This is a genomic window from Enterobacter cloacae complex sp. IR5458 (assembly GCF_049238025.1).
GTDB lineage: Bacteria > Pseudomonadota > Gammaproteobacteria > Enterobacterales > Enterobacteriaceae > Enterobacter > Enterobacter kobei.
Window position 1 is genome coordinate 57672 of record NZ_JBMKIF010000021.1, and the last position, 49809, is coordinate 107480.

The 49809-nt window shown below is 52.7% G+C and carries 63 protein-coding genes and 3 pseudogenes (1 of these 66 cut by a window edge); 46 read left to right on the plus strand and 20 right to left on the minus strand.

Going from position 1 to position 49809, the window contains the following annotated elements:
• The 4 genes from flhA to ACOTYN_RS17060 all read left to right on the plus strand — a co-directional run.
• Nucleotides 1–1030 carry the final stretch of a flagellar biosynthesis protein FlhA gene (gene flhA / locus ACOTYN_RS17045; protein WP_014884334.1) on the plus strand. It extends 1049 nt beyond the left edge of the window, so only the last 1030 of its 2079 coding nucleotides appear in the window; its start codon lies off the left edge, out of view; it ends in the stop codon at nucleotides 1028–1030.
• Entirely contained in the window at nucleotides 1030–1422 is a 393-nt protein-coding gene (gene flhE / locus ACOTYN_RS17050; protein ID WP_014884333.1) for a flagellar protein FlhE, read from the plus strand. Before flhA ends, flhE begins: the two co-directional genes overlap by 1 nt.
• Nucleotides 1423–1684: 262 nt before the next feature.
• Nucleotides 1685–3268, plus strand: coding sequence for an MFS transporter (locus ACOTYN_RS17055; RefSeq protein WP_047027919.1), 1584 nt, complete (start codon nucleotides 1685–1687; stop codon nucleotides 3266–3268).
• Between the two features lie 4 nt (nucleotides 3269–3272).
• Nucleotides 3273–4412 carry a glycoside hydrolase family 88/105 protein gene (locus tag ACOTYN_RS17060; RefSeq protein WP_047027937.1) on the plus strand — a complete coding sequence of 380 codons (1140 nt, stop codon included), beginning with the start codon at nucleotides 3273–3275 and terminating at the stop codon, nucleotides 4410–4412.
• Nucleotides 4413–4447: 35 nt separating this feature from the next.
• Here ACOTYN_RS17060 and argS read toward each other — a convergent pair whose 3' ends face one another.
• Nucleotides 4448–6181 (minus strand): arginine--tRNA ligase, encoded by a 1734-nt coding sequence (gene argS, locus ACOTYN_RS17065; RefSeq protein ID WP_045134196.1) that lies wholly within the window; start codon nucleotides 6179–6181, stop codon nucleotides 4448–4450.
• 239 nt (nucleotides 6182–6420) lie between these two features.
• Here argS and ACOTYN_RS17070 point away from each other — a divergent pair, with 239 nt between their 5' ends.
• Both ACOTYN_RS17070 and cutC read left to right on the plus strand, forming a co-directional pair.
• Nucleotides 6421–6981 (plus strand): VOC family protein, encoded by a 561-nt coding sequence (locus ACOTYN_RS17070; RefSeq protein WP_014884329.1) that lies wholly within the window; start codon nucleotides 6421–6423, stop codon nucleotides 6979–6981.
• Nucleotides 6982–7059: 78 nt separating this feature from the next.
• The gene (cutC, locus tag ACOTYN_RS17075; RefSeq protein WP_014884328.1) at nucleotides 7060–7803 is read left to right on the plus strand and encodes a copper homeostasis protein CutC; all 744 of its coding nucleotides are present in this window, start codon (nucleotides 7060–7062) and stop codon (nucleotides 7801–7803) included.
• A gap of 262 nt (nucleotides 7804–8065) precedes the next feature.
• Here cutC and cmoB read toward each other — a convergent pair whose 3' ends face one another.
• From cmoB to ACOTYN_RS17165, 18 genes and pseudogenes are all read right to left on the minus strand, one after another.
• Nucleotides 8066–9037 carry a tRNA 5-methoxyuridine(34)/uridine 5-oxyacetic acid(34) synthase CmoB gene (gene cmoB / locus ACOTYN_RS17080; protein WP_014884327.1) on the minus strand — a complete coding sequence of 324 codons (972 nt, stop codon included), beginning with the start codon at nucleotides 9035–9037 and terminating at the stop codon, nucleotides 8066–8068.
• Nucleotides 9034–9777 carry a carboxy-S-adenosyl-L-methionine synthase CmoA gene (gene cmoA / locus ACOTYN_RS17085; RefSeq protein WP_014884326.1) on the minus strand — a complete coding sequence of 248 codons (744 nt, stop codon included), beginning with the start codon at nucleotides 9775–9777 and terminating at the stop codon, nucleotides 9034–9036. The genes cmoB and cmoA overlap by 4 nt, the downstream gene beginning before the upstream one ends.
• 40 nt (nucleotides 9778–9817) lie before the next feature.
• Nucleotides 9818–10213 carry an MAPEG family protein gene (locus ACOTYN_RS17090; protein ID WP_014884325.1) on the minus strand — a complete coding sequence of 132 codons (396 nt, stop codon included), beginning with the start codon at nucleotides 10211–10213 and terminating at the stop codon, nucleotides 9818–9820.
• A gap of 51 nt (nucleotides 10214–10264) precedes the next feature.
• On the minus strand, nucleotides 10265–11038 hold the full coding sequence (locus ACOTYN_RS17095) for a DUF72 domain-containing protein (protein ID WP_332956989.1): 774 nt from the start codon (nucleotides 11036–11038) through the stop codon (nucleotides 10265–10267).
• Entirely contained in the window at nucleotides 11017–12330 is a 1314-nt protein-coding gene (locus ACOTYN_RS17100) for a tyrosine-type recombinase/integrase (protein WP_058662518.1), read from the minus strand. The genes ACOTYN_RS17095 and ACOTYN_RS17100 overlap by 22 nt, the downstream gene beginning before the upstream one ends.
• 55 nt (nucleotides 12331–12385) lie before the next feature.
• On the minus strand, nucleotides 12386–12622 hold the full coding sequence (locus ACOTYN_RS17105) for an excisionase family protein (protein WP_006811088.1): 237 nt from the start codon (nucleotides 12620–12622) through the stop codon (nucleotides 12386–12388).
• Nucleotides 12623–12629: 7 nt separating this feature from the next.
• Nucleotides 12630–12779 carry a hypothetical protein gene (locus ACOTYN_RS17110; RefSeq protein ID WP_180260395.1) on the minus strand — a complete coding sequence of 50 codons (150 nt, stop codon included), beginning with the start codon at nucleotides 12777–12779 and terminating at the stop codon, nucleotides 12630–12632.
• Nucleotides 12776–12904 (minus strand): annotated as a pseudogene (locus tag ACOTYN_RS17115) (hypothetical protein); the annotation flags it as partial. The gene ACOTYN_RS17110 and the pseudogene ACOTYN_RS17115, both read right to left, overlap by 4 nt.
• Nucleotides 12905–13377: 473 nt before the next feature.
• Nucleotides 13378–13590 (minus strand): hypothetical protein, encoded by a 213-nt coding sequence (locus ACOTYN_RS17120; RefSeq protein WP_180260396.1) that lies wholly within the window; start codon nucleotides 13588–13590, stop codon nucleotides 13378–13380.
• Nucleotides 13591–13601: 11 nt separating this feature from the next.
• Entirely contained in the window at nucleotides 13602–14180 is a 579-nt protein-coding gene (locus tag ACOTYN_RS17125) for a hypothetical protein (RefSeq protein ID WP_332956852.1), read from the minus strand.
• On the minus strand, nucleotides 14180–14593 hold the full coding sequence (locus ACOTYN_RS17130) for a hypothetical protein (RefSeq protein WP_049005488.1): 414 nt from the start codon (nucleotides 14591–14593) through the stop codon (nucleotides 14180–14182). The genes ACOTYN_RS17125 and ACOTYN_RS17130 overlap by 1 nt, the downstream gene beginning before the upstream one ends.
• On the minus strand, nucleotides 14590–14829 hold the full coding sequence (locus ACOTYN_RS17135) for a hypothetical protein (RefSeq protein WP_418251298.1): 240 nt from the start codon (nucleotides 14827–14829) through the stop codon (nucleotides 14590–14592). Before ACOTYN_RS17135 ends, ACOTYN_RS17130 begins: the two co-directional genes overlap by 4 nt.
• Nucleotides 14783–15193 (minus strand): hypothetical protein, encoded by a 411-nt coding sequence (locus ACOTYN_RS17140; protein ID WP_058647499.1) that lies wholly within the window; start codon nucleotides 15191–15193, stop codon nucleotides 14783–14785. Before ACOTYN_RS17140 ends, ACOTYN_RS17135 begins: the two co-directional genes overlap by 47 nt.
• Nucleotides 15174–15377 (minus strand): hypothetical protein, encoded by a 204-nt coding sequence (locus tag ACOTYN_RS17145; RefSeq protein WP_016240231.1) that lies wholly within the window; start codon nucleotides 15375–15377, stop codon nucleotides 15174–15176. The genes ACOTYN_RS17140 and ACOTYN_RS17145 overlap by 20 nt, the downstream gene beginning before the upstream one ends.
• 136 nt (nucleotides 15378–15513) lie before the next feature.
• Nucleotides 15514–16173 (minus strand): hypothetical protein, encoded by a 660-nt coding sequence (locus ACOTYN_RS17150; protein ID WP_016240230.1) that lies wholly within the window; start codon nucleotides 16171–16173, stop codon nucleotides 15514–15516.
• Between the two features lie 265 nt (nucleotides 16174–16438).
• Nucleotides 16439–16663, minus strand: a complete 225-nt coding sequence (locus ACOTYN_RS17155; RefSeq protein WP_232419724.1) for a hypothetical protein — start codon at nucleotides 16661–16663, stop codon at nucleotides 16439–16441.
• Nucleotides 16664–16876, minus strand: coding sequence for a hypothetical protein (locus tag ACOTYN_RS17160; protein WP_032665917.1), 213 nt, complete (start codon nucleotides 16874–16876; stop codon nucleotides 16664–16666).
• A gap of 189 nt (nucleotides 16877–17065) precedes the next feature.
• Nucleotides 17066–17755, minus strand: a complete 690-nt coding sequence (locus ACOTYN_RS17165; RefSeq protein WP_000351985.1) for a S24 family peptidase — start codon at nucleotides 17753–17755, stop codon at nucleotides 17066–17068.
• Between the two features lie 111 nt (nucleotides 17756–17866).
• Between ACOTYN_RS17165 and ACOTYN_RS17170 the strand changes: the two genes are divergently transcribed.
• From ACOTYN_RS17170 to ACOTYN_RS17245, 16 genes are all read left to right on the plus strand, one after another.
• Nucleotides 17867–18094 (plus strand): transcriptional regulator, encoded by a 228-nt coding sequence (locus tag ACOTYN_RS17170; RefSeq protein ID WP_001064664.1) that lies wholly within the window; start codon nucleotides 17867–17869, stop codon nucleotides 18092–18094.
• Nucleotide 18095: 1 nt separating this feature from the next.
• A complete protein-coding gene (locus tag ACOTYN_RS17175) occupies nucleotides 18096–18293 on the plus strand; it encodes a DUF4222 domain-containing protein (protein WP_000019788.1) in 198 nt (65 codons plus the stop codon).
• Complete coding sequence (locus ACOTYN_RS17180; protein WP_000064516.1) at nucleotides 18290–19222, plus strand: hypothetical protein; 933 nt, start codon at nucleotides 18290–18292, stop codon at nucleotides 19220–19222. The genes ACOTYN_RS17175 and ACOTYN_RS17180 overlap by 4 nt, the downstream gene beginning before the upstream one ends.
• Nucleotides 19223–19325: 103 nt before the next feature.
• Complete coding sequence (locus tag ACOTYN_RS17185) at nucleotides 19326–21197, plus strand: toprim domain-containing protein (protein ID WP_045285666.1); 1872 nt, start codon at nucleotides 19326–19328, stop codon at nucleotides 21195–21197.
• A gap of 2 nt (nucleotides 21198–21199) precedes the next feature.
• Nucleotides 21200–21511 carry a hypothetical protein gene (locus tag ACOTYN_RS17190; RefSeq protein ID WP_045285667.1) on the plus strand — a complete coding sequence of 104 codons (312 nt, stop codon included), beginning with the start codon at nucleotides 21200–21202 and terminating at the stop codon, nucleotides 21509–21511.
• A complete protein-coding gene (locus ACOTYN_RS17195; protein WP_121528177.1) occupies nucleotides 21508–22344 on the plus strand; it encodes an antitermination protein in 837 nt (278 codons plus the stop codon). Before ACOTYN_RS17190 ends, ACOTYN_RS17195 begins: the two co-directional genes overlap by 4 nt.
• An 846-nt stretch (nucleotides 22345–23190) precedes the next feature.
• Nucleotides 23191–23586 carry a phage holin family protein gene (locus ACOTYN_RS17200; protein ID WP_017145563.1) on the plus strand — a complete coding sequence of 132 codons (396 nt, stop codon included), beginning with the start codon at nucleotides 23191–23193 and terminating at the stop codon, nucleotides 23584–23586.
• Nucleotides 23573–23854: a phage holin family protein gene (locus ACOTYN_RS17205; RefSeq protein ID WP_023330778.1), complete on the plus strand. Its 282-nt coding sequence runs from the start codon at nucleotides 23573–23575 to the stop codon at nucleotides 23852–23854. Before ACOTYN_RS17200 ends, ACOTYN_RS17205 begins: the two co-directional genes overlap by 14 nt.
• The gene (locus ACOTYN_RS17210) at nucleotides 23854–24480 is read left to right on the plus strand and encodes a glycoside hydrolase family 19 protein (protein WP_332956872.1); all 627 of its coding nucleotides are present in this window, start codon (nucleotides 23854–23856) and stop codon (nucleotides 24478–24480) included. Before ACOTYN_RS17205 ends, ACOTYN_RS17210 begins: the two co-directional genes overlap by 1 nt.
• Entirely contained in the window at nucleotides 24477–24701 is a 225-nt protein-coding gene (locus tag ACOTYN_RS17215) for a hypothetical protein (protein ID WP_332956874.1), read from the plus strand. Before ACOTYN_RS17210 ends, ACOTYN_RS17215 begins: the two co-directional genes overlap by 4 nt.
• Entirely contained in the window at nucleotides 24698–24976 is a 279-nt protein-coding gene (locus ACOTYN_RS17220; RefSeq protein ID WP_332956876.1) for a hypothetical protein, read from the plus strand. Before ACOTYN_RS17215 ends, ACOTYN_RS17220 begins: the two co-directional genes overlap by 4 nt.
• On the plus strand, nucleotides 24927–25109 hold the full coding sequence (locus ACOTYN_RS17225) for a hypothetical protein (protein ID WP_332956879.1): 183 nt from the start codon (nucleotides 24927–24929) through the stop codon (nucleotides 25107–25109). Before ACOTYN_RS17220 ends, ACOTYN_RS17225 begins: the two co-directional genes overlap by 50 nt.
• Nucleotides 25106–25306, plus strand: coding sequence for a hypothetical protein (locus ACOTYN_RS17230; RefSeq protein ID WP_332956882.1), 201 nt, complete (start codon nucleotides 25106–25108; stop codon nucleotides 25304–25306). Before ACOTYN_RS17225 ends, ACOTYN_RS17230 begins: the two co-directional genes overlap by 4 nt.
• 240 nt (nucleotides 25307–25546) lie before the next feature.
• Nucleotides 25547–25813: a hypothetical protein gene (locus ACOTYN_RS17235; RefSeq protein ID WP_109976282.1), complete on the plus strand. Its 267-nt coding sequence runs from the start codon at nucleotides 25547–25549 to the stop codon at nucleotides 25811–25813.
• Between the two features lie 161 nt (nucleotides 25814–25974).
• Entirely contained in the window at nucleotides 25975–27432 is a 1458-nt protein-coding gene (locus ACOTYN_RS17240; RefSeq protein WP_332956886.1) for a glycosyltransferase family 2 protein, read from the plus strand.
• A gap of 11 nt (nucleotides 27433–27443) precedes the next feature.
• A complete protein-coding gene (locus tag ACOTYN_RS17245) occupies nucleotides 27444–27779 on the plus strand; it encodes a hypothetical protein (RefSeq protein WP_332956889.1) in 336 nt (111 codons plus the stop codon).
• Here the strand turns inward: ACOTYN_RS17245 and ACOTYN_RS17250 are convergent.
• On the minus strand, nucleotides 27745–27990 hold the full coding sequence (locus tag ACOTYN_RS17250; protein ID WP_332956890.1) for a hypothetical protein: 246 nt from the start codon (nucleotides 27988–27990) through the stop codon (nucleotides 27745–27747). The genes ACOTYN_RS17245 and ACOTYN_RS17250 overlap by 35 nt on opposite strands.
• Before the next feature lie 167 nt (nucleotides 27991–28157).
• Between ACOTYN_RS17250 and ACOTYN_RS17255 the strand changes: the two genes are divergently transcribed.
• The 24 genes and pseudogenes from ACOTYN_RS17255 to ACOTYN_RS17370 all read left to right on the plus strand — a co-directional run.
• Nucleotides 28158–28745 (plus strand): hypothetical protein, encoded by a 588-nt coding sequence (locus tag ACOTYN_RS17255; protein ID WP_371886112.1) that lies wholly within the window; start codon nucleotides 28158–28160, stop codon nucleotides 28743–28745.
• A complete protein-coding gene (locus ACOTYN_RS17260) occupies nucleotides 28745–29095 on the plus strand; it encodes an HNH endonuclease (protein ID WP_371886111.1) in 351 nt (116 codons plus the stop codon). Before ACOTYN_RS17255 ends, ACOTYN_RS17260 begins: the two co-directional genes overlap by 1 nt.
• A 157-nt stretch (nucleotides 29096–29252) precedes the next feature.
• Nucleotides 29253–29726 (plus strand): phage terminase small subunit P27 family, encoded by a 474-nt coding sequence (locus ACOTYN_RS17265; RefSeq protein WP_032636952.1) that lies wholly within the window; start codon nucleotides 29253–29255, stop codon nucleotides 29724–29726.
• On the plus strand, nucleotides 29726–31462 hold the full coding sequence (locus ACOTYN_RS17270) for a terminase large subunit (RefSeq protein ID WP_332956894.1): 1737 nt from the start codon (nucleotides 29726–29728) through the stop codon (nucleotides 31460–31462). Before ACOTYN_RS17265 ends, ACOTYN_RS17270 begins: the two co-directional genes overlap by 1 nt.
• Entirely contained in the window at nucleotides 31462–32766 is a 1305-nt protein-coding gene (locus tag ACOTYN_RS17275; protein WP_332956896.1) for a phage portal protein, read from the plus strand. Before ACOTYN_RS17270 ends, ACOTYN_RS17275 begins: the two co-directional genes overlap by 1 nt.
• A 13-nt stretch (nucleotides 32767–32779) precedes the next feature.
• Complete coding sequence (locus tag ACOTYN_RS17280) at nucleotides 32780–33628, plus strand: head maturation protease, ClpP-related (protein WP_110820320.1); 849 nt, start codon at nucleotides 32780–32782, stop codon at nucleotides 33626–33628.
• Between the two features lie 9 nt (nucleotides 33629–33637).
• A complete protein-coding gene (locus ACOTYN_RS17285) occupies nucleotides 33638–34849 on the plus strand; it encodes a phage major capsid protein (RefSeq protein ID WP_248186727.1) in 1212 nt (403 codons plus the stop codon).
• Nucleotides 34850–34889: 40 nt separating this feature from the next.
• Nucleotides 34890–35198 carry a hypothetical protein gene (locus ACOTYN_RS17290; RefSeq protein ID WP_332956902.1) on the plus strand — a complete coding sequence of 103 codons (309 nt, stop codon included), beginning with the start codon at nucleotides 34890–34892 and terminating at the stop codon, nucleotides 35196–35198.
• Nucleotides 35198–35524, plus strand: a complete 327-nt coding sequence (locus ACOTYN_RS17295) for a head-tail connector protein (protein WP_059585579.1) — start codon at nucleotides 35198–35200, stop codon at nucleotides 35522–35524. Before ACOTYN_RS17290 ends, ACOTYN_RS17295 begins: the two co-directional genes overlap by 1 nt.
• A gap of 8 nt (nucleotides 35525–35532) precedes the next feature.
• Nucleotides 35533–35871, plus strand: coding sequence for a phage head closure protein (locus ACOTYN_RS17300; RefSeq protein WP_032659088.1), 339 nt, complete (start codon nucleotides 35533–35535; stop codon nucleotides 35869–35871).
• On the plus strand, nucleotides 35868–36317 hold the full coding sequence (locus tag ACOTYN_RS17305; protein WP_044703926.1) for an HK97-gp10 family putative phage morphogenesis protein: 450 nt from the start codon (nucleotides 35868–35870) through the stop codon (nucleotides 36315–36317). The genes ACOTYN_RS17300 and ACOTYN_RS17305 overlap by 4 nt, the downstream gene beginning before the upstream one ends.
• Nucleotides 36314–36661, plus strand: coding sequence for a tail completion protein gp17 (gp17, locus tag ACOTYN_RS17310; RefSeq protein WP_042863305.1), 348 nt, complete (start codon nucleotides 36314–36316; stop codon nucleotides 36659–36661). The genes ACOTYN_RS17305 and gp17 overlap by 4 nt, the downstream gene beginning before the upstream one ends.
• Before the next feature lie 59 nt (nucleotides 36662–36720).
• Nucleotides 36721–37140: pseudogene (locus ACOTYN_RS17315) on the plus strand (phage tail tube protein); the annotation flags it as partial.
• A gap of 32 nt (nucleotides 37141–37172) precedes the next feature.
• On the plus strand, nucleotides 37173–37556 hold the full coding sequence (locus ACOTYN_RS17320; RefSeq protein ID WP_001549114.1) for a phage tail assembly chaperone: 384 nt from the start codon (nucleotides 37173–37175) through the stop codon (nucleotides 37554–37556).
• 8 nt (nucleotides 37557–37564) lie between these two features.
• A complete protein-coding gene (locus ACOTYN_RS17325) occupies nucleotides 37565–37843 on the plus strand; it encodes a phage tail assembly protein T (RefSeq protein ID WP_023305929.1) in 279 nt (92 codons plus the stop codon).
• A 55-nt stretch (nucleotides 37844–37898) separates the two neighbouring features.
• A complete protein-coding gene (locus ACOTYN_RS17330; protein ID WP_032665364.1) occupies nucleotides 37899–38234 on the plus strand; it encodes a zinc ribbon domain-containing protein in 336 nt (111 codons plus the stop codon).
• A 46-nt stretch (nucleotides 38235–38280) separates the two neighbouring features.
• Nucleotides 38281–41745 (plus strand): phage tail tape measure protein, encoded by a 3465-nt coding sequence (locus ACOTYN_RS17335; RefSeq protein WP_332956906.1) that lies wholly within the window; start codon nucleotides 38281–38283, stop codon nucleotides 41743–41745.
• A 2-nt stretch (nucleotides 41746–41747) separates the two neighbouring features.
• Nucleotides 41748–42086, plus strand: coding sequence for a phage tail protein (locus ACOTYN_RS17340; RefSeq protein WP_332956908.1), 339 nt, complete (start codon nucleotides 41748–41750; stop codon nucleotides 42084–42086).
• A complete protein-coding gene (locus tag ACOTYN_RS17345) occupies nucleotides 42083–42841 on the plus strand; it encodes a phage minor tail protein L (RefSeq protein ID WP_006809150.1) in 759 nt (252 codons plus the stop codon). Before ACOTYN_RS17340 ends, ACOTYN_RS17345 begins: the two co-directional genes overlap by 4 nt.
• 2 nt (nucleotides 42842–42843) lie before the next feature.
• Nucleotides 42844–43554 carry a C40 family peptidase gene (locus tag ACOTYN_RS17350; protein WP_023296258.1) on the plus strand — a complete coding sequence of 237 codons (711 nt, stop codon included), beginning with the start codon at nucleotides 42844–42846 and terminating at the stop codon, nucleotides 43552–43554.
• A complete protein-coding gene (locus ACOTYN_RS17355) occupies nucleotides 43554–44138 on the plus strand; it encodes a tail assembly protein (RefSeq protein WP_332956911.1) in 585 nt (194 codons plus the stop codon). Before ACOTYN_RS17350 ends, ACOTYN_RS17355 begins: the two co-directional genes overlap by 1 nt.
• 52 nt (nucleotides 44139–44190) lie before the next feature.
• Nucleotides 44191–48030: a phage tail protein gene (locus tag ACOTYN_RS17360; RefSeq protein ID WP_332956913.1), complete on the plus strand. Its 3840-nt coding sequence runs from the start codon at nucleotides 44191–44193 to the stop codon at nucleotides 48028–48030.
• A 1-nt stretch (nucleotide 48031) separates the two neighbouring features.
• Entirely contained in the window at nucleotides 48032–48997 is a 966-nt protein-coding gene (locus ACOTYN_RS17365; RefSeq protein WP_033487176.1) for a DUF6453 family protein, read from the plus strand.
• 59 nt (nucleotides 48998–49056) lie between these two features.
• Nucleotides 49057–49809 (plus strand): annotated as a pseudogene (locus ACOTYN_RS17370) (hypothetical protein); the annotation flags it as partial.

The window sequence follows — 49809 nt, forward strand, 5'->3', positions numbered from 1 at the left end:
CGAGGCGACGTGGAACGACGTGCAGCTGGAAGATTCCCTGGGAATGGAAGTGGGGTATCGCCTGATCCCGATGGTGGATTTTCAGCAGGATGGCGAGCTGCTTGGCCGTATCCGCAGTATCCGTAAAAAATTCGCTCAGGATATGGGCTTCCTGCCGCCGGTGGTTCACATCCGTGACAATATGGATCTGCCGCCTGCACGCTACCGTATTCTGATGAAAGGGGTCGAAATTGGCAGCGGTGATGCCTACCCGGGGCGCTGGCTGGCCATTAACCCTGGCACCGCGGCAGGCACGCTGCCGGGCGAGCAAACCGTCGATCCGGCCTTTGGTCTGGCGGCCATCTGGATTGAAAGTGCGCTGAAAGAGCAGGCGCAAATCCAGGGGTATACGGTAGTCGAAGCCAGTACCGTGGTGGCAACCCATCTTAATCATCTGATTGGGCAATTCTCGGCAGAGCTGTTTGGTCGTCAGGAAGCGCAGCAGCTTCTCGACCGCGTGACGCAGGAGATGCCGAAGCTCACGGAAGATCTGGTCCCGGGCGTGCTGACGTTAACCACGCTGCACAAGGTGCTGCAAAACCTGCTCGAGGAAAAAGTGCCGATTCGCGATATGCGAACCATTCTGGAAACCCTAGCCGAGCATGCGCCGCTGCAAAGCGATCCGCACGAGCTGACGGCGGTGGTGCGCGTGGCGCTGGGGCGCGCAATCACGCAGCAGTGGTTCCCGGGAACCGGAGAAGTGCAGGTGATTGGCCTCGACACGCCGCTTGAACGTCTGCTGCTGCAGGCCCTGCAGGGCGGGGGCGGCCTGGAGCCAGGTCTGGCGGATCGCCTGCTGGAGCAGACCCAGGAGGCGCTGGCACGTCAGGAGATGCTGGGGGCACCACCGGTGCTGCTGGTCAACCATGCGCTGCGTCCGCTGCTGTCGCGCTTCCTGCGTCGCAGCCTGAACCAGCTGGTGGTGCTGTCGAATATGGAGTTGTCGGATAACCGTCATATCCGCATGACGGCGACGATTGGAGGAAAATAATGGCTAAATGGCTTTGGATTATGCTCTTCCCGCTGGCGGCACAGGCGGCCGGGGAAGGCGCCTGGCAGGCAAGCAGCATGGGCGTGACCCTGAGCAACCGGGGTGTCGCCATGTCTTCTACTCCGCTGTCGCCCTCTGAAGCGGTTTCCGGTCTGATGGGGATGGTGGTCTGGAATTACAGACTGATTGGCCCAACGCCAGCCGGACTGCGGGTGCGGCTCTGCTCCCAGAGTCGCTGTACGGAAATCGACGGAGAGAATGGCACGACGCAGGCGTTCAACGGCGTACCCGCCATTGAACCTTTGCGTTTTATCTGGGAAGTGCCGGGCGGGGGACGTTTGATCCCGGCGCTAAAAGTGCAGAGCAATTCTGTCATTGTAAACTACCGCTAACTGCCCGCTTTTTTACCAGCCATCAGGGAATACTGATGGCTGGCTCGCAAAACTGACCTCACCTTTTGATGAAAAAGAAACGCTGTTTTATAAATCAGTGACACGCGTGACGATACTCTTTGCATTTTTGCCATTCACCCCCTGCGTGATGGCAGAAACAGAAAGGTATCAGGAAGTCGATGCCTTTACTGTAGCCGTGTAAAAGCTCCCGGACGAGGTTTGCTTACAGGGAGTCTCCCAACATTGATTAGGGTTGACGGCAATGAAAACACGTAAAATTGGACTCGCAAATTATCTTGCATACGGGTCAGGTGATTTCCTCGGGGCGGGTACCACCGCCCTGACGGCGGCCTGGCTTTTGTATTTTTACACCACCTTCTGTGGACTCACACCGATTGAAGCAACGTTCATTTTTGCCGCGGCACGGGTGCTGGATGCCGTTGTCAGTCCGTTAATGGGGTTTTTGACGGACAACTTCGGTACGACCTGGCTCGGAAAGCGCTTTGGTCGCCGTAAATTCTTTATTCTGCTGGGGATCCCGTGCGTGTTCAGCTACTCGCTGATGTGGGTGGGGGACATGAATTTCTGGTATTACCTGCTGACTTATCTGGTGTTTGATATCGTCTACACCATGATTCTGGTGCCGTACGAGACGCTGGTGCCGGAAATGACCGATGACTTCAAACAGAAAACCAAGTTCTCCGGGGCGCGTATTTCCATGGCGCAGATGTCCGCCATTCTGGCCTCCTTTCTCCCCGGGATATTGCTCACGCATTTCGGTAAAGACAATGCGGTCTCCTTCTTCTATGCAAGCCTGGTTTTCTCCGTTCTGTGCGCCCTGATGCTCATTTTCGTCTGGTGCTTTACCTGGGAACGTCCGCGTGAGGAATGGTCCGAAGCGGCGCTGCGGGCTGAAGAAGAGAAGAAGAAGCTGACGCTCGGCCAGAGCCTGAATCGTCTGTTCGTGGAACTGAGTTCTACGCTGCGAATTAAAATTTTCCGCCAGCATCTGGGCATGTATCTCGGCGGCTACATTGCGCAGGATGTATTTAACGCGGTCTTCACCTACTACGTGGTGTTTGTGCTGATGCAGGAAGCCTCAATGGCCTCTAACCTGCTCGGTACGATGGCCATCTTCCAGTTTCTCGCCGTGCTCGGGATGATCCCGCTGTGCATTCGCTTTGGTCCTGCGCCGTCCTACCGCATGGTGGTGGTACTGTTTGGCCTTGCCTCTCTTTCTTACGCCGTCCTCTATTATGCCGGGCTGAGCGACATCTATTCTCTGCTGCTGCTGGTTTCTGCCATTGCCGGTCTTGGCCGCGGCGGTATCAACTACGTGCCGTGGAATACCTATACCTACATCGCTGATGTGGACGAAGTGATCACCGGTCAGCGCCGCGAAGGGATCTTCGCCGGCATCATGACCCTCACCCGTAAAGCCTCTCAGGCCGGTGCGGTGATGCTGGTGGGCATCGTGATGCAGATGTCCGGCTTTGTCAGCGGTCAGAAAGTGCAGCCTGCGGAAGTGAGCCATACCATTTTGATGATCCTGAGTGTGGGCACTCTCCTGGTGCTGTTCTGCGGATTCCTCGTTTCCCTGCGCTTCAGACTGAATTTACAGACCCACAGCACGCTGCGCGAGGAGACCGCGAAAATGCGTGCGTGGGGGCATGCGATACCGGAATCAGCGACGCCGCACGCCCGCGCCACTGTCGAGATGCTGGCCGGTATGCCGTATGCGTCACTGTGGGGTAATAACAACATCGGTTATCTGAATCGCAATAAGCCAGCCGCACCTTCGCTGAAGGATCGTGCAGTACTGAATTCGACATACAACAGAGGTTAAGATGATGAAAGTTTGGCCTGTCAAACATAGCCCGTTATTGCGTCAACCTGAACGCTTTATCGCCAGAGATGAGCTGAAAGCACTGATTCAAAAGGTGACGCATAACCTGGTCAATATCCACGACAAGACGGGTGAGTTTTTGCTGCGGCTGGACGACGGGCGCGTGATCGACACCAAAGGCTGGGCCGGATGGGAATGGACGCACGGCGTCGGTTTGTACGGTATCTGGCAGTATTACTGCCAGACCGGTGACACAGGCATGCGCGAGATTATCGACAGCTGGTTTGCTGACCGTTTTGCTGAAGGTGCCACTACCAAAAACGTCAATACGATGTCACCGTTCCTGACGCTGGCCTGTCGTTATGAAGAGACCAAAAACCCGGCCTGGCTGCCGTGGCTGGAAAGCTGGGCGGAATGGGCGATGACCGAGATGCCGCGCACCGATCACGGTGGCATGCAGCACATCACCCTGGCGGAAGAGAATCATCAGCAGATGTGGGATGACACGCTGATGATGACGGTGTTGCCGCTGGCGAAAATCGGCAAACTGCTCAACAAACCGGAGTACGTTGAAGAGGCGGTGTATCAGTTCCTGCTGCACGTGCAGAACCTGATGGACCGGGAGACGGGCCTGTGGTTCCACGGCTGGAGTTACGACGGCAACCATAACTTTGCCCGTGCCCGCTGGGCGAGGGGCAACAGCTGGCTCACCATCGTGATTCCGGATTTCCTCGAACTGATTGATTTGCCGGAAAACAACGCCGTGCGCCGTTATCTGGTGCAGGTATTGAATGCGCAAATTGCCGCGCTGGCAAAGTGTCAGGACGAGAGCGGCTTGTGGCATACCCTGCTGGACGATCCGGGCTCGTACCTGGAGGCGTCCGCGACGGCCGGGTTTGCCTACGGGATCCTGAAAGCGGTGCGTAAGCGCTATGTTGCGCCTGCGTATGCTGACGTTGCTGAAAAAGCGATTCGCGGCATCGTGAAAAATATCTCGCCGGAAGGGGAGTTATTGCAAACGTCGTTCGGCACGGGGATGGGCAGCGACCTGGCGTTTTATCGCCAAATCCCGCTGACGTCGATGCCCTACGGACAGGCCATGGCGATTCTGTGTCTGACGGAGTATTTGCGGAAGTATTTCTGATAATAAAAAACCCGGCGGCTGCCGGGTTTTTTGTATTACATACGCTCTACGGTTTCGATACCCAGGGTATCCAGACCCAGCTTCAGGGTCTTCGCCGTCAGCTGCGCCAGCTTCAGGCGGCTGTTGCGGACCGATTCATTTTCCGCAGACAGAATAGGGCAGTGCTCGTAGAAGCCAGAGAACAGACCCGCCAGATCGTACAGGTAAGCGCACATAACGTGCGGCGTACCGTCACGGGCGACAACCGTCAGCGTCTCTTCAAACTGCAGCAGACGCGCCGCCAGCTGGGCTTCACGATCTTCCGTGATGGTCACGCTTGCATTCGCCAGCACGTTTTCATCAATGTTCGCCTTACGGAACACCGAGAGCACGCGGGTGTAAGCATATTGCATGTAAGGCGCCGTGTTGCCTTCAAACGCCAGCATGTTATCCCAGTCGAAGATATAGTCGGTGGTACGGTTTTTAGAGAGATCCGCGTATTTCACCGCGCCGATACCGACGGCGTTAGCCAGTTTTTCCAGCTCGTCGGCAGGCATGTCCGGGTTCTTCTCTGCCACCAGACGACGGGCGCGCTCCAGCGCTTCATCCAGCAGGTCAGACAGCTTCACGGTACCACCCGCACGGGTTTTGAACGGCTTGCCGTCTTTACCGAGCATCATGCCGAACATGTGGTGTTCCAGCGGAACGCAATCCGGTACGTAACCGGCTTTACGCACGATAGTCCAGGCCTGCATCAGGTGCTGGTGCTGACGGGAGTCGATGTAGTACAGCACACGGTCAGCATGCAGGGTTTCGTAACGGTACTTCGCGCAGGCGATATCGGTGGTAGTGTAGAGATAGCCGCCATCCTTTTTCTGGATGATCACGCCCATCGGTTCACCTTCCTTGTTTTTGTACTCATCAAGGAACACGACCGTTGCACCTTCGCTCTCAACCGCCAGGTTTTTCGCTTTCAGGTCCGCCACAATGCCCGGCAGCATTGGGTTATACAGGCTTTCACCCATGACATCATCACGGGTCAGGGTCACGTTCAGACGGTTATAGGTGAGCTGGTTCTGGGACATGGTGATGTCCACCAGCTTGCGCCACATCTCGAGGAAGTATTGATCGCCGCCCTGCAGCTTGACGACGTAGCTGCGCGCGCGCTCGGCAAAGGCTTCGTCTTCGTCGTAATGCTTTTTCGCTTCGCGGTAGAACCCTTCGAGGTCCGCCAGCGCCATTTCGCCCGCGTTTTCCTGCTGCTGTTTTTCCAGGTAAGCAATCAGCATGCCGAACTGGGTACCCCAGTCGCCAACGTGGTTTGCGCGGATTACCTTGTGACCGAGAAACTCAAGCGTGCGCACCGCGGCATCACCAATGATGGTGGAACGCAGGTGGCCAACGTGCATCTCTTTCGCCACGTTCGGGGCAGAGTAGTCGATCACCACCGTCTGCGCTTGTGGTCGGGAGACACCCAGACGGTCTGATTTCAGCGCCGCGTCAACGTGGCTTGCCAGGAATGCAGGCTCCAGGAAAATGTTGATAAAGCCCGGGCCAGCGATTTCGGTTTTGCTGGCGATACCGGTGAGATCCAGATGCGTCAATACCTGCTCAGCGAGCTGTCGCGGCGGCATGCCCAGTTTTTTAGCCACTGCCATCACGCCATTAGCCTGATAGTCGCCAAACTGTACTTTTGCTGACTGACGAACCTGTGGTTCGCAATCCGCAGGCGCACCTGCGGCAATCAGTGCCTGACTGACTTTTTCGGAGAGAAGAGCCTGAATATTCACCTGGATACCTTACGTTTTTGATGCGGGCCTACAACCGCCCGCGCCAGTTAAAGAATTTAGGGCGGGAGTATACTGCAAATGCCTTCTGCCGTCAGCATTGCGGGGCCCGAAGATTGCTCAGAATCCAGCCAGAGAAGAGGTGCATAAACATGCAGTCGTAAAAACCGCGATTCAGAGGTTGGTCGAAACAGGGCAACAGAGTAAATTAGCGGCTTTGCGACATGAAAAGAGACTGACGTATGGCGAACTGGCAATCCATTGACGAACTGCATGATATTTCCGCAGATTTACCGCGCTTCACCCAGGCGTTCACAGAACTTGCCACCCGTCTTGGTCTGGATATCGCGCCGCTTGAGGCCGATCACATCTCTTTGCGCTGCCATCAAAACGCGACTGCCGAGCGCTGGCGTCGCGGGTTTGAACAGTGTGGTGAGTTGCTTTCTGAGAACATGATTAATGGTCGTCCCATTTGTCTGTTCAAACTGCATGAACCGGTCTGCGTGGCGCACTGGCAATTCACCGTTGTAGAACTGCCATGGCCGGGTGAAAAACGTTACCCGCACGAAGGCTGGGAGCATATCGAAATCGTTCTGCCGGGTGAGCCGGAAACGTTGAACGCGCGCGCGCTGGCCCTGCTCTCAGACGAGGGATTAAGCCAGCCGGGCATTTTTGTGAAGACAAGTTCGCCCAAAGGCGAGCGTGAGCGTCTGCCTAATCCGACGCTGGCCGTGACTGACGGGCAGGTGACAGTGAAATTTCATCCGTGGACCATTGAGCAGATCGTTGCCAGCGAAGCCTGAGAGTTGTGACTCGTCGCTGAGACCCAAAACAAGAGGCGTGCCATGATGGCGCATTAAGCCGATTTTAAGGAGGAGTCGATGGCGCTGCTGGAGATTTGTTGTTATAGCGTGGAGTGTGCCGTCACCGCGCAACGGAAAGGGGCCGATCGCATTGAACTGTGCGCCGCCCCGAAAGAAGGAGGGTTAACGCCCTCATACGGCGTGCTGACGTCGGCCCGTAAGGCCGTCACCCTTCCGGTACACCCCATTATTCGTCCTCGCGGCGGTGATTTTTGTTATACGTCGGGTGAGTTCAGTGCCATGCTTGAAGATATCGCCCTTGTTCGTGACCTCGGGTTCCCCGGGCTGGTGACCGGCCTGCTGGATGAAGACGGTGAGGTCGATCTGCCGCGTATGCGTCAGGTGATGGACGCCGCAAAAGGAATGGCCGTGACGTTTCATCGTGCGTTTGATATGTGCAAAAACCCACTGCAAGCGTTTGATACCCTTGCCGAACTGGGTGTGGCGCGCGTTCTGACATCAGGGCAACAGTCTTCTGCTGAAAAAGGTCTGCAATTAATTACGGAACTAAAAGCCCATTCCGGTGTTCCAATAATAATGGCGGGTGCGGGAGTCCGTGCCGGCAATCTGGAACGGTTTTTAAACGCCGGGGTGGAAGAGCTTCACAGCTCTGCGGGGAAATGGATACCTTCACCCATGCGTTATCGCAATACAGGGCTGTCAATGTCGACGGATGCTGAAGCGGATGAGTATTCACGCTACGGTGTAGATGGAGAGTCGGTTGCGGAAATGAAGTCGCTGATTGAGCGCTATCACGTGTAGCAACGTACCGATTTTTACCGCGCATCATGTCGCCCAATATGATGCTTGCTTGTACCAGGCCCCTGCAAATTACACAGGGGCCTTTTTTTCTCCTTCATATTTCAAGCCGCAGCCGCGTTGGCCGCCTCGCTCACCCCGGTCACTTACTGATGTAAGCTCCCGGGGATTCGCTGCGTTGCCGCCTTGCTGCAACTTGAACTATTTTGGAGAAAACGTGCGACGCGTAGGCCGGGTAAGGCGTAGCCGTCACCCGGCTAAAGGGTTACGGCTTCGTCGCGATCAATACCGCACGCATCGGCGCCGGATAGCCTTCGATGGTTTTGCTGTGGTCGGCCGGGTCAAGGAACTGCTCCAGCGACTCGGTGATCATCCAGTCGGTGCGGCGCTGCTCCTCGAGTGACGTCACGCTGACATCGGCAATCCGCACATCCACAAAACCGCACTTCTCCAGCCAGTTCTTCAATGCCAGCGCGGACGGGATAAAGTAGACGTTACGCATCTGGGCGTAGCGATCGCCCGGCACCAGAACAGCATGTTCGTCACCTTCGATCACCAGCGTTTCCAGTACCAGTTCGCCGCCGCTGACCAGCTGATCTTTCAACTGCCACAGATGTTCAAGCGGGGAGCGACGATGATAGAGCACGCCCATGGAAAATACGGTATCAAACGCTTTCAGGGCAGGAAGTTGCTCAATTCCCAGCGGCAGCAGGTGGGCGCGCTGGTCGTTGCCCAGCAGTTTACGCACTGCTTCAAACTGGCAAAGGAACAGCTGCATTGGGTCGATACCGACTGCCAGATGCGCGCCTGCGCCAATCATGCGCCACATGTGGTAACCGCTGCCGCAGCCCACGTCCAGAATAGTGCGCCCGGTCAGGTCAGACAGATGAGGCAGAACGCGATCCCATTTCCAGTCGGAGCGCCATTCGGTGTTGATGTTCACCCCGTAGAGCGAGAAAGGCCCTTTGCGCCACGGCATCAGGTTACGCATCAGCGTTTCGATGCGGTTGATCTGCCCGGCCGGGAGCGGTGCTTCGCTTTCTGCGGTGACGCTGTGAAGCAGGTCCAGACGATGCGGGGTCAGCTCTGGCAGATACTCCACCGCATTTGACCACTGCTTTAACAGGCCGTGCTGCTGATCGCGCTGCCAGGCGGCAATCTGCGCGGGCAGAGTTTCCAGCCAGTGAGACAGATGGTTTTTAGCTATCAGCTGATAGAAATTACTGAACTCAATCATGCTGCATCTCCGGCTTTTAGCGCCACCAGTGAGCCAAAGTTAAAGCACTGGAACCACAGTTCGCTATGCTCAAATCCGGCTTTGCGCAGGCGTGCTTTGTGGGTTTCTACGGAGTCTGTCAGCATCACGTTTTCCAGCATGCTGCGCTTCTGGCTGATCTCCAGCTCGCTGTAACCGTTCGCACGTTTAAAATCGTGGTGCATATTGAACAGCAGTTCGCCAACGTCGGCATCCTCAAAGCTGAATTTCTCGGAAAGCACCAGCGCGCCGCCGGGATTTAGCCCCTGGTAAATTTTGTCCAGCAGCAGCTGACGGTCTTCAGGCACCAGGAACTGCAGGGTAAAATTCAGGATGACCATCGACGCGTTGTGAATTTCAATCTCACGAATATCGCCTTCGACGACGTCCACCGGTACAGGGGCTTTATACGCATCAATATGGCGACGGCAGCGTTCTACCATCGCCGGGGAGTTGTCGACGGCAATGATTCGGCAATCTTCATGATGAACGTTACGACGTACCGACAGCGTTGCCGCGCCGAGCGAGCAGCCCAGGTCATAGACCTGCGTGCCGGGTTGAACGAAGCGCTCAGCCAGCATACCGATCATAGAGATAATATTGGAATAACCGGGAACAGAGCGCTGGATCATATCCGGGAAGACTTCGGCTACCCGTTCATCGAAGGTCCAGTCGCCCAGGCTGGCGATAGGCGCGGAAAAAAGCGTGTCGCGATCTGACATAACGTAAAAATCCGGGAAAAATAAAGTGGCGTATTGTGCGCTAATGGAGGGAGAAAACCAACTCCCACGGCATATACCAAAGGTTAGCCAGCACCATCAGCAAAAGCGAACACCAGGTCGCGCTCATGCCGGAACGACGCCAGCGGAATAAGCGGTGGTGAAAGCCATAATAATGCATTAGCCGGCCAGCAATCAGAAGCAGGCCACAGACGTGAACCATCCAGGTTTCTGCGCCATTCATCTCCATAAACAGCAGTAAAATCAAGGCGACGGGGATGTATTCGACCGCATTACCGTGAATGCGGATAGCGCTTTGCAGTTCCGAAAAACCGCCGTCACCATAAGAAACGCGGTACTGCATTCTCAGACGCACAACATCAAATGAAAACTTAATCAGCAGTAATGCACCTAACACCGCATACAGCGCGCTGACCATACAAACTCCCTGTTTTTGGCAGATGGCACTTCACTATGATAGGAGGTGATATCAGAAAAGAGAAGATTGTTGTGGAATGGAGGGGGCGTTGCCCACGGCGGGAACCGCGGCCTGCAAGGCCTGCCAGAGAGCATCGACCAGTTCGGGTGCCTGCGCAATATCCGGTGTGTGCAAAAAGAGATAGGGCGTAGTGGTTTGCTCCCACTTTGCTAATTTTTGCAGCCAGACGGCGAACATCGCCTGATTTTGCTGCATGTTGTCGCTACCGATGAACCTGACCATCGGGTTTTGCGCGGTGACGATGGCGTGGACCGGCACTTTCGGTTTTTTGCGTTGTGCATCCACAATCGCTTCACTGTGCGGGATTGCACTGTGGACGGGGCGACTGTCAAGAATGACACGGTTGACCGCACGTTCCAGCAGGCCGCGGTTGAGCGCTATTTCTGCTTCACCTTTGGCAAAAAATTCAGCATGCCTGACCTCCACGCCGTAGGTAAACTCGCGGGGCAGGCTATCCAGAAACTGCCACAGGGCAGGCAGATCGCGAGGGCCGAACGTGGCGGGAAGCTGGAGCCAGTATTGCCCAATCCGGTTCGCCAGTGGCGACATGCGCGAAAAGAATTCTTCGGTTAAATCCCCGCAGTTGCGCAGCGCGGCGTTGTGGGAGATGGTCGCCGGAAACTTAAAGCAGAACCGGAAATCGTCGGTCGTTTGCTCCCGCCAGCGTTCAACAATCTCCGCTTTAGGCAGCGCGTAGAGGGTCGTGTTGCCCTCGACACAGTTGACATGTCGGGCGTTATTAACTAACTTACTGATTTCAATAATGCTCTGGCGCTGCTATGTATGCTTTGGGGCATCTGTGGGGCAAAATCCGCGAGCCTCTGATTCAGCATTGCGATCTGCTCACTACTGCTGTCTGCCATCCACGCACCGTATACGTTGAAGACCATCTGGGCGCTCGCATGGCCCATCTGACTGGCAATGAAGCTGGGGTTAGCGCCAGCTGACAGTGACCAGCACGCATACGTGTGACGCGACTGATATGCTTTCCTGTGCCTTATCCCTGCTCGCTTCATCGCTGCGTCCCATAAATCACCTATCGAGTCGACTTTGTAGATGATCCCCACCTGCTGACATTTTCTGACCAGTTGAGGGTTGAAAACAAATGTACACTCGTGGCTCTCAGTTCTGCCATATTCGCGCAGCTGAACATCGATCTGATGCTTTTTTCCAAGCCTGGTCATTTCCGCCTGATTCCTCAGGACGCTGATCGCAGGCTGAATGAGGTGTATCACTCTGTTGGTACTGGCCTCAGTTTTCGGTAGAGTGAATTCACCCAGTTTTGTATAATTACGCCTGATTGTTATTGTTCCAGCTTCAAGATCGATATCCTCCCAGGCCAGGGAGGTCAGCTCCCCATGACGCACCCCTGTGTATACTGCAAGTGACCACAGGTTTTTCGTCTGCTGATGCCGGCATGCATCAATCAGGCGAATAAATTCGTCACGAGTTAGCGGATCTGGCTCTGCCCTGGCTTTTTTAAGAGGCTTGATCCCGTCGAATGGGTTCGCCTCTAAGTAACCGTGATCTGCGGCAAACTGAAACATTCCGGCAATCGTTGTCATGTAATAATTTACGGTGACAACACTTCGTCCCTTTGCCGGGACCTTCCCCTTCATTGGCATCTGGTGACGGGTCAGTAAATCTTTCCTGATATACAGTAATTCCTCTTTAGTCACCGCCGACACCAGCCGATTACCCCCGATCCTTGGCACCATATTCCTTGCGACTGACTCATAACGGTTGAGTGCGTTCGCGCAGATTTCCATTCTCTTCAGATCCAGCCACTTTTCGGCAAGCTCTGACACTGTAATTTCTTTCTTACCCACCCCAAAAGTCTTGAGGTTAGGGGAGTCCGGAAACTGTGCCGCGTACTCAAATGTGCCTGTTCTGATGGCAAAGCATACCGATGTCCGCAGTTCCCCGGCGATCTTCCTGTTCTTAGCGGTGTCAGGGACACCGAGGCTCTCCCTGACACGCTTACCTTTGAAATTAAACCAGATGCGCAATGTGCCACCGTGGTTTTCGACGCCTGTTGGATATATAACTTTATCCATTGATTCCTCCAGACGCCCAAGAGCGATATGAGATTACCTTTTTCATGGCCTCAGATCACCCAGGCTGTTTGTTTTTCATTGAGGCCACCCACGCATCGACCGCTTTACGGTTATACATGCACTCGCTGGAAGGTTTCGGATTTCCGTCAGGTGAAACATGCACATATTCCCGCCCAACCAGCCAGCATTCTTTTCTGGCCCGGAGGATGGTTCCGGGCTTGAGCCCGGTAACCGCAATCAGAACCTTTTCGCTAACCCAGTCATTCGGTACCAGAAGAACAACGTCGCTCATAATCACCTCACACCACATCCAGACCACGGCAGTGACACCAGACCTCAAACATCCGCTTAACCACTTCCCGGCAGTAAAGCCCCTGAATATCCCGCGTCAGGTCGTAGCGGCTTCCGTACCGCTGGCGAACCCACATTTCGAAAGCCTGATGCATCATTTCACCTCCACGCCGATCCCGGCTGAAATTAGCATCGCAGCGCATTCCTCACGCATGCTCCCGGCGCCAGCGGCGAAGCCCTGATACCACTCTTCCTTAGAGCCCAAAAAAGGAAGGGCCGGAAGGGTGATGGTCAACGGTTTACCAGCAGTGACGCCGTGAACCGGCACACTTCCCGGGCTATTACAGCTCTGTACTTGCTCCTCGAGGGGGAGGGTGCCGCTTTGCTCCTGCACCACCTGCACCTCCTGCACTTTTCCGATGTGCCTGCTGTTTTGTGTGGAGCCTGCAATTTCGCCCGCGGCAGCACATTCGAGAGCACCCAAAGCGAATCCGACAGCCTGCCATACATTTTTATCATCGGCAGAATCCAGTCTTGCAATCGCCAGAGCCGCCACCCGGCGCCAGCGCTCTATCTCCTGGGCCATGTAGTAGCCTGTTTTGCTCCAGATATCGACGCTATCGCCGGTCATGTCCGGTTCCATCGTCGCCATCAGAATGGCGTCGTGATAGTCCTGGCTGCCGCTGGTGATCGCAACGGCGTAGGTGTCACTGTTTTCGCGCTTATGAATAAGCACTACCGGATTAAGAATTTTGCTCATTGTGCAGTCTCCTTTTCGGCCTCAATGATGCTGTCAGTCATCATCATTAGTGATCTGGCAAAGTCGTCGTAATCAGTCCATGCGCTATTTTCAAAAAATTGCGCTGCGAGTAGCGGTGCCAACTGGCAGACCAAATACTGTCGGTAGGTCATGCCTCGTGGTGTATCGGTACGCGCACAGGGGAAAGCTGAATGCTGGCCTTTTTTCATCGTCATTTCCCTCAGTGCATAACCGGCATGTCAGGCATGCCTTCTTTCTGAATCTGTTCGATGAAGCTGTCGTGCAGCAAATTAAAACCCTCCCGGCCAAATTGTGACAGCTGAAGCCCCTGCACTTCGTCTTCCGCTAACATGCCCTTGTACATGCGCAGAGCCATCTGCTGACCAAGCTCCTGGCCGTATTTCTCAATGGCAATACCTTCCACATGATTAGCAAGTGCGAATCGCTCTGGCGCAGGATAAATACTGATTGAACCGTGCTGGCCGGAGTAGATAACTGCGGTGTCAAACCCTCCAGAATCGTTGGCAACCTCAACTGTGCCGTTCTTTGCCTGCTCCTCGGTAATGAAGACCGCAACAAGCATCCAACGCCAAATGATGATTTCTTTCTCGATGCCAGGGGTAAACCAGCCGCTTTCAATCGCTTCCATGATGCAAGCCAGCAGATCTAATCCATCCGGAATTCGTTTGTCATAGTTGCCATTGTCGAGCTGGCGAACCGCGACGGAATAACCAATGACGCGGTTACCAAAACGGATGCCTGTTGATGTCGGCTCCGGAGTAAAGGCTGAAGCAATCATCAATACACTCCTTTAGGCTTGATGGCTTGAAGTGCATCGACCTCTTTAATGAACCGGTCATGCATCGCGTCCCATTTTTCACACCATTTCTCCATTTCTCGCTTGCGCGCCAGGATGCGACGCAGACGGCGAACACAACGCTGGTGGGCGGCCAGATACTCAACCTTTGTTTCCCCGTCACGCCATACCTCCCTGTCATCGCGATCAATACGCACCCTCGGGTGACGCTGCGGAAAACCTGAACGCTCAAAAGCCTCGGTGGTCATGAAGAAAGCCAGATAGCGGATCGCCGTATCTCGCGTGAAGCATTTTTTGATACGACCGTGGCGTACTGCCACGAACAGCGGGCCAACTGGCGTATCGTGCTTCTGTAATGCCAGATCAATTGTGCTTACGGTGCGTTTATCGTTCATTTCCGATCCTTAACTTTTGAATAACGCTCATGGGACATTACTTCCCAGTTCTTGCCGCCATCGCGGGAGAGTAGCCGCCAGCGGTGGTTAACCTTGAGGCTCAAATTACCGGAGCCGTGCATACGGCAGGGGTGAATGCGCCTTGCTCTGAACTGGCTTAAAACGTGTGCTGCTTTGAGGTGAACCCACTCAGGAATTCGTATCGCTGTCAGTGCCATCAGATCCCCCCATTTCATGACCCTCCGTTTTCGGAGCCTCTACTTTTTGTTTTTTGACGAACTCAACCAGCTCAGAAATGAGCTCGTCGATTAATTCCTTCCCGCAATCCGTGAGGAATTCACCGCTGCCATTAACATCAACAGCGCTGCTGTAAATTCCCTTGATAGCTTTTACGCCTTCGACATTCCCGTACTCACTGATCGCAAGCCTTTCGAATTTTCTCAATAATCCATCGAGAAGAATCTCTGTTAACTCGACCGTGTTAATACCGCCTTTATTGAGCTTAATAACAAGGCAGTTACTGCCCGTTTTACGCTGGTGGCGTAATAACGCTGCCTTTAAAATTCGGCGGCGGTAGGTTTCAATTACGTTGTTTTTCACGACGTTCAAACTCCGAATCCATCCACATTGAGACCTGAGCCGACAAGTCAAGGCAGAGGCCAGACAGAGAAATTATTTGCTCGATATCCATATCAATAATATTGGAGTTAATTAATTCCATTAATTGATACAGGTTATCTGCTGTGTTTTTTGCGGTTTCTAGAGAGCTGTCTTTACTGAGCATATTCAGACCCCGTAAGCTTTGCGCATGAAAAGGTTAGAGATATGGCGGTATTCCTCACCATAGGTCGCGAAGAAAAGCCGTGCTGTTTTGTATGCCGCTTTATCGATTAACATTTACTTACCCATTTAAAAGTTGGTTAACGTGGTTGAGTAAATCGCTGTTGCATTCCCGCTATTTTTTTCATCAGGCCTGCATGTAGTAGTGGGTGAATCTCATCACATGTGGGCTTCCAGTCCTTAGCCTGTTGCATCTTGGCTGTGTGCCAGGCTAAGTGGGCTTCCTGTGTGGTGTTGAAAAGCCCAAGGTGTGAAATCTTTCCGTTTACGTTGATTCGTGCCCGAAACTTAGCGGACTGTTTATGCCAGATAACACCCTGTGGGTATTTCCCTCGTAAACGGGCGCGATCACCTGTAAATAAGTTAAGTGCTGGGGGAACAAATACGCAGTATTCAGGACCATATATCTTGTTACCAGGGTGTAGCAGGTCCTTATCTAGCACATATCCATCGCGATAGTTTTCTTTCCAGAACGCCAGAAAGTTTGAGAATCGCAGCCACTCATCGGCAACAGTACATCCGGCGTAACTGTGCTCTAACTGTTCTGTGTGCGGTTTGTAGCAGCGAGATAACATGCCGCTCCAACGACGGTGAGCGCTGTGGTGGCACATTATTCCGTCGATGATAATAGTGCTGGGGAATTCTACGTCATAATGACCAACACCATACTCCAGGCTTTTTAAATGCCTACGCCGCGAAACTTTTGATTCAAGAAGACTATCTATTTCAGATTGGTTCATTTCAATCTCCTCTGAAATTTGGTTGCACGTATCCCCACCAGGGATGGTGTGATTTAAACTACCTATTAATTAATTTAATTTTATTTCGATGCTTTTCAGTAATTCATGTACCTTAATGGTATTATCGAAAATAAGTGATGCCATCAGGCAATCAGCGTCATCACTGTCTTTTCCTGAAAAATATGATTCGTTATATACGTGAGCCAGTTCCCTGAGTTTTGCAGCGCTGACTGTGGCATAAAAAATATCATCGGCAATATCATCTCTATTCCCGATGGGGGGGGTTAACTGTCTTTGCAGTATTTGCTAACTCTTCGATGTATGCGTAAGCTGTTTCACGGGTTTTATCGAAAGAGCGAATGAGGCAGGCTAAGCCGCAATCAGTTTCCTCGTTCATTTCTTCGGTGTTTCTATAAATCATTTCCAGAAGAGTATTGCCTTCGGAAATCTGAGCGACGATATCATGAAGCATGTCTAATGGAGTTTTCATTTATTTATTCTCCGGCCAATCATAACCAAGTTCATGGTTTAGAACAGAAAGATTATCCCTTAACTGATTGATACAAATTTTAATGAGTGCCGCTGGTTTATATGCAACATCTGGATCTGATTCTGCGTACTCAAGCGCATTGATTACACGATCAATATCCATCGCAATTTTGTGGACAGTTCCGTTCTCGGAAAGCATTTGCTCTACATTCATTTCATAGGCTCCGTTGTCTGCTGATGAAGTGAATTTAGCAAAATGGTAAAAGCCATGCAAATGATAAATGCTAAATTATTTACTTTTTCTTTTATGTATTTGATAAATAATATAATTATTTATTATTATTCTTCGGTGGGCATAAAAAAACCGACCATCAGGTCGGTTGGAGGGGGATAAAGATGGGGTTTACAGGGCGGGCATTTCATCATTGTCAACATAACGCGTATGCTTAACAATAGCTGAAACAAAATGCATTTTCTCGATGCTATCAGGACTTAAGGTGATGGGCCTGTGATCACTGTTTACACTTGAGAATTGATAATCGCCATCGCGAGTTTTACTCATGATTTTTATCATGTTATGCCCATCTTTTGTTCGCACAAAAACCTCATCACCTGTATGAACTTGGGTGTTTGGCTCTATGACGACATATTCTCCAGACTGTATGCGTGGCCACATGCTGTCTCCCTTCACTTTCAGCCCATAGGCATCCCTATCCGCGCTGTATATTTGTAGCCATCCAGCGTGGATCTCTAGCATATCGATCATTCCGTCAATCCCAAGAATCGCTTCCCCTACAACTGGTACAGCTCCCGGACGGACTGATCCGACATACTCCAACTCGCTTTTAATACTGCCAGGAGCATTGTGTGGACTATCCAGCCACCCAAACGGACGATCCAAGGCCTGTTCAATCTTTCTGGCCATTTTGTCCCCTATGTTTCGATGGCTATTGCCCCCAAGCAACTGGCTCAACTGGGCAGGGCTTATCCCGCACAATTCTGCGAAAGCTGCTTTTGTCGTATGTCTGTCGCGCTTCAGGAACTCAACAATGAGCTGCTCAAGGTTTGATTTGCGTATGCTTTTTATGTCCATGTCAAAATAATCTCATTATTTAGCAATGTGGTAAATACACAAACTGCTAAATGATTATTGCATTTAATTTAGCAAAAAGCTAAAGTTGATTCATTGCAACAGGAGACCGTAATGAACAACCAATTACTTGCTTGGCGTAAGTGCTCAACAAAAGAGCAGTGGGCAGATCTTGCTAAAAAATCAGGCACATCTCCGGGATACCTGAATCTCATTGCTTATGGTCATCGCAATGCTTCCCCCAGACTGGCATTGGCGATCGAGAGCGCATCAAAGTCATTCGTGAATAAGCCAGTTATTACAAAAGAACAGTTGGTTTTCAAGAGCGGTTCTGAGGTGTGATATGTCGCACTCGATCACTACCGAAAACCAAGTTAAGCCATTGGATATCGATTATCGCGATCCGCGCGGTGTGATTGTGCATGTCACCGGCTGGAATCGGGATAAACAGCAGGTGTACTTCACCAGGCAGAATTATCCGCATGAATGCATGCAGCCTGTCTGGAAGTTTCAAAATTATTTCAGGAGGGTTGTGGAGTGAGCAATTTCTTACAGCTCGTTGATCGTCCAATAGCCTTTCAACGGTCCTTCGTTCGCCTTGGCGTGGGTATTACAGGTGCATTGCTATTGTCACAGATTGTCTATTGGCAGAACCGCATGGAAGGGAATTGGTTCTACAAAACCCAGACAGATCTCGAAGAAGAGACTGGATTAACGCGTTACGAACAAGAGGGAGCGCGTAAAAAGCTGGTTTCCTGTGGCGTACTGGAAGAAGCAAAACGTGGCATCCCAGCAAAATTATATTTCAGAGTAAACCAGGAGCGCTTGGAAGAACTTCTACTTGGCGAAAACCAGCATGCAGGTATGGGGAAAACCAACAAACAAGGATGCGGAATTTCCGCAAACAGTGATGCGGAAAACCAGCATGCAGGTATGGGGAAAACCAACGAGCAGTCATGTGGAAATTCCGCATCCATTCATACAGTAGATTACCAGGAGACTACACAGAAGATTAATACAGAGAATAAATATCTTGGTGCATCGGCTGAAGCCGACACACCGAAAGTGAAATCTTCAACTGATTATTCTCCTGCATTTGAAGAAGCCTGGCAGGCATACCCAAAACGTAGCGGTGGAAATAACAAGCTAAGCGCATTCAAAGCCTGGAACGCACGTATTAAACAGGGCGTAAAACCAGAGACGATGCTGGAAGGGGTTAAGCGCTACGCAGCTTTCATGGCCTCTGAGGGAAAGATCGGTACTTCGTTCGTCAAGCAGGCGGCGACGTTCTTCGGGCCGGATAAACATTTCGATGAACCGTGGCTGGTAGAGACCCAGGAAAACAAAGTCCCTACCCGACAAGACCAGTCTCGCTACGAGTGGTACGCAAAGTCTGATGACGGCTCTGCCGAGGTGTTTATCAATCAGTCAGCGATCGATCGCATGAACCGTGGCGGGTATCGCCCATGAAAATACTCCTCAAGCGTGTGCTGGTGGCCGGATATAACCACGGCGTTCTGTGCGAGGGATTTGTGACGTGGTGCTTTATAAAATTTGATTTACGGAGTGTCTGATGACCCCTGCTGAACTTTCAGAAAAACTATGGGATAACGCCGAGCGCGTAGCTAAATTTCTCCTTCCGAAAGGACATCTGGAGGGGAAAGAGTGGTGCGCAGGCAATACTAACGGTGACTCAGGAAAAAGCCTCAAGGTCAATATCGGCGGTAAAAAGTCATGGGCTGACTTTGCCAGCGGTGACAGCGGTGACCTGCTGGATCTCTGGGTTCTGGTGCGTAACTGTCAGTTGCATGACGCCATGCGAGAAGCGAAAGAGTTTCTTGGCCTGAAAGACGACGACCACCACTTTGAAGCGAAGAAAAAAACGTTCTCTCGTCCGACGAAGAAGGGCGTTAAATCGGCCAGTAAATGCTACGACTATCTCGCTTCGCGTGGCCTTACCCGTGAAACTGCCGATCGTTTTAAAGTGACAGACGCGGTGGTCTGGTACCACGACGAAAACCGCGAGGTGCCTGCCGTGGCATTCCCGTACATCCGGAACGGCGAACTGCTTCAGGTAAAACGTATCGGTACCGAACGGCCAAACGGCAAAAAGCTAATTATGGCTGAAGCTGATTGTGAACCATGTCTGTTTGGCTGGCAGGCTCTGGATAAAAACACCCGGCTGGTAGTTCTGTGCGAGGGTGAGATTGACTGCATGACCTTCACGCAGCTTGGCTATGATGCCCTGTCTGTTCCCTTTGGCGGCGGCAAGGGTGCCAAACAGCAGTGGATTGAATACGAGTATCACAACCTCGATCGCTTCCAGGAAATCTGGCTGTGCCTGGACAACGACGATGTAGGCCGTGAAGCGGCAAAAGAAATCGCCAGACGTCTTGGTGAGCATCGTTGCCGTATGGTTGAACTTCCGCACAAAGATATCAACGATTGTCTCATGAACGGCATGGACAGCGACTCCATTCTGGAATACATGGAGCGCGCTAAATTTTTCGATCCCGACGAGCTTTGCTCAGCAGGGGACTTGCTTCAGGAAACTATCGAGGCATTCGAACATCGGGATACCGGTCTGTTTACAAGCCCATGGGCTTCGCTGAACAACAACTTTAAGTTCCGTGCCGGTGAACTGACCCTCGTCAATGGCGTGAATGGGCATGGCAAAACAGAGCTCGTTGGACATATCGCGATTGATGCGATGAGTCAGGGCGTCAGGACCTGTATTGCTTCACTGGAGCTTAAACCAGGCAAAATGCTTGCCCGACTCACGCGGCAAACGATCTGTACTTCCTCACCGAAGCGTGAAGAAATCATTATGACCAACGAATGGTTTTCTGACCGACTGTGGGTATTCAAACTAACGGGAACGGCCAAAGCAGACCGGCTTCTTGAGATTTTTGCTTATGCCCGGCGTCGCTATGGCATTGAGCTGTTCGTCATAGATAACCTCGCTAAATGTGGCTTAGACGAAGAAGACTACACAGGTCAAAAGGACTTCATCGATACGCTGTGCGACTTCAAGAACGAGCATAACTGTCACGTCCTGCTGGTTACCCACGCCAGAAAAACAAACGACTCCGCTCCAACCGGAAAGATGGACGTAAAAGGCACTGGCGCTTTAACCGACATGCCCGACAACGTTATGGCTGTCTGGCGTAACATCCCGCGCGAACTGGCGCAGCGCAAGGCTGAAAGAATGGGTTATGAGTGCCTTGATAAGGACGAGCAGACTGCTATCCAAATGCCCGCCTCAATGATTCGCCTGTTGAAACAACGTGAGGGGGAAGGCTGGATCGGAGACATAGGAGCCAATTTTGATTCCCGCTCGCACCAGTTTATCGAAGGTGATAAAGGGCCCTTCAACTACTTGGCCGGCAAACAGCAAAGTGAACTTGATATTGAGTGGGAAGCAACCAACGCAACGAGGTATTAAAAATGGATCGCCTAATTAGAGAAATGTCGTACCTCTTTACCAAGCAGCGTTTTTTGGAGCTTCAGGAAACGGCCAAAGACATCGCAATCGGTCATAGTGACTTTCCTGAGTGTTTCGGTCTTATCGCTGAGGCAATCGCTGAATTTGTTGAAGACACTCCTGATGATGATTGGCGAGAGCATGAAAAAATCCTCATGCACTACGTTGCGATGCGCGTTCTGACGCTGTGGGGTAACGGCGAGAAAGTTACTGATGTCCAGTGGGCGCACCCGGGCTGGTTTGGCACTGCTGAAAAAGGAGAAACCATTCAATGAAACTGGAAGCATCACTCAAACATTTCAGCCCTCAGGGAATGCATATCAGCGACGACGTGAAAGGAACCTCTCCGGATCGTCTCACCGGCACTGATGTTATGGCGGCGATTGGTACCACCAGCAGCCGTGCGCGGTTCGGCATGGCCGCTTTCTTCGGAAAGGCTGGTATCAGCAAAACGGATGAACAGCTCGCAGTACAGGCGCTGATGCGTTATGCGATGGACGTCGCGCCGAAAAATGTTCGCAAAGCAGCTGGTGGGCAGTTCGGATGGTGCATGCAGATGTTGGCACAATTTGCCTTTGCCGATTACTCCCGTTCGGCGGCTACCAGCGTGACATGTCACAGTTGCAGTGGTACCGGACGAACAACCCGCGAGCAGATTACCCGCAAGGTTTCGTACCCATGGGGTAAAGCTCCATACTGGGCCTGCCGCTCTCGTGCTGTTCGACCGTCTGACTGGGAGCAGTGGACGGAGGTAACAGAGGTTGTACCGGCGGTCTGTGATGCTTGCGAAGGCAAGGGAACGATCAGCGCCCGTTGTCGTTGCGGCGGTAAAGGCGAGGTTCTAGACCGCAAAGCCACAAGCGAGCGCGGCGCGCCGGTGTTTAAAACCTGTGAGCGCTGCAGTGGAAACGGATTCTCTGCGGTGCCCTCTACAGCGGCGTATAAAGCGATACTGAAGCGCGTCCCTGATCTGCACGTGAGAACATGGACCCGTAACTGGAAGCCATTTCTGGAGGTGCTTGTCGATGTCTGCCACAGGGAAGAACAAAAAGCAGACTCGGCGTTTCAAGGCGCAACGAGCTTTCGTGATGATGTGAACAAAATTTAGCATCTTAGCAACTTTAAGCTTGATTTTGTCCGAACTTGTCCTGTATGCTTCTAATCGTGGAAGATACCGTCCAAACGAAATCAAGCAATCAAGCCCTGCCAGCAATGGTGGGGCTTTTTAGTTGCAACACAATGGAAATCGCTTTGAGTATGTGACGGCATCCCGATGAGTCCAGGCACACTTCCCTGGCGCGGCAAAGCGATCCCCATTGTGATGAAGCTCAGCGGCGAGCTAGGGAATAGTTTTGCGGTGATAATTCTAGATAAGTAACCACAAGGCGCGCGTAACCCAATCGGCAGCGCACCGATGGAAGTTGGTTCGACTCCAGCCTTCACAATCATTACTACGGGCTACCTTCGGGTGGCCTTTTTTGTTTCCCCTCCTTCTGAGAGAACTCACGGCAATGAAGTATTGACCGGCGGAATGATTTCGGCGTAATTTGTTTGTGTGGTGAATCCTTTCTAAGCGAAAGGGCGTTCCAGTCAACTGCTATCTGCAGGTATGCGCGCGGCTTTGCTGACTGGGGTAGAGTCACCGGGAGGCACCCGGCACCATGACAACAACAATACAAGTTTCAAATTCCTTGAGAGCCTGCCATAAAACGCAGGCCTTTTTTTATGGTTTTGCAAACTGCTGCTACGCTTTGAGTTGTGGGAAGTAACTGAATGCCCGGTGGTTCTCCTGGACCGATAGTGAATCAGCCGATACAGCTTCACCTCTGAGCATAAGTCTTACTCACACCTACCTTACAAATAGTCAACTCATTAGCCCGCCATCAACAGCGGGCTTTTATTATTTCCCCTCAAACTTACTGAGAGGATTCATAGCAATTACAGAGGGGGCTAAATGTCCGATCCTGTTTCTGGCACTACGGTAGCGGCTGGTGGTCTGATGGGAGCCAGCATGTTCGGCCTGGCAACCGGCATAGATTACGGTGTGGTGTTTGGTGCATTCGCTGGCGCGGTTTTCTACGTTGCTACAGCGGTTAATATCAGCCGCCTTAAGCTGGTGGGCTACTTCATCACCTCATTCATCTTTGGCGTTATCGGCGCACCACTGCTTGGTTCTTACTTCTCAAAATGGACGGGGTATAGCGACAGGCCACTTGATGCGCTCGGCGCGGTAATCGTAGCCGCTATTGCTATTAAGCTGCTGACGTTCGTCAACAGTCAGGATTTGGGTAGCCTGTTTGGAATTCTCTCTCGTTTACGTGGAGGAGGGACCAGCAATGGTAACAAGTGATCCGAGTGCGATGGCAAACGCAATTATCTCTGCGGTTATCGTTATTGCACTGATGTTCTACCAGCGTGGCGGGGCGAGACATCGCCCGCTGATATCACTGATGGCTTATTTCACGGTGCTGGTATACGCCAGCGTCCCTTTCCGTTACCTGTTCGGCCTGTACCATGAATCACACTGGTTTGTGGTGCTGGTGAACGTCCTGATTTGTGCCGCCGTTCTCTGGGCTCGGGGAAACGTAGCGCGCCTGGTTGATGTACTGAGGCACTAATGAACCAATCACAATTTCAAAAGTCGGCTGGGCTAAGCGCCGAGTTAGCTGCGCGCTGGTTTCAGCCAGTCAGCGAAGCGATGAAAGAGTTCGGCATCACTAAACCGGAAGACCAGGCGATGTTTATTGCTCAGGCAGGACATGAATCCGCTGGTTTCACCCTACTGGTGGAAAGTTTCAACTACCGGATTGCGGCACTGGAGAACTTCATTCGTGCCGGACGACTCACCGCAGATCAGGCAAATGCGCTTGGCCGCCGCCCTGAAGAACGCACTTTACCGATTGAGCGCCAGCGCGCTATCGCCAACCTGGTATACAGCAAGCGTATGGGGAATAACGCTCCCGGTGACGGCTGGTTATACCGTGGGCGTGGGCTTATCCAGATTACCGGCCTCAATAACTACCGTGATTGCGGCAACGGCCTGAGGGTTGATCTGGTTAAGCAGCCTGAGCTATTAGCCGAAGACGTTTACGCAGCCAGAAGCGCGGCGTGGTTCTTCTCCACTAAGGGATGCATGAAGTATTCCGGCGACCTGATGCAGGTTACGAAGATTATCAACGGCGGAACGAACGGGCTGGAAGATCGTCGCGCTCGCTTCGGACAGGCAAAAATGGTGCTTGTATGAAAAAGTGGCTACGCATCCTAATCCCGCGATGGGAGACAGATACAGTTGTGCTTCAGGCAAAAGGTAATGAGCTTCATATTGTCTGCAGCTACGACGATATCAATCCCGGCGAGATGTTTGACGGTATGTGCGAGCTTAAGACCTTCACCTGGATGAACTGGTCTTTCCCGTCAGGTGAGCCTATTAACGTTCGATCCTTTGAACCGAAGGTGGAAGTATGAGCACAGTACAGTTAATCATTTCGGTAGCTGTTGCCATTCTTGGAGCTATCGCCGCCGCTTTTGGAATTGGTCATTCACGCGGCACCAGCAAAGCGGAAGCCAAAGCAGACCAGCAGCGCACCGAAGAAAAGGCTGCAGCTACTGAAGCAGTAGCCGAACGCCGGGTAGAAGCAACCAAAGAGGCCAGCAATGTACAGCAGACTGTTAACCACATGCCTGATGACGATGTTGATCGCGAGCTGCGCGACAAGTGGAAGCGTCCCGGTGGTGGCTGATACCGCCTGTGACTGGGTAAAACCAATCTACCTGACTGATCACGACATCGACGTTATGGACCGTCAGACGAAGAAAGACATCCTGGCGCATAACAAAGCGTGGCAGGCGAACTGCCAGAAGGCAAACCTATGAGTTACACGCGATGCACCTTTTGCGGCTCGGGCTTACACACCCGCGAGAACTGCCCGCATACATGGAGCGGCAACGCTCGCCGGGTAAATCTGCGCTGTAGTTACTGCGACGCAACTGGTCATAATTCTTCCGCCTGCCCGCATAACGCCAGCAGTGCGAACCGTCGTCGTCTGAATGACGATTTCTATCTCGATTGAGGTTCTAAAATGATTGCAACCATCGGGACTATTCTTGTTTGGACTTTAATCGTTATTGCGGGAGCTGCTGGGCTGCTATTCGCATTCATCGGCTTTATGTTTTTTATCAGTTGGCCGAAGTGACGCTGACCCTTAAGGCATTACAGCAGGCATTCCCCGAGTGCCTGCGATAATGCAAAAAACATTTTTGACATAACCCATTTGGTGGGAGGATAGCATTCCACACAAACAGGAGGTTTTATGTTGAAAGGTATTAGTGCTTTAGATAAATGGCTTGCTCGCTCCACATGGCATACAGGGCATCCTATCGATATGGGAATATTTTATAGTGCTGTAAAAGAAATTATTTCCCAAAACCCAAATGTCCTTTTGCACGAATCAGAGATTGCCGCTTACATCAAAAGCTCACAGTCCGGGAAAATCGAAGCGAGTGAGCTTGAGCGCTTGGCAAAAGAGTATTCGCAAAAAGCAGAGTTAATTTCTGATTATGTAATTCTCGCTAAGTAATCCGTTTAAAAATTAAGTAGCCACTGGTATTCGCCGGTGGCTTTTTTTTATGCGCATCGCACGCGCACATCTAAGAAAGTCTTTCAGCTGTGAGCCTGGGCAAACCGTTAACTTTCGGCGGCTTTGCCGTGCGACAGGCTCACGTCTAAAAGGAAAATCAAATGCAGGTCACTATTGATGGTGTCCCGTATGCACCTTCCAGCGCAATTTCATCGCGGATCGGGATTGCAATAACGACACATCAGCGCGCCGACGTTTTGAAACGAGCGCTTGAACAGCACATGAAGCACCTGCCAGTTGGTGCGCTGGTGGTGGTTGTGGATGATGGTTCAAAACCTGCAGCGGTAGTTCCCCACGGCGTGCAGCTGCTTCGCCATGAAACTTCACTCGGCATTGTTGCTTCGAAGAACGCCAGCCTGTCAGCCCTGATGGATGCCGGGTGCGAGCATCTTTTTCTGTGGGATGATGATGCCTGGCCCATCGCCGACAACTGGCATCTTCCCTACATCGAATCACCCGAGCCACACCTGGCTTACCAGTTTCTCGATCTGGCTGGTCGCAATAAGCTGAATGACCTTTCGGTGCTTTACCGTGACGATCAGCATGTGGCGTACACCGGACAGCGCGGCGTGATGCTGTATTACCACCGTAGCGCCATCGAGAGGGTGGGCGGATTCGATCCGGTTTATGGTCGCGGCATGTACGAACACAGCGACCTCGCCTTGCGCATCCATAACGCTGGACTGACTACGTGGGCTTACGCTGATGTCCTCGGTTCAGACAAGCTGATTCATTCCCTCGATGAGCATGAAGCGGTGGAGCGTTCGGTACCGAGGCCCGACCGCCAGGCGCTGGTGGAGCGTAATGTGAAGATCCACAACGAACGACGTGATACCGGCTTTACCGGTTACGTTGAATATCGGCGTCAGCGCGACGTGGTTATTACTACGCTACTGACCAGCCAGCCTGACCCTCAGCGCGGTACGAAAATGACGGCCTCGCCTGACATGCTGACCAAGTGGGCGGCCTCGCTTCGGAATTGTGGGCGTATTGCGCTGGTGGATGAATTACTGACGGCTCCGGCAGATGTTGAGCTGTATCTCGTTCCTGACGTAAAGATGAATGTCTATTTCCGGCGCTGGCTGCATATCTGGCAGCACCTGCGAGATCATCCTGAATACCGGTTCGTCTGGTGTACTGATGGCACCGATGTCGAAATGCTTCGCGCGCCGTGGGAAGAAATGCAGCCCGGGAATGTTTACGTCGGTTCTGAACCGAAGACATACGCCGACACCTGGGCGAAACAGAATCATCCTGAGCGTATCTATCAGGAATTCATTGAAGCGCACCGCGGCGATGTGATGCTTAACGCTGGTCTGCTGGGTGGCACCCGCGCTGATGTAATGGCGTTCGCTCATGGCATCATCCGTCTTTACTACCGGATCGAGAGTTATCGTTTCTGGAAGAAAGAACAGGTTGGCGCCGCGGTGGGTGACATGCTGGCGTTCGGTATTGTCGCGCAGTCATTCGCTGACAGGCTGGTCACCGGCCCTCTGGTACATACCGTTTTCAAAACTGATGGCATCGGCAAAGAAAATGCCTGGTGGCGCCATAAATAACAGGAGGACTTATGATTTCGTATGAGGTTGAGTTTCCGACTCAAAAATCATTTAGTTTAAAAATTGATGGTTACTCTTCAGCAGAGGGGCTGGGTTGTAAAACGGTTGAGGCTATTGGCGGAGACGTCAACGTGCGGCTCGAAAAGAAGACTCTGTTGATGGTCCCTTATCATGAAGACATCACGCCAGATTTCACCTTGGAGGGTTACAAGCAGCGCGCTGAAACTCACGCGAAAACTATGATCGATCAGATTGTTAATGCGGCTCAGGACCGAGCCGCTGACGATTTAATTCAGGAAGTTACGAACGCAGTTACTTCTTCTGAATTATTTTCTCAACTCGCTTAATCGCCTCGTGAGCATCTGGGGCCGATGAAATTTCAGGCGGTGTAACCTCCTTCAGTACATCCATCAGAACGTCCCTAACATTCTGTTTTGGTGACAGCTTGTTAACAGCTTCAATAATCAGAGAAAAAACCAGTTTATTGGTGGCTTTTTCAATCTGTAATTCACGTTGTAAATCTGCAACTGCTTTTTCCAGTTCTAACATGGAACCCATGGGTGTTTTCCTTTTCAGAGGTAATCAGCCATCCCTCCGCATTGAATGCGCCAGTGTCCCACCACTGACGGGCTGAATGCTTACCTTAACCAGGGTTAATGAGAAGTAACACCCTGATATTCAGACAGTAGCCGCCATCATGCGGCTTTTTTATTGGAAATTCGCTGATGGCTGAAGACATTAAGTTTGTGGTGGTAGGCCATCACTCCCGCATAGGGCATGCGCAACGGCTTGCTGCGATGCTGAATGCTCATGTGCTTATTGACTATGGTAACCACGGCGCGAACTGGAATCATCGGCGTGCTCTTGAATGGGCTTCCTGCCAACCTTGCCGGGTAGTGGTGCTGGAAGACGACGCGATGCCCGTTCCTTGGTTTGCCGAGCTGGTGGTCGACTGGCTGACCCGCTTTCCTGACGACATGCTGAGCTTTTATCTCGGTACCGGCCGTCCACCTCAATATCAAATGCAGATAGCCGAACGGCTGATTGTTGCTGATAAGACTCAGGCAGACTACATCACATTGCCGCGGCTGATACACGGCGTTTGCTATAGCGTGCCGCATCAGCATATTGAGCGTGTGTTGTCTCGATGGGATAGCAGTAAGCCTGCCGATTATGCCGTTGGTGATGCCTATGGCGGTTCAGTGGTCTATCCGTGTTACTCGCTGGTGGACCACGCTGACGGCGAACCGGTTGAGCGTCACCCTGACTCAGCGCCACGGACAGAACGCCGTCGGGCTTGGAGGTTAGCCTGATGCCTGCGTTAATACCGAGAGCATGCCGCAAGCGTGGATGCCCTGGCACAACCACAGACCGCTCAGGCTATTGTCCCAAGCACCTTAACGAAGGCTGGCAGCAGCATCAGCGAGGACAGAGCAGGCATCAGCGAGGTTATGGCAGCAAGTGGGACAGGCTGCGCCCAATCGTTCTCGACAGGGATAAACACCTCTGTCAGGAATGCCTGCGAAATGGAAGGTATACACCCGCTGAGACGGTGGACCACATCACCGCCAAAGCAAATGGGGGTACCGATGACCTGTCCAACCTTGAAAGCCTCTGCAATCCCTGCCACAGGGCGAAAACAGCGGTCGAAAGACTCAAATGACATCAATTCTCATTTGGATAGACCGAGGGGGAGGGCGGGTTGAAAGTTCAGGAACGACGCGCCAAAGGACCGCCGCCTAACCTCTTTTCACATCGCCGCAGGTTAGAAAACTTTTTTTAGGGGTCCCCCATTCGATGATTAATAGGAGTTTTCGATTATGTCTGGACCACCGAAAACCCCGACCCATCTACGTTTGGTGAGGGGTAACCCATCAAAACGCCCGATCAATGAGAACGAACCAAAACCCGCTGCAGGGGTACCCCCAACGCCGAAGCATTTCGACAAGCAGGGGAAATACTGGTTTAAGCGGATGGCCGACGAGCTCGATGCTATCGGTGTGATGTCCCAACTGGACGCCAGAGCCCTTGAGTTGCTGGTTGAGGCATATACCGAATACCGTCACCACTGCGACACGCTTGAAATTGAGGGGTACACCTACCGGACCGAAACGCAGAGCGGGGATGTGATGATCAAAGCTCACCCGGCGGCCATCATGAAAGCTGATGCCTGGAAACGTCTTCGCGCCATGCTAGGAGAGTTCGGGATGACGCCAGCCAGCCGCTCGAAAGTGAATGCAAAAGGTCCTGATGCGGTTGATCCGCTGGCCGAGTTTATGAAAGCGAGGGATTAATGGCTAAGGTTGCAGAAGGCATCCGCTACGCCGAGAGGGTCGTTGCCGGGGAAATAATTGCCTGTGAGTATGTGCGCCTTGCCTGTCAGCGTTTTCTTGACGATCTGGCACACGGCGAAGAGCGCGGAATTTACTTTAGTGAGCCGCGCGCGCAGCACATTCTGAATTTCTATAAGTTTGTTCCTCACGTAAAGGGCGCGCTGGCAGGCCAGCCTATTGAGTTGATGGACTGGCATGTTTTCATCCTGATTAATATTTTTGGTTTTGTTATCCCGCTGGTTAACGAAGAAACGGGAGAAACCGTCCTGCGTAACGACGGCAGCGGTCGTCCGGTGATGGTTCGGCGCTTCCGTACTGCAGATGTTGAGGTGGCCCGTAAAAATGCCAAATCAACACTTTGCTCAGGCGTTGGGCTGTATATGGCTGGGGCCGACGGCGAGGGAGGTGCGGAGGTTTATTCCGCCGCTACCACCCGTGACCAGGCGCGAATTGTTTTTGAAGATGCGAAGAATATGGTCAAGAAGGCGAAAGCCACTCTTGGGCGGCTCTTCGAATTCAACAAACTCGCCATCTACCAGGAGCAAACGGCCTCCAAATTCGAGCCATTATCATCAGATGCGAACAACCTCGACGGCCTGAACATCCACTGCGCCATTGTCGACGAGCTGCATGCACATAAAACCCGTGATGTATGGGACGTTCTGGAGACGGCAACCGGCGCGCGCCTGCAGTCGTTGCTTTTCGGTATCACCACCGCCGGCTTTAACAAAGAGGGTATCTGCTACGAACTGCGTGATTACGCCATCAAGGTTCTGCGTGGGCTGGTAAAAGACGATACGTTTTTTGCCATCATCTACACATTAGATGAAGGTGATGATCCCTTTGATGAAAAAGTCTGGCAGAAGGCAAATCCGGGGCTGGGTATCTGTAAGCGCTGGGATGATCTCCGCCGCCTGGCTAAAAAGGCGAAAGAGCAGGTTTCGGCCAGGATTAACTTTTTCACCAAGCACATGAATATCTGGGTTACGGCTGAGTCTGCCTGGATGGACATGATGAAATGGGAGAAATGCGAGTTTATCGCTCCGCAGCATGAACTTAAAACCTATCCCTCCTGGGTGGGCGTAGACCTTTCAAACAAAATTGATATCTGTGCGGCCGCCAAAGTATGGCGCGCGCCAGGTGGCCACGTTCACGCGGATTTTAAATTCTGGCTTCCGGAAGGACGCCTTGAGAAATGTTCACGCCAGATGGCAGAGCTCTATCGTAAGTGGGCTGAGCTGGACAAGCTGATCCTTACCGACGGGGATGTAATCGACCATGCTCAGATTAAGGAAGAGCTGCAACAGTGGGTTGCTGGTGAAAGCCTGAAAGAAATTGGCTTCGATCCGTGGAGTGCCACGCAGTTCAGCCTCGCTCTGGCAGAAGAAGGGCTGCCGCTGGTGGAAGTTCCGCAGACGGTTCGCAATTTCTCTGAGGCGATGAAAGAGGTCGAAGCACTGGTGTACGGTGGCCGCTTCCATCACAGCGATCACCCGGTAATGAACTGGATGATGTCCAACGTAACCGTCAAACCTGACCGGAACGAGAACATTTTCCCGAACAAGTCCACACCAGAGGCCAAGATTGATGGCCCGGCGGCATTGTTCACAGCAATGAGCCGCGTTCTGGTTAACGGTGGCAACGACCAGCAGGATCTCTCCGGATTCTTCAATAATCCCATCATGGTAGGTTTCTGATGAAAAAAAACAAACAGCCAGGCAGGGTTAAAAGCGCTCTGCTTAACTGGCTCGGTGTGCCTATCAGCCTGACTACCGGCACGTTCTGGGAGGAATGGTTTGGCACCAGCAGCAGCGGAAAGGTGGTAACAGCCGATAAAGCCATCCAGCTATCGGCTGTGTGGGCATGCGTAAGGCTGTTAAGCGAGTCTATTTCAACCCTTCCGCTGAAAATATACGTTCGACAGCCTGACGGTTCGCGCAAAGCGGCAACCGATCATCCTGCCTATTCGATACTGTGCCGCCGCCCCAATTCAGAAATGACACCATCACGCTTTATGTTGATGGTGGTCGCCAGTATTTGCCTGCGCGGGAACGCCTTCATTGAGAAGAAATTCATCGCAAACCGCCTGGTTTCGCTGGTGCCTTTACTGCCGCAGAACATGGTGGTTAAACGTCTCACTACCGGGGCGCTGGAATACAAATACACTGAAAACAGAAACGAGCGCGTCATTCCGGTCAAAAACATCATGCACATTCGCGGGTTCGGTCTGGACGGTGTTTGCGGCATGATGCCGATGAAGACTGGCCGTGATGTGATCGGTTCAGCAATGGCCGTTGAAGAGTCCGCGGCGAAGATATTCGAACAGGGCCTGCAGAGTTCAGGATTCCTCTCTTCTGATAAAGCTCTGGATGATACTCAACGTGAAAAACTTCGCGGTTACATGGCGGCGTTTACCGGTTCGAAAAACGCCGGGAAAATCATGGTTCTTGAGGGTGGTTTGACGTACCAGGGCGTGACCATGAACCCGGAAGATGCTCAGATGCTCGAAAGCCGCGCATTTAGCATTGAGGAGATCTGCCGCTGGTTTCGCGTGCCGCCTTTCATGGTTGGTCACACCACGAAACAAAGCAGCTGGGCATCCAGCCTGGAAGGTATGAACCTGCAGTTTCTGACTCATACACTTCGACCGCTGCTGGTGAATATTGAGCAGGAAATTGGCCGGTGCTTACTCGACAGCGATGACGAAGTGTTTGCAGAATTCTCTGTTGAAGGTCTGCTGCGAGCCGATAGTGCCGGTCGCGCGGCATACTATACCAGCGCGCTTCAGAATGGCTGGATGTCCCGTAATGACGTTCGTCGTCTTGAGAACATGCCGCCGATTGAAGGGGGCGATATTTACACCGTTCAGCTCAACCTGACGCAACTGAAAAATCTCGAAAGCAGCAACCCTGCTGTTCAGGCACTGGCCCTGCGAGAGCTGCATAACCACGTATTCCCCGATATTTCCTTTGAACAATCTCCGCTGAAACAGGCCGCTTAGGAGCACTTTCCTGATGAGCAAAAAACAACTTCCGGTAGCACCGGCGGGTCGCCCCTGCGCGCGCGTTACCTGTGAAACATTACCGTCCGCACTGGACCGCTGGGACGGCGGGATCAAAGCGGCGGCCACCGACGATAACAGCATTTCTGTTTTTGATGTTATCGGGCAGGACTACTGGGGCGAAGGGGTAACAGCTAAACGTATTGCCGGTGCGCTTCGGGCGATGAACGGCGCCGACGTCACGGTGAATATCAACTCACCGGGCGGCGACATGTTCGAAGGTCTGGCTATTTATAACCTGCTCCGCGAATACGAAGGCCGTGTAACGGTGAAGGTGCTGGGCATTGCCGCCAGCGCCGCCTCGATAATTGCGATGGCCGGGGATGATATTCAGATTGGCCGTGGTGCCTTCCTGATGATCCACAACTGCTGGGTATACGCGATGGGAAACCGCCATGACTTTGCTGAACTGGCACAGTCACTGGAGCCATTCGATACCGCAATGGCTGATATCTACGCGGCACGCTCCGGGCTTGATATGGCCGCCGTGCAGAAGTTGATGGATGCTGAAAGCTATATCGGTGGCAGTGATGCTGTGGCGAAAGGTCTTGCAGACAGCCTGCTTTCTGCTGATGCAGTCAGTGATGGTGATGAATCTCCCGCCGCAGCGCTGCGTAAACTCGATGCGCTACTGGCTAAAACCAACACCCCGCGTTCTGAGCGCCGAAAACTCATTAAAGCCTTATCCGGTGGCATGCCTGGCGCTGTCACCACCAACGACGGTACGCCGGGCGCTGCCGAAGATATCAAACCTGAAACCCTCAATTCACTTGAAAGCGCCCTGGCGGCGTTAGTCAAATAAGGACCCTTTATGTCTGAAGTAAACGATATTCTGAAAAAAGTCACTGCCAGCATTGAAGAGGCGACCGGCAAATTCAACGCGAAAGCGGAGGACGCACTCAAAGAGGCGCAGAAGTCCGGCAAGCTGTCAGAAGAAACAAAAGCAGCCGTTGATAAAATGGCTTCTGAGTTCAACGCCCTGCGCGATGCAGAAAAAACGCTGAGGGCCGCTATGGGCGAGCTTGAGCAACATGTTGCCCAGATGCCGCTGGCAAACGCGAAACATGTTGTGGAATCAATCGGTCAGCAGGTGATCTCTGCTGAAGCGCTGAAAACCTTTGCCTCCGGCGTGGAAGGTGGCAAGCGTATCAGTATCCCGGTTAAGGCCGCACTGACTTCTGCTGATGTGCCTGATGGTGTTGTCGAACCCCAGCGAATTCCTGGCATCGATACGGCACCAAAACAGCGCCTGTTCATTCGAGATCTGATTGCGCCTGGCCGCACTTCCTCCCCGGCTATTTTCTGGGTGCAGCAGACGGGCTTTACCAATAACGCGAAAGTGGTTCCTGAGAATACGCAGAAACCCTACAGCGACATTGAGTTTACGCCGAAAATCACGGGCGTCAGCACCATCGCTCACCTGTTCAAAGCCTCCAAGCAGATCCTGGATGATTTCGCACAGCTGCAGTCAACCGTTGATGCCGAAATGCGCTACGGACTGAAGTACGCGGAAGAGCAGGAAATTCTCTTCGGAGACGGCACCGGTGTGCATCTGCATGGCATCGTTCCTCAGGCGTCAGCTTTCAACCCGGCGTTTACTGTTGAACAGCAGAGCGGTATTGACGATCTGCGTCTGGCAATGCTGCAGGCGCAACTTGCGCGCTTCCCAGCATCCGGCCACGTCCTTCACTTCATTGACTGGGCGCGGATCGAGCTGACTAAAGATAGCCTGGGTCGCTACATCCTGGCTAACCCTGCAGCGCTGACTGGTCCGACGCTGTGGGGCCTGCCGGTTGTTGCCACGGAAGCGGCAGCCTTCCAGGGTAAATTCCTGACGGGTGCTTTCAACGCTGGCGCGCAAATCTTCGACCGTGAAGATGCGAACGTTGTTATCTCCACGGAGAACGCCGACGACTTCGAGAAAAACATGATCACCATCCGTTGCGAGGAACGTCTGGCACTGGCCGTCAAACGCCCTGAAGCGTTCGTGTATGGCTCCTTCAGCACCGGTGCAGGTAGCTGATAAACACTGCGGCCTTCGGGCCGCTTTTACAGGTGGGAAAATGAAACTGATCGCACTCAAACCGATTTATTTCGGCGGTACCGTCGTTACTGAAGGGCTTCCTCTGGAAACTCTGGAACAGCACGGGCGCGAGCTCATCAAAAAAGGCTATGCGATGCTCGATGAATCAGAAAATCCTGCAGAGCAGGAACAGCAGCAGGAACAGCAGCAGGAACAGCAGCAGGAACAGCAGCAGGAACAGCAGCAGGAACAGCAGCAGGAACAGCAGCAGGAACAGCAGCAGGAACAGCAGCAGGAACAGCAGCAGGAACAGCCGGAAGTAAAAGTGGAAAAGAAGGCGAAAAAATAATGGTCGATCTTGATGTGGTGAAACAACACTGCCGCATTGATACCGATTTTTCCGGAGACGATGCCCTGCTGACTTTATACACCGGTGCGGCTGCGCGTTACGTCCAGACATGGACAAGGCGAACGCTCTATGAAAATCAAAGTTCCCCTGGCTACGCAGACGACCCGGACCCGATACTGCTCAATGATGATGTTAAGGCAGCCATGCTACTGCTTATCGGTCACTGGTATGCAAACCGGGAATCCGTGTCCATCGGGCAAACCGTTGCAGAGGTCCCGCTTGCAGTTGAAGCCCTGCTTCAGCCATACCGAATTTACGGAGTGTAGGAGGAGTTATGCAGGCCGGAAGACTGAGAGATAGGGTGGTAATTCAGAACATCACAACATCGCGTGATCCTTCTGGTCAGCCTGTTGAAACGTGGCATAACGGTGCAGAAGCCTGGGCAGAAGTTAAGGGCATCAGTGGGCGTGAGTTGGTAGCCGCTGGTGCTGAAACCGCAGTCGCAACCATCAGGGTATGGACACGATTTCGTAGCGATATAACTGCTGCGTCCAGACTCAGGGTTATGACTGGCCCGCTCAAGGGGGCCATTTTAAATATCATTGGTCCGCCGATACCTGATTCTCGCGGCATTCAGCTCGAAATTCTTTGTAAGCAGGGGATCGAAAAATGATAGACACGAGCCTCGATTTTTCTGGGTTAAATGATATCGCAAAGGACCTGGAGGCGCTTAGCCGCGCTGAAAACAACAAGGTCCTGCGTGATGCTACGCGCGCCGGTGCCGAAGTGCTTAAGGAAGAAGTAATCGCACGCGCACCAGTGCGCACCGGGAAACTGAAAAAAAACGTGGTGGTGGTGACCCAAAAAAGCCGCCGCCGCGGGGAGATTTCTTCCGGCGTCCATATTCGTGGCGTTAACCCGCGCACCGGCAACAGCGATAACACGATGAAGGCGAATAACCCGAGAAACGCCTTTTACTGGCGCTTTGTGGAGCTGGGAACGGCCAACATGCCTGCGCATCCTTTTGTGCGACCCGCTTACGATACGCGCGAGGAAGAGGCCGCCAGCGTCGCTATTGCCAGAATGAATCAGGCTATTGATGAGGTATTGAGCAAGTGAATGAAGATGATATCTACGCCTTGCTTTCTCCCCTGGCGCAAGGACGGGTATATCCCTACGTTGCACCATTAGGTAGTGACGGAAAGCCGTCTGTCTCGCCACCCTGGATTATTTTTTCCATCGTCGATGATGTTTCCGCTGACGTGCTGTGTGGCCAGGCAGAGAGCAGGGTTTCCATTCAGGTAGATGCTTACTCAACCTCCATCAAAGAGGCGCGCGCGCTCGTGGAAGATGCTCTAGTGGCGCTACGGCCACTAAACCCGACGGAGGTCGCCAGGCTCCCCGGATACGAGCCCCATCGACGACTCTACCGCATGACCCTCGATTTCAGGGTTACCCCCTGACAATTAATTCACCCAACGAACCCGCCTGATGGCGGGTTTTCTTTTTCCAGGAGACAGCTATGTCTGCACTTTATGAAAAATCGCAGCTGACGAAGATCCTTATTTCCTCTCTGCCAGCCACCAAAGAAACGATGGATTCCGCAACCTTCCTCGATCTGAGTTGCACCATCAAAGAAATTCAGTTCACCGGTGGTCAGAAGCAGGATATCGACGTAACAACGCTTTGCTCTACCGAGCAGGAGAACATCAACGGCCTGCCTTCTCCGTCAGAAATCTCTCTATCCGGTAACTTCTACAAGAATCCGGCGCAGGACGCCTTGCGTGAAGCGTATGACAACGATACGACCTACGCTTTCCAGGTTATCTTCCCGTCCGGCAAGGGCTTTAAGTTCCTGGCTGAAATCCGCCAGCACACCTGGTCTTCCGGTACCAACGGCGTAGTGGCGGCAACGTTCTCCCTGCGCCTGAAAGGTAAGCCTGAAAACATCGAGTCTGGCTCCTGAGAGGTCTCATGAAGAATATTAAAAATCTCGCCCTGGCTAAGATGTCGGGATTTCGTCATAAGACGGTCGCCGTTCCTGAGTGGGAAGGCGTCAAAGTGGTTCTCCGTGAGCCGTCAGGTGAAGCCTGGCTGCGCTGGCAGGAAGTGGTGAAAGCGGGAGCCGACGATGAAAATGTGTCGGTATCGGAAAAGGCGCACCGTAATCTTTGCGCTGACGTGGTGCTCTTCATTGACGTTCTGTGCGACACCGATAAGCAACCGGTGTTCAGCGTTGACGAAGAAGAGCAGGTGCGTGAAATTTACGGACCTGTCCACTCACGCCTGCTCAAACAGGCGCTTGACCTGATTAACAACGCGGACGAAGCGCGGGAAAAGTCTCAACCCCCGGCGTAAAGTTTCTGATGTCGCTTGCGCTCCGGATGGGGCGCACGCTATCAGAACTTCGGCAGAACATGACGGCAAGCGAGCTTCTGATGTGGATTGAGTACGACAGGCAAAGTCCGGTTGGCGATATTCGTGGTGACATTCAGGCAGCTCAGCTCGTCTCTGCCATCTACGGCTCGCAGGGGGCAAAAGTACCGCTGGACGATGCGATCCTGCGCTGGGGTGGTGATGAGCAATCAGCACCGAAGGACCCGTTTGCAGGGCTTGAGGCGGCGCTAACTGCTGCAACTCAGTGACATTTTACCTAGAAAACATTAGGATTTTAGCCACTAATAATTCTGGGGATAGAAAATGGAAATTTTACTTGTTTCAATTGTAATAGGCTTAGTTCCAGCCTTAATAGCTCAAAGCAAAGGCCGCTCTTTCTTTGCTTGGTGGGTTTATGGTGCATTGCTGTTTATTATTGCCTTTGTACACTCGCTTGTAATTAAGAAAGATGTGGCAGCTGAAGAAAAAGACTTAATTGAAAATGAGGGTATGAAAAAGTGTCCGTTCTGTGCGGAAATAATCAAAAACGCAGCCATTAAATGTAAACATTGTGGCAGTGATTTGATGGCCGAATCACCTCCGGCTAAAACCGATGAAGAATACCTTGAAGAAGCCAGGCAAAAGGTCTGGAAACAATAAAAATAAAACCGCTTCGGCGGTTTTTTTACGTCTGGAGTTTGGATAAATGGCAACCTTACGCGAATTAATAATCAAAATTTCCGCCAATTCTCAATCTTTCCAGACGGAAATTTCCCGCGCCTCACGTATGGGGCAAGACTATTACCGTACCATGCAAAATGGTGGACGACAGGCCGCCGCCGCCGCCCGTGAGAGCGAAAGGGCTCTATCCGATTTGACTGATGGATTTGCATCAGTAGGGAGAGCAGCAGCCGCTGCTACAGCTGCCTTTGCGACAGGTAAACTTGTTCAGATTGCCGATGAGTGGAATTCAGTAAACGCTCGTCTAAAGCAGGCCTCATCTTCTGCTGATGATTTTGCTGCCTCTCAGCGGCAGTTAATGGAAATAAGCCAAAGAACCGGCACGGCATTTTCAGATAACGCAAACCTTTTTTCTCGCGCAGCTGCCTCAATGCGCGAGTACGGTTATAGCTCTGACGAAGTTCTGAAAATTACAGAAGCTGTCTCTACCGGTCTTAAGCTTTCTGGGGCTAACACTCAGGAGGCGAGTTCTGTTATCACTCAGTTCAGTCAGGCGCTCGCACAAGGCGTTCTTCGTGGTGAAGAATTCAACGCCGTTAACGAAGCAGGTGATCGTGTTATTCGCGCACTTGCCGCCGGAATGGGCGTGGCCAGAAAAGACCTGAAGAGCATGGCTGACCAGGGGCAACTTACGATTGATAAGGTTGTACCTGCATTAATGAGCCAGCTGGGCTCATTACAGGGTGAGTTTGCCAGCATGCCGCAAACAGTTTCCGGATCCCTGCAAAAAGTCACAAACTCATTCATGGCCTGGGTGGGCGGTGTAAACCAGGCAACCGGTGCTACTGATGCGCTGTCTGGCGGATTGGATAATGTTGCCCAGACGCTTGATTCTTTTACCTCATCAGCAGTGAGCGGCGCGCTGAGTGACGTTGCTGACAATATGTCAACAATTACAACAGTCGCTGGGGCGCTTGTTGGCGTGGGGCTGGCTCGCTACCTAAGCGGAGTTGTAACCAGCGCCACGAGTGCAACAGGTGCGCTAATTTCAGCGGCTAAGTCAGAGGTTGCACTTGCTGTTGCGCAGGATAAAGCGGCTCAGTCTGCTGTTGCAGCTTCAAGGGCAGAAGTTTATCGAGCCCAGCAGGCTGTTCAGCGATCGCGAAGCGCAGATGTTCAGGCCGCCCAGCAAGAGAAAATTGCGGCAGCAGAGGCAAAAGTTACAGCAGCGCAAGCCAGACTGACAACCGCTCTTGCAAGTGGCACCGCTACGGAAAAAGTCAGGGCCAGAACTGCTCTTGAGCGCGCGCAGGCAGGGCTGGTGGCAGCTAAAAACGCTGATGCTCAAGCTATTGCTGAAAGGCGTCTGTCCGCGACCCAGGCTTCATTAAGCCGGAACCTCGCAAACCGCGTTTCGACTCAAAGCAATCTCAATAGCGTAACATCTGTCGGTACTCGCCTGATGAGTGGTGCGCTTGGCCTGATTGGCGGCGTGCCGGGTCTGGTGATGCTGGGGGCAGGAGCCTGGTATGCGATGTATCAAAATCAGGAGCAGGCTCGGCGTTCTGCTCAGGAATATGCCAGTCAAATCGACGAGATACGAGAAAAAACTTCCCGCATGTCTTTGTCTGAAACAGACGATAATAGGGGGAGGACTGTTGGTGCTCTGGTAGAGCAAAATCGTCTGATTGATGAGCAAGCCAAAAAAGTCCGAAATTTAAAAGATGAAATTGATAAGTTGAACTCAGCCCGTGGACAGCCAGGTATAACTAGCGTTAACGATGCGGATATTTTAAGAGCTATTGCCATCGCCACAGATCAGCTCGCTGTTGAAGAGGGGAAGTTAAATGGTATGCGAGATAAATCTCGCGGCATACAGCAGGCTCTCGAAGAAATTGAGCGGCGTCGTAATGATTTAATACGCGAACAAGCCTGGCGACAGAATGCGGTATATCAGTCGATGATCATGATGAATGGTCAGCATACTGAATTTAACCGCCTGCTGGGTCTGGGAAATCAGCTATTAATGGCCCGGCAAGGGCTGGCTAACGTCCCGCTCAGACTTCCGCAGGCCGACCTCGACAAAAAGCAAACCGATGCCCTCGAAAAGAGCCGCCGGGATCTGGAGTTGTCACGCCTGAAGGGTGAAGCAAAAGAGCGCCTGCGACTGAGTTATGCCGCCGATGACCTGGGGTTAACCAGTGATCCACAATTCCAGACAGGCCGTCAGGAGTTGATTAATAACGGTCTTGCTGAATGGCGGAATAATGAGGCCAACAAACCTAAGGCGAAGGTCGGTAAAACCGAAGGCGAGAAAACCGAGGATGTGTATAAGCGCCTTATCAAGCAGCAAAAAGAGCAGATTGCCCTGCAAGGCCAGAATACTGAACTGGCGAAGGTTAAATACCAGGTCAGCCAGGGCGAACTTGCTTCTCTGACAGAAGCCCAGAAAAAGACGGTATTGCAGAATGCTGCGCTGATTGACCAGGTTAAATTACGTGAGCAACTGCGAAATTACGAAGCCAACCTTGCTGACAGTAACGCCAGCGCCCGCGCAGCCAATGAAGCGCAACTGCTGGGATACGGGCAGGGAACCAGGTTTCGTGAAAGACTTCAGGAGCAGTTCAATCTGCGTAAGGAGTTTGAGCAGAAGAATACCGATCTTCTTCGCCAGCGTCAGGCTGGTGAAATCGACGAGACGTTCTATCAGCAGGGGCTGGCACTTAATAAGCGCTACCTCGAAGAGCGCCTGCGCGACCAGGAGGGATATTACGCAGCTTCTGATGCGCAGCGTGACGACTGGATGACGGGACTGTCTGAGGGTTATGCGAACTGGGTGGACGAAGCTACTGATTATTCTTCCATGGCCGCTGACGGCATGAAGCAGGCCATGGGTGGCGCGGTCACCACGATCACCGACATGCTCAATGGCAACGTTGACAGCTGGAAGGACTGGGGCGTGAGCGTACTGAAGATCATCCAGAACGTTCTGGTGAACATGGCTGTTGCTAATGGCGTCAGCTCAATTGGTTCACTGTTCAGTTTTGGGGCTTCGTCGGCCGCTACCGCTAGTGGCGGTACCGCTATTCAGAATGCTGGCGCGAACTTTACCTTTAATGCGAAGGGTAATGTTTATGACTCTCCTTCCCTGAGCGCCTACAGCAATGGCGTTTTTCAGACGCCTCAGCTGTTTGCTTTTGCCAAAGGCGCAGGGGTTTTTGCCGAGGCTGGTCCGGAAGCCATTATGCCGCTTACGCGCGCCGCTGATGGTTCGCTGGGCGTTCGGGCAGTTGGTACTCCGCAGGTCTCCGGCGGTGTGCCTTCAGTTAACTTCGGCGATATCAATATTCAGGGTGGATCACCACAGGCAGCCAGTCAGGGAACCGCCGGCGCCGCTGGCAGACAACTGAAAGATGCCATCACTGGCGTCATTAACGAACAGGCCAGCATGCCGGGCTCGCCTCTGTGGCGATTAATCAAGGGAGTTTAACCATGGCAGTCGAAACCTTCAGCTGGTGCCCAAAGGTTGCCTCTCAGGTTGATACAAGTTTTCGTACCCGAAAGGCGCAGTTTGGCGATGGCTATACACAGGTGGCCGGGGACGGCATCAACCCGGTAACACATCAGTGGAGCGTGAGCTTTACCGGCGACGAGGCTTACATTCAGGCCATTAAAAACTTTCTGAACAGACATGCAGGGTGGAAGTCATTTATCTGGAAGCCGCCGCTTGAGCCTTCAGGTTTATGGCGCGCGGAATCCTTCCAGATATCTACCCACGGCAACAAAAAATACACCCTCAGCAGCACATTCATACAGGCATACCATCCATGAGTATTTCATCTGATGTCCAGAAACTGGAGCCGGGTAAGCGCGTCCGCCTGATCGAGGTGGACGGCTCAGCGTTCGGTGCGGGTATTCTTCGCTTTCACAACGAGACAATCCCGCATACCGAGGCGGAAATCATCGCCGCAGGCGGCGACGAGTCAAAACTTGAGCCGAAGTCGGTGTGGTGGCAGGGGCAGGAGTATGGCGCGTGGCCGTACGAACTGACCGGCATATCTGTCAGCAGTGACGGCCAGAGCTCACGGCCGTCTCTCACCGTTGCAAACATCAGCGGTACGATTGGCGCGCTGTGCCGAAGGTTTCAGGGGATGGCTAAAGCAAAGGTGATCATCCATGACACCTTCGCCCACTACCTGGACGCAAGAAATTTTCCTGACGGGAACCCGACTGCGAATCCCAACGAGGAGCGCAAACAGGTTTATTACATCGACCGTAAATCAGGATCGGACGATGAAACCGTAGAGTTTGAGCTTTCCAGTCCAGCCGATCTGCGCGGGCAACTTATTCCGACCCGGCAAATTCAGCCAATGTGCACGTGGTGCATGCGGGGCTGGTACAAAACCGGGAACGGCTGCACCTACGCCGGGCAAAACGGCTGGTTCGATAAAGACGGCAATCGGGTGGACGATCCTTCACAGGATGTTTGCTCCGGACTGCTGTCAACGGGCTGTAAGCCTCGCTTCGGAGAGAATGAACAGCTGGATTATGGCGGGTTCCCCGGCGCTTCACTTCTGAGAGGATAATCATGCGCGACAAAACAGTTAGCGCCATTCTGGCGCATGCCGCCGCATCCTTCCCCGAGGAGTGCTGTGGCGTGGTTATTCAGAAGGGGCGGGTGGAGAAATACATCCCCTGCAAAAATAATGCTGAGTCGCCGACTGAGCAATTTGAACTTAATCCTGAGGATTATGCGGCCGCCGAAGAGCAGGGCACTGTGGTGGCGATCGTCCACAGCCATCCCGGCGACGGGGCAACAACTCAGCCGAGCGAGCTCGACATGCTGATGTGTGATGCCACGGAACTGCCCTGGATTATTGCATCGTGGCCGGAGGGCGACATTCGCACCGTCATGCCTCGCGGAGACCGCCCCCTCACAGGGCGCCAGTTTGTACTCGGGTATGCAGACTGCTGGTCTCTCATCATGGACTATTTCCGCATCGAGCACGGCATTGAACTGCCCAACTACAGCGTAGATCGCCACTGGTGGGAGCAGGGTGAAAACCTCTATATGGATAACTGGCAGGAATGCGGTTTCCGTGAGTACGACGGTCCCGCTCAGCCAGGTGACATGGTTATCATGCAGGTTCAGTCCACCGTCCCGAACCATGCCGGGATTTTGCTTGATGGCAACATGCTACTGCATCACATGTATGGCCAGCTAAGCCAGCGTATTCCCTACGGTGGCTATTACCGTGACCGTACCATCAAAATTCTGCGTTATAAGGATTTGATGTAATGGAAAGAAAAACCGTTATCAAACTCAGCGGCTCAATGGCTCAGCGATTTGGCAGGACACATCGCCGTGCACTAACGTCCGCCAGCGAAGTTTTCAGGGCGCTTTCTAACACCATTGACGGCTTTGATGCTTATCTGTGTGAAGCTCGGGCAAAGGGACTGGATTTTGTTATTTTCCGGGATCGTCGCAATATCGGGCACGAAGAGTTTGAACTCCTGGGGCCGGGTGATGAGTTAAGAATAATCCCTGTGATAAGGGGTAGTAAAAGAGCTGGAGTTTTCCAGGCGTTGCTCGGAACGGCTCTGGTCGCTGCTGCCATATGGATGCCGGGAGTTAGTATCGCAGCAAGTAACCTCATGTTTTCCGTTGGTGCCGCAATGGCCGTTGGCGGTGTAGTGCAAATGCTCTCTCCTCAGGTTTCAGGTCTGCGAATGCGTCAGGAACCTGATAACAAACCCTCCTATGCGTTTGGTGGTCCCGTTAATACAACAGCATCCGGAAATCCCGTCCCCCTGCTTTATGGGCAGCGCGAAATAGGTGGCGCGATTATTTCCGCCGGGATTTATGCTGAAGATCAGCAATAAACCAAACCACGCACTGTAAGCCACCTGACGGTGGCTTTTTTATGGACGCGATATGACGACGACAATCATCAAAGGCCGCGGTAAAGGTGGCAGCAATCAGACCCGAACACCCGTTGAAGCACCGGACAGCATTCAGTCGATTGCCAGGGCAAAGGTGCTAATTGCTCTTGGAGAGGGTGAGTTCGCAGGCGGACTTGATGGTAAAAACATTTTTCTTGGTGACTCATCTTCGTATACGCCTCTTCAGAACGCCGACGGAAGTTATAACTTCAATAATGTGAAATATGAGTTCCGTTCCGGCACTCAGGACCAGGACTATATTCAGGGCTTCCCCGGCATTGAAAACGAACTTCAGGTTTCATACGAGCTGAAACAGGCTGTGCCGTACGTGCGCGCGGTTTCCAACACGCAGCTCTCTGCGCTGCGAATTCGCCTGGGATGGCCAACTCTTTTACTCCAGAAAAACAACGGTGATAAAGTCGGAACCCGCGTCGAGTATGCTATCGATCTGTCGGTCGATGGCGGGCCGTATGAAACGGTGGTTAACGGTGCTGTTGATGACAAAACCATGTCGCTTTATGAGCGCAGTCACCGCGTCAATCTTCCGAAAGCCTCGACTGGATGGCAGTTGCGGGTTCGCAGAATCACGCCGGATTCCACGAGCATGAATATCGTCGACACCATGCGCGTTGTGGCCGTTACTGAAATTATTGACGCCAAAATTCGCTACGTTAACACAGCGCTGCTGTATGTAGAGTTTGACGCAAAGCAGTTCCCTAATGGCATTCCTCAGGTTGTGTGCAATCCGAAAGGGCGAATCATCCGTGTACCTGATACTTATGATCCCGAAACCCGCACTTATTCTGGTACATGGGAGGGCGTATTTAAATGGGCGTGGACGGATAACCCTGCCTGGATTTATTACGACATCATTCTGAACGAGCGCTTCGGGCTGGGTCAAAGAATCGATGCGAATCAGATAGACAAATGGGAACTTTATCGCATCGCCCAGTATTGCGATCAACTGGTACCAGACGGCAAGGGCGGCAGCGGGACGGAACCTCGTTTTCGTTGCAACGTTTATATCCAGGACCGTAATGACGCCTGGACCGTACTTCGTGATCTGGCGGGTATATTTCGCGGCATGACGTACTGGGGCGACAATAAGATGTATGTCCTGGCCGATATGCCCCGTGATGTGTGGCACATCTACAACCACGCCAGCGTTGTTGAAGGAAAATTTACCTTTGCGGACCCGAGTGAAACCACCCGAAACACTGCCGCGCTGGTGAACTGGTCAGACCCTGCCAACCACTACAAAGATACGCCTGAGCCTGTTTACGATAGCGATCTGGCCATGCGCTTCGATTATCGTCAGCTCGAAATGACTGCGATCGGCTGCACCAGGCAGTCAGAGGCAAACCGGCGGGGGCGCTGGGCGCTGCTTACCAACGGTATCGGCGAGGTGGTGACCTTCAGCACAGGCATGGACGTCCCCCCTGTTGGTGAGGTGATCGGCGTGGCTGCTAACGAGCTGGCCGGAAGAACTATCGGCGGCAGGGTGAGTGCGGTTAACGGCCGCAACATAACCCTCGATCGCGCTGCTGATGTGAAAGCCGGTAACAGGCTGTTTTTGAATCTTCCGTCAGGCACAGCTCAGGCCAGAACCGTCCAGGCCATTAACGGAAACACAGTCACTGTCACCACACCCTACAGCGAAACGCCGGAGGCTGAATGTAACTGGGGTGTGGACTCTGACGATCTGTTTATAGCGCTTTTCCGTGTTACGGGAACGCGGGACAACAACGACGGTACTTTCGAGGTCACCGGGACGACTTACAACCCTGATATCTATTCCGCTGTTGATACTGGCGCAAGACTGGACGAGCGGCCAGTCAGTGTCATTCCGCCAGGGGTTCAGGCTCCCCCAGGAAATATTGTCGTAGACAGTTACTCTACGGTTAACCAGAACATTGCGATTACCACCATGCGCGTTGCTTGGGATGCTGTTCAGGGTGCAGTTGCGTACGAGGCGGAATGGCGGCGTGACAGCGGCAACTGGATTAGTGTGCCCCGAACGTCTTCTCTCGGCTTTGAAGTGCAGGGTATCTACTCGGGTCGCTATCTGGTCCGCGTCAGGGCGGTGAACGCCAGCGACGTTTCATCAGTGTGGGCGACATCACCAGAAGTAAATCTTACTGGTAAAGTGGGCAATCCACCGAAGCCGGTTGGCTTTATCGCTTCTGAAAACGTGGTATTCGGTATCGAGCTGAATTGGGGATTCCCGGCGAATACCGACGACACGCTGAAGACCGAAATTCAGTACAGCCTGACCGGTACTGAAGACGATGCGATGCTGCTGGCCGATGTGCCTTACCCGCAGCGCAAATATCAGCAGATGGGCCTTAAGGCTGGGCAGATTTTCTGGTACCGCGCGCAGCTGGTGGACCGCAGTGGAAACGAATCAGGTTATACAGAGTTTGTGCGCGGGCAGGCCAGCATCGATGTATCCGATATCACCGATGCGATCCTGGAGGAGATTAAAGATTCCGAGGTATTTAAGGATCTGATTGAAAGTGCTGTAGACAGTAGCGAGAAACTGGCCGAGCTTTCTGATGCAATTAAGGAGAACGCCGATGGGCTGGCTGCCGCCGTAGGTTCGAATAAGCAGACAGCAGAAGCAATCATCGGCAACGCGCTGGCTATTGCCGATGTTATCGTGCGCCAGACAGCCCAACAGGGAGCTAACTCTGCGACATTCGAACAGCTCCGGGAGGTGATCGCCACTGAGACGGAAGCCCGCGTTACGGATGTTACTCGTCTTGAGGCGAAAACTGCCCAGAATGAAGCGGGTATTACTGATGTTCGCCAGGCGTTAGCAACGGAAACTGAAGCTCGCGCTTCTGCGGTAAGTCAATTGACGGCTGCCACTCAGGTCGCATCTGACAAAGCTGATTCAGCAGCTGCTGTAGGTGCTCAGAATACAGCATCAATCACTGACCTTAGCCAGGTTGTCACGGACCTCGATTCCTCAATGGCATCACGCCTGGAAGAGCTGGGGGCACAAACTGATAAGGCCAGCGGCGGTATTCAGAACAATGCTATCGCGCTGATCACCAGCACGCTCGCGCAGGTTAACCAGCGTAACCTTCTGAGCGTGCAATATGGCGATAACAAAGCCGGTATTGAGCGGGTCGATAATGTAATGGCCGATGCCAGCAAAGCTGTTGCTGAGTCGTTGCGCACCCTTGACTCCAGTGCCGGCGAAAACACTGCGAATGTCACTGACCTGTCAAAGACGCTTGCTGACTTCACCCAGGCGTCGGCTACTCAGATCAACTCACTGAAGGTCACCGTAAATGGCCAGCAGGCCGCCATTGTTCAGAATGCGCAGGTATCAGCGGACATCAACAATAACCTGAATGCGATGTACAGCATTAAGGTGGCTGTTGATTCCAATGGCAACCAGTACGTAGCGGGAATGGGCATTGGTGTTCAGAATACGCCTTCAGGGATGCAGACTCAGGCTCTGTTCCTGGTTGACCGCTTCGCTGTGATGAGTCAGGCAGGAGGAACCCCTACCATCGTCTTCACCACGCAAAATGGGCAGTTGATAATCCGTGATGCTGTTATCGGAGAGGGGACGATCGGTAACACCAAAATCGGTAATTACATCCAGTCATCAACCTGGGATGGGACTGGGAATGTCGGATGGCATATCAACAAGTCCGGGTATGCCGTGTTTAACAACGTGACTGTTCGTGGCTCGATTTACGCCACAACGGGTAACTTTGGATTCAGTGGGCCGAACAAGGCGACGGTGATAGACAGTAATGGTGTAACTATCAACCTGACCGGAGGCGGCCGTATCGTACTTGGAGAATGGACATAACATGCCAAGAGGACTACTGATTGATCTGAATGACGGCGGAAAGCGGATGGAGATAACGGCGGGTCTTCGGTGCCCGTCTTTTGGAGCCTACTTTGACAGTGGCTACCAGAAAGCCAAATACGCTGATATTGCCGGTTATGTTTCCGGGGCGCAGGTGCTGTTTATCCCGCACGCGACAGCTTACCTTGATTCAGGTCTGCTTCATAAAATGAACTCGGTCACCATATCCGGTGGCCGTGTGACGCAGAACTCCACGATGAAGGACGTAAGCATCAGTGAGCGTGAGAGTACGTACACGTTCCCCGGAAGCATCTGGCAGATATTTCCTCCTGGCCAGCGTAAAGGAGAAGGCCTGCTTATTGATGACAGTACTGACTTCCTGGCGATTACCAATGCCACGCAGTCAGGGCAGTGTATCTGGAAGGGGACCGTCAATGTCCCCACTGGCGGCTGGGCAGTTCCCACAATAGCGGGATACGACAAGTCCAAATATATCGTCTTTGGGCGCTGCAATAGCGGTAACACAGTCGATTTCGATGGCAACACGGTCAGGTTCTTCAGCCCTCCATCCACCAACGATGACGCCCCGACAACCGGCACGATAGATATTGTCATATTCGCCAGTGGTGTGACGCCGCAGCCGGGAACGGGGCTAAACATCTTCAATGCAGCCGGGGCCTGCACGTTTTCAACGACAAAGCGGCCTTTCGTCTACCTCAACCAGCTCTGGACGCCTTCAAAAAATGCCGTGAGCATCGGCAGCGGCTATGTTCCGCTGGGCAGATTCGGGCTGATGGCTCACGAAGTAAATGGCATGTACGTGTATCGAATGTTCGGAATAAAAATACAGAACGGCAGTGCTTCAGTTCAGGGTGGGAAATATCTGGGGCGCGAGCGGTATGCAATTTTTGGTAATGACACGGTAACGCCACTGAATCTTCCCGTTCTTCCTGATATGTACGTCTGAATAAACTGTCTTTTTAATCAACCCCGCTCCGGCGGGTTTTTTTATTGCCTGGAGAAAACATGATTTATACTACTGGCACTATCGCCATCAGCGGAAACACCCTTACAGGTACCGGCACAAACTTCACTGCTGCTGGTTCTCTTATTCGTAACGGCTGTACCGTTATTGCAATGACCAGCCCTGTGCAGGTATTTCAGATTACCGCAATTGGAGGAGCAACAAGCCTCACTGTTACGCCAGCGGCCAGCCCTGCCATTCCGGCTGGAACCAAATACGCCATTCTTCTGAGCGACAGCCTGAGCGTGGACGGTCTGGCGCAGGACATCGCTGAAACCTTCACAATGTACCAGCGCTATATGAGCGGGTTCGCTGATGTGATGAACGGGACATCTGATGTCACCATCACTATCAATGGCGTTGCCGTTACCGTACCGGGTCAAAAATCACTGGCGAAGAAAGGTGCAAACAGCGACATTACCAGCCTTTCCGGGCTGACTACCGCGCTCAGCGTTGGCCAGGGTGGCACTGGTGCGAAAAATGCCGCAGATGCTCGCTCAAACCTCGGTTTAAGAAGTAGCGCGACCTATGACATTACTACGAGCAACAACGATGCTGTTCGTGGCCGCGTGATGAAATCAGGGGACTATGGGCTTGGCGGGCAGGGGTACACATACCAGAACAATGACAGTGTAGGATTCCTGAGACTTATCAAAACCTATGGTTCACAGTTTGCTCGTAACAGTGGTGATGCCACATTAGCGTTTAAGCACGGTGCAGGTATTTACTCATATTGTGCTGATGCTCATAGCTTT

What these genes read in the sequence shown, in the direction of transcription:
- ACOTYN_RS17245 (WP_332956889.1), top strand. Translation starts at nt 27,444, where the DNA reads ATGATTTCGTATGAGGTTGAGTTTCCGACTCAAAAATCATTTAGTTTA.
- ACOTYN_RS17200 (WP_017145563.1), top strand. Translation starts at nt 23,191, where the DNA reads ATGTCCGATCCTGTTTCTGGCACTACGGTAGCGGCTGGTGGTCTGATG.
- ACOTYN_RS17210 (WP_332956872.1), top strand. Translation starts at nt 23,854, where the DNA reads ATGAACCAATCACAATTTCAAAAGTCGGCTGGGCTAAGCGCCGAGTTA.
- ACOTYN_RS17070 (WP_014884329.1), top strand. Translation starts at nt 6,421, where the DNA reads ATGGCGAACTGGCAATCCATTGACGAACTGCATGATATTTCCGCAGAT.
- ACOTYN_RS17295 (WP_059585579.1), top strand. Translation starts at nt 35,198, where the DNA reads ATGGTCGATCTTGATGTGGTGAAACAACACTGCCGCATTGATACCGAT.
- ACOTYN_RS17355 (WP_332956911.1), top strand. Translation starts at nt 43,554, where the DNA reads ATGGAAAGAAAAACCGTTATCAAACTCAGCGGCTCAATGGCTCAGCGA.
- ACOTYN_RS17320 (WP_001549114.1), top strand. Translation starts at nt 37,173, where the DNA reads ATGAAGAATATTAAAAATCTCGCCCTGGCTAAGATGTCGGGATTTCGT.
- ACOTYN_RS17190 (WP_045285667.1), top strand. Translation starts at nt 21,200, where the DNA reads ATGGATCGCCTAATTAGAGAAATGTCGTACCTCTTTACCAAGCAGCGT.
- flhE (WP_014884333.1), top strand. Translation starts at nt 1,030, where the DNA reads ATGGCTAAATGGCTTTGGATTATGCTCTTCCCGCTGGCGGCACAGGCG.
- ACOTYN_RS17195 (WP_121528177.1), top strand. Translation starts at nt 21,508, where the DNA reads ATGAAACTGGAAGCATCACTCAAACATTTCAGCCCTCAGGGAATGCAT.
- ACOTYN_RS17125 (WP_332956852.1), bottom strand. Translation starts at nt 14,180, where the DNA reads ATGATTGCTTCAGCCTTTACTCCGGAGCCGACATCAACAGGCATCCGT.
- cutC (WP_014884328.1), top strand. Translation starts at nt 7,060, where the DNA reads ATGGCGCTGCTGGAGATTTGTTGTTATAGCGTGGAGTGTGCCGTCACC.
- ACOTYN_RS17240 (WP_332956886.1), top strand. Translation starts at nt 25,975, where the DNA reads ATGCAGGTCACTATTGATGGTGTCCCGTATGCACCTTCCAGCGCAATT.
- ACOTYN_RS17150 (WP_016240230.1), bottom strand. Translation starts at nt 16,173, where the DNA reads ATGAACCAATCTGAAATAGATAGTCTTCTTGAATCAAAAGTTTCGCGG.
- ACOTYN_RS17285 (WP_248186727.1), top strand. Translation starts at nt 33,638, where the DNA reads ATGTCTGAAGTAAACGATATTCTGAAAAAAGTCACTGCCAGCATTGAA.
- ACOTYN_RS17260 (WP_371886111.1), top strand. Translation starts at nt 28,745, where the DNA reads ATGCCTGCGTTAATACCGAGAGCATGCCGCAAGCGTGGATGCCCTGGC.
- ACOTYN_RS17175 (WP_000019788.1), top strand. Translation starts at nt 18,096, where the DNA reads ATGTCGCACTCGATCACTACCGAAAACCAAGTTAAGCCATTGGATATC.
- ACOTYN_RS17130 (WP_049005488.1), bottom strand. Translation starts at nt 14,593, where the DNA reads ATGAACGATAAACGCACCGTAAGCACAATTGATCTGGCATTACAGAAG.
- ACOTYN_RS17225 (WP_332956879.1), top strand. Translation starts at nt 24,927, where the DNA reads ATGTTGATCGCGAGCTGCGCGACAAGTGGAAGCGTCCCGGTGGTGGCT.
- ACOTYN_RS17270 (WP_332956894.1), top strand. Translation starts at nt 29,726, where the DNA reads ATGGCTAAGGTTGCAGAAGGCATCCGCTACGCCGAGAGGGTCGTTGCC.
- ACOTYN_RS17055 (WP_047027919.1), top strand. Translation starts at nt 1,685, where the DNA reads ATGAAAACACGTAAAATTGGACTCGCAAATTATCTTGCATACGGGTCA.
- ACOTYN_RS17215 (WP_332956874.1), top strand. Translation starts at nt 24,477, where the DNA reads ATGAAAAAGTGGCTACGCATCCTAATCCCGCGATGGGAGACAGATACA.
- cmoA (WP_014884326.1), bottom strand. Translation starts at nt 9,777, where the DNA reads ATGTCAGATCGCGACACGCTTTTTTCCGCGCCTATCGCCAGCCTGGGC.
- ACOTYN_RS17340 (WP_332956908.1), top strand. Translation starts at nt 41,748, where the DNA reads ATGGCAGTCGAAACCTTCAGCTGGTGCCCAAAGGTTGCCTCTCAGGTT.
- ACOTYN_RS17145 (WP_016240231.1), bottom strand. Translation starts at nt 15,377, where the DNA reads ATGCTCAGTAAAGACAGCTCTCTAGAAACCGCAAAAAACACAGCAGAT.
- ACOTYN_RS17105 (WP_006811088.1), bottom strand. Translation starts at nt 12,622, where the DNA reads ATGAGCGACGTTGTTCTTCTGGTACCGAATGACTGGGTTAGCGAAAAG.
- ACOTYN_RS17275 (WP_332956896.1), top strand. Translation starts at nt 31,462, where the DNA reads ATGAAAAAAAACAAACAGCCAGGCAGGGTTAAAAGCGCTCTGCTTAAC.
- ACOTYN_RS17365 (WP_033487176.1), top strand. Translation starts at nt 48,032, where the DNA reads ATGCCAAGAGGACTACTGATTGATCTGAATGACGGCGGAAAGCGGATG.
- ACOTYN_RS17250 (WP_332956890.1), bottom strand. Translation starts at nt 27,990, where the DNA reads ATGGGTTCCATGTTAGAACTGGAAAAAGCAGTTGCAGATTTACAACGT.
- ACOTYN_RS17360 (WP_332956913.1), top strand. Translation starts at nt 44,191, where the DNA reads ATGACGACGACAATCATCAAAGGCCGCGGTAAAGGTGGCAGCAATCAG.
- ACOTYN_RS17300 (WP_032659088.1), top strand. Translation starts at nt 35,533, where the DNA reads ATGCAGGCCGGAAGACTGAGAGATAGGGTGGTAATTCAGAACATCACA.
- ACOTYN_RS17335 (WP_332956906.1), top strand. Translation starts at nt 38,281, where the DNA reads ATGGCAACCTTACGCGAATTAATAATCAAAATTTCCGCCAATTCTCAA.
- cmoB (WP_014884327.1), bottom strand. Translation starts at nt 9,037, where the DNA reads ATGATTGAGTTCAGTAATTTCTATCAGCTGATAGCTAAAAACCATCTG.
- ACOTYN_RS17350 (WP_023296258.1), top strand. Translation starts at nt 42,844, where the DNA reads ATGCGCGACAAAACAGTTAGCGCCATTCTGGCGCATGCCGCCGCATCC.
- ACOTYN_RS17265 (WP_032636952.1), top strand. Translation starts at nt 29,253, where the DNA reads ATGTCTGGACCACCGAAAACCCCGACCCATCTACGTTTGGTGAGGGGT.
- ACOTYN_RS17290 (WP_332956902.1), top strand. Translation starts at nt 34,890, where the DNA reads ATGAAACTGATCGCACTCAAACCGATTTATTTCGGCGGTACCGTCGTT.
- ACOTYN_RS17345 (WP_006809150.1), top strand. Translation starts at nt 42,083, where the DNA reads ATGAGTATTTCATCTGATGTCCAGAAACTGGAGCCGGGTAAGCGCGTC.
- ACOTYN_RS17160 (WP_032665917.1), bottom strand. Translation starts at nt 16,876, where the DNA reads ATGAATGTAGAGCAAATGCTTTCCGAGAACGGAACTGTCCACAAAATT.
- ACOTYN_RS17235 (WP_109976282.1), top strand. Translation starts at nt 25,547, where the DNA reads ATGTTGAAAGGTATTAGTGCTTTAGATAAATGGCTTGCTCGCTCCACA.
- ACOTYN_RS17305 (WP_044703926.1), top strand. Translation starts at nt 35,868, where the DNA reads ATGATAGACACGAGCCTCGATTTTTCTGGGTTAAATGATATCGCAAAG.
- ACOTYN_RS17280 (WP_110820320.1), top strand. Translation starts at nt 32,780, where the DNA reads ATGAGCAAAAAACAACTTCCGGTAGCACCGGCGGGTCGCCCCTGCGCG.
- ACOTYN_RS17255 (WP_371886112.1), top strand. Translation starts at nt 28,158, where the DNA reads ATGGCTGAAGACATTAAGTTTGTGGTGGTAGGCCATCACTCCCGCATA.
- ACOTYN_RS17090 (WP_014884325.1), bottom strand. Translation starts at nt 10,213, where the DNA reads ATGGTCAGCGCGCTGTATGCGGTGTTAGGTGCATTACTGCTGATTAAG.
- ACOTYN_RS17155 (WP_232419724.1), bottom strand. Translation starts at nt 16,663, where the DNA reads ATGAAAACTCCATTAGACATGCTTCATGATATCGTCGCTCAGATTTCC.
- ACOTYN_RS17060 (WP_047027937.1), top strand. Translation starts at nt 3,273, where the DNA reads ATGAAAGTTTGGCCTGTCAAACATAGCCCGTTATTGCGTCAACCTGAA.
- ACOTYN_RS17120 (WP_180260396.1), bottom strand. Translation starts at nt 13,590, where the DNA reads ATGAAAAAAGGCCAGCATTCAGCTTTCCCCTGTGCGCGTACCGATACA.
- ACOTYN_RS17230 (WP_332956882.1), top strand. Translation starts at nt 25,106, where the DNA reads ATGAGTTACACGCGATGCACCTTTTGCGGCTCGGGCTTACACACCCGC.
- ACOTYN_RS17165 (WP_000351985.1), bottom strand. Translation starts at nt 17,755, where the DNA reads ATGGACATAAAAAGCATACGCAAATCAAACCTTGAGCAGCTCATTGTT.
- ACOTYN_RS17330 (WP_032665364.1), top strand. Translation starts at nt 37,899, where the DNA reads ATGGAAATTTTACTTGTTTCAATTGTAATAGGCTTAGTTCCAGCCTTA.
- ACOTYN_RS17135 (WP_418251298.1), bottom strand. Translation starts at nt 14,829, where the DNA reads ATGAAATGGGGGGATCTGATGGCACTGACAGCGATACGAATTCCTGAG.
- ACOTYN_RS17325 (WP_023305929.1), top strand. Translation starts at nt 37,565, where the DNA reads ATGTCGCTTGCGCTCCGGATGGGGCGCACGCTATCAGAACTTCGGCAG.
- ACOTYN_RS17170 (WP_001064664.1), top strand. Translation starts at nt 17,867, where the DNA reads ATGAACAACCAATTACTTGCTTGGCGTAAGTGCTCAACAAAAGAGCAG.
- ACOTYN_RS17205 (WP_023330778.1), top strand. Translation starts at nt 23,573, where the DNA reads ATGGTAACAAGTGATCCGAGTGCGATGGCAAACGCAATTATCTCTGCG.
- ACOTYN_RS17100 (WP_058662518.1), bottom strand. Translation starts at nt 12,330, where the DNA reads ATGGATAAAGTTATATATCCAACAGGCGTCGAAAACCACGGTGGCACA.
- ACOTYN_RS17220 (WP_332956876.1), top strand. Translation starts at nt 24,698, where the DNA reads ATGAGCACAGTACAGTTAATCATTTCGGTAGCTGTTGCCATTCTTGGA.
- ACOTYN_RS17185 (WP_045285666.1), top strand. Translation starts at nt 19,326, where the DNA reads ATGACCCCTGCTGAACTTTCAGAAAAACTATGGGATAACGCCGAGCGC.
- ACOTYN_RS17110 (WP_180260395.1), bottom strand. Translation starts at nt 12,779, where the DNA reads ATGATGCATCAGGCTTTCGAAATGTGGGTTCGCCAGCGGTACGGAAGC.